The 45,245-nt window shown below is 70.4% G+C and carries 43 protein-coding genes and 1 pseudogene; 17 read left to right on the top strand and 27 right to left on the bottom strand.

The genetic code is table 11. The annotated features are described in order from the left end of the window. The 5 genes and pseudogenes from ACI3KY_RS14280 to ACI3KY_RS14260 all read right to left on the bottom strand — a co-directional run. Positions 1-334: pseudogene (locus tag ACI3KY_RS14280) on the bottom strand (ATP-dependent DNA ligase); the annotation flags it as partial. A 46-nt stretch (positions 335-380) separates the two neighbouring features. Beyond that, positions 381-1,373, bottom strand: coding sequence for an epimerase (locus ACI3KY_RS14275; RefSeq protein ID WP_404930822.1), 993 nt, complete (start codon positions 1,371-1,373; stop codon positions 381-383). Then, complete coding sequence (locus ACI3KY_RS14270) at positions 1,370-1,768, bottom strand: hypothetical protein (protein ID WP_404930823.1); 399 nt, start codon at positions 1,766-1,768, stop codon at positions 1,370-1,372. The genes ACI3KY_RS14275 and ACI3KY_RS14270 overlap by 4 nt, the downstream gene beginning before the upstream one ends. Further along, positions 1,768-2,532: an LLM class flavin-dependent oxidoreductase gene (locus ACI3KY_RS14265; protein WP_404930821.1), complete on the bottom strand. Its 765-nt coding sequence runs from the start codon at positions 2,530-2,532 to the stop codon at positions 1,768-1,770. Before ACI3KY_RS14265 ends, ACI3KY_RS14270 begins: the two co-directional genes overlap by 1 nt. Next, a complete protein-coding gene (locus tag ACI3KY_RS14260) occupies positions 2,529-3,404 on the bottom strand; it encodes an LLM class flavin-dependent oxidoreductase (protein ID WP_404930820.1) in 876 nt (291 codons plus the stop codon). Before ACI3KY_RS14260 ends, ACI3KY_RS14265 begins: the two co-directional genes overlap by 4 nt. Positions 3,405-3,549: 145 nt before the next feature. On the opposite strand from ACI3KY_RS14260, the gene ACI3KY_RS14255 reads away from it, so the two are divergent. Further along, positions 3,550-4,269 (top strand): DUF72 domain-containing protein, encoded by a 720-nt coding sequence (locus ACI3KY_RS14255; protein WP_404930819.1) that lies wholly within the window; start codon positions 3,550-3,552, stop codon positions 4,267-4,269. Between the two features lie 81 nt (positions 4,270-4,350). Here the strand turns inward: ACI3KY_RS14255 and ACI3KY_RS14250 are convergent, their stop codons facing one another. Beyond that, positions 4,351-6,912 carry an ATP-dependent Clp protease ATP-binding subunit gene (locus tag ACI3KY_RS14250; RefSeq protein ID WP_404930818.1) on the bottom strand — a complete coding sequence of 854 codons (2,562 nt, stop codon included), beginning with the start codon at positions 6,910-6,912 and terminating at the stop codon, positions 4,351-4,353. A gap of 184 nt (positions 6,913-7,096) precedes the next feature. Between ACI3KY_RS14250 and ACI3KY_RS14245 the strand changes: the two genes are divergently transcribed. After that, a complete protein-coding gene (locus ACI3KY_RS14245; protein ID WP_404930817.1) occupies positions 7,097-7,468 on the top strand; it encodes a GNAT family N-acetyltransferase in 372 nt (123 codons plus the stop codon). A 10-nt stretch (positions 7,469-7,478) separates the two neighbouring features. On the opposite strand, the gene ACI3KY_RS14240 is transcribed toward ACI3KY_RS14245, so the two are convergent. Both ACI3KY_RS14240 and ACI3KY_RS14235 read right to left on the bottom strand, forming a co-directional pair. Further along, positions 7,479-7,937 (bottom strand): DUF3817 domain-containing protein, encoded by a 459-nt coding sequence (locus tag ACI3KY_RS14240; protein ID WP_404930816.1) that lies wholly within the window; start codon positions 7,935-7,937, stop codon positions 7,479-7,481. 39 nt (positions 7,938-7,976) lie between these two features. After that, complete coding sequence (locus ACI3KY_RS14235; protein ID WP_404930815.1) at positions 7,977-8,408, bottom strand: MarR family winged helix-turn-helix transcriptional regulator; 432 nt, start codon at positions 8,406-8,408, stop codon at positions 7,977-7,979. Positions 8,409-8,492: 84 nt separating this feature from the next. On the opposite strand from ACI3KY_RS14235, the gene ACI3KY_RS14230 reads away from it, so the two are divergent. After that, positions 8,493-9,623: a class I SAM-dependent methyltransferase gene (locus ACI3KY_RS14230; protein ID WP_404930814.1), complete on the top strand. Its 1,131-nt coding sequence runs from the start codon at positions 8,493-8,495 to the stop codon at positions 9,621-9,623. 4 nt (positions 9,624-9,627) lie between these two features. Here ACI3KY_RS14230 and ACI3KY_RS14225 read toward each other — a convergent pair whose 3' ends face one another. From ACI3KY_RS14225 to ACI3KY_RS14205, 5 genes are all read right to left on the bottom strand, one after another. Then, positions 9,628-10,239: a hypothetical protein gene (locus tag ACI3KY_RS14225; protein WP_404930813.1), complete on the bottom strand. Its 612-nt coding sequence runs from the start codon at positions 10,237-10,239 to the stop codon at positions 9,628-9,630. A 378-nt stretch (positions 10,240-10,617) separates the two neighbouring features. Then, positions 10,618-11,835 carry a glycoside hydrolase family 1 protein gene (locus ACI3KY_RS14220; protein WP_404930812.1) on the bottom strand — a complete coding sequence of 406 codons (1,218 nt, stop codon included), beginning with the start codon at positions 11,833-11,835 and terminating at the stop codon, positions 10,618-10,620. Between the two features lie 53 nt (positions 11,836-11,888). Then, positions 11,889-12,782, bottom strand: a complete 894-nt coding sequence (locus tag ACI3KY_RS14215) for a carbohydrate ABC transporter permease (protein WP_404930811.1) — start codon at positions 12,780-12,782, stop codon at positions 11,889-11,891. A 1-nt stretch (position 12,783) separates the two neighbouring features. After that, entirely contained in the window at positions 12,784-13,707 is a 924-nt protein-coding gene (locus tag ACI3KY_RS14210; RefSeq protein ID WP_404930810.1) for a carbohydrate ABC transporter permease, read from the bottom strand. Then, positions 13,701-14,984 carry an extracellular solute-binding protein gene (locus ACI3KY_RS14205; RefSeq protein ID WP_404930809.1) on the bottom strand — a complete coding sequence of 428 codons (1,284 nt, stop codon included), beginning with the start codon at positions 14,982-14,984 and terminating at the stop codon, positions 13,701-13,703. Before ACI3KY_RS14205 ends, ACI3KY_RS14210 begins: the two co-directional genes overlap by 7 nt. 163 nt (positions 14,985-15,147) lie before the next feature. Between ACI3KY_RS14205 and ACI3KY_RS14200 the strand changes: the two genes are divergently transcribed. Next, positions 15,148-16,140, top strand: coding sequence for a LacI family DNA-binding transcriptional regulator (locus ACI3KY_RS14200; protein ID WP_404930808.1), 993 nt, complete (start codon positions 15,148-15,150; stop codon positions 16,138-16,140). A gap of 83 nt (positions 16,141-16,223) precedes the next feature. Here ACI3KY_RS14200 and nrdF read toward each other — a convergent pair whose 3' ends face one another. The 4 genes from nrdF to nrdH all read right to left on the bottom strand — a co-directional run bounded on the left by nrdF (position 16,224) and on the right by nrdH (position 20,105). Next, the gene (nrdF, locus tag ACI3KY_RS14195) at positions 16,224-17,198 is read right to left on the bottom strand and encodes a class 1b ribonucleoside-diphosphate reductase subunit beta (RefSeq protein ID WP_404930807.1); all 975 of its coding nucleotides are present in this window, start codon (positions 17,196-17,198) and stop codon (positions 16,224-16,226) included. A 34-nt stretch (positions 17,199-17,232) separates the two neighbouring features. After that, positions 17,233-19,386 carry a class 1b ribonucleoside-diphosphate reductase subunit alpha gene (gene nrdE / locus ACI3KY_RS14190; RefSeq protein WP_404930806.1) on the bottom strand — a complete coding sequence of 718 codons (2,154 nt, stop codon included), beginning with the start codon at positions 19,384-19,386 and terminating at the stop codon, positions 17,233-17,235. Then, positions 19,371-19,802, bottom strand: a complete 432-nt coding sequence (gene nrdI, locus ACI3KY_RS14185; RefSeq protein ID WP_308869670.1) for a class Ib ribonucleoside-diphosphate reductase assembly flavoprotein NrdI — start codon at positions 19,800-19,802, stop codon at positions 19,371-19,373. Before nrdI ends, nrdE begins: the two co-directional genes overlap by 16 nt. 69 nt (positions 19,803-19,871) lie before the next feature. Then, positions 19,872-20,105 (bottom strand): glutaredoxin-like protein NrdH, encoded by a 234-nt coding sequence (gene nrdH, locus ACI3KY_RS14180; RefSeq protein WP_194413491.1) that lies wholly within the window; start codon positions 20,103-20,105, stop codon positions 19,872-19,874. 399 nt (positions 20,106-20,504) lie between these two features. Here nrdH and ACI3KY_RS14175 point away from each other — a divergent pair, with 399 nt between their 5' ends. Next, complete coding sequence (locus ACI3KY_RS14175) at positions 20,505-21,713, top strand: MFS transporter (RefSeq protein ID WP_404930805.1); 1,209 nt, start codon at positions 20,505-20,507, stop codon at positions 21,711-21,713. Between the two features lie 22 nt (positions 21,714-21,735). On the opposite strand, the gene ACI3KY_RS14170 is transcribed toward ACI3KY_RS14175, so the two are convergent. Continuing rightward, positions 21,736-22,140, bottom strand: coding sequence for a pilus assembly protein CpaE (locus ACI3KY_RS14170; protein WP_404930804.1), 405 nt, complete (start codon positions 22,138-22,140; stop codon positions 21,736-21,738). Positions 22,141-22,205: 65 nt separating this feature from the next. Between ACI3KY_RS14170 and ACI3KY_RS14165 the strand changes: the two genes are divergently transcribed. Beyond that, positions 22,206-22,961 carry an alpha/beta fold hydrolase gene (locus ACI3KY_RS14165; RefSeq protein WP_404930803.1) on the top strand — a complete coding sequence of 252 codons (756 nt, stop codon included), beginning with the start codon at positions 22,206-22,208 and terminating at the stop codon, positions 22,959-22,961. A 43-nt stretch (positions 22,962-23,004) separates the two neighbouring features. Here the strand turns inward: ACI3KY_RS14165 and ACI3KY_RS14160 are convergent, their stop codons facing one another. Then, entirely contained in the window at positions 23,005-24,012 is a 1,008-nt protein-coding gene (locus tag ACI3KY_RS14160) for a TIGR00341 family protein (protein ID WP_404930802.1), read from the bottom strand. A gap of 28 nt (positions 24,013-24,040) precedes the next feature. Between ACI3KY_RS14160 and ACI3KY_RS14155 the strand changes: the two genes are divergently transcribed. The 5 genes from ACI3KY_RS14155 to ACI3KY_RS14135 all read left to right on the top strand — a co-directional run bounded on the left by ACI3KY_RS14155 (position 24,041) and on the right by ACI3KY_RS14135 (position 28,317). Then, positions 24,041-25,213, top strand: a complete 1,173-nt coding sequence (locus ACI3KY_RS14155) for an acyl-CoA dehydrogenase family protein (protein WP_404930801.1) — start codon at positions 24,041-24,043, stop codon at positions 25,211-25,213. Positions 25,214-25,217: 4 nt separating this feature from the next. Beyond that, the gene (locus ACI3KY_RS14150) at positions 25,218-26,489 is read left to right on the top strand and encodes a DUF445 domain-containing protein (RefSeq protein WP_404930800.1); all 1,272 of its coding nucleotides are present in this window, start codon (positions 25,218-25,220) and stop codon (positions 26,487-26,489) included. Between the two features lie 78 nt (positions 26,490-26,567). Continuing rightward, positions 26,568-26,933, top strand: a complete 366-nt coding sequence (locus ACI3KY_RS14145) for a gamma-glutamylcyclotransferase family protein (protein WP_404930799.1) — start codon at positions 26,568-26,570, stop codon at positions 26,931-26,933. A 20-nt stretch (positions 26,934-26,953) separates the two neighbouring features. Continuing rightward, positions 26,954-27,850 (top strand): agmatinase family protein, encoded by an 897-nt coding sequence (locus ACI3KY_RS14140; protein ID WP_404930798.1) that lies wholly within the window; start codon positions 26,954-26,956, stop codon positions 27,848-27,850. Continuing rightward, positions 27,847-28,317 carry a SixA phosphatase family protein gene (locus tag ACI3KY_RS14135; protein ID WP_404930797.1) on the top strand — a complete coding sequence of 157 codons (471 nt, stop codon included), beginning with the start codon at positions 27,847-27,849 and terminating at the stop codon, positions 28,315-28,317. The genes ACI3KY_RS14140 and ACI3KY_RS14135 overlap by 4 nt, the downstream gene beginning before the upstream one ends. A gap of 13 nt (positions 28,318-28,330) precedes the next feature. Here the strand turns inward: ACI3KY_RS14135 and hutI are convergent, their stop codons facing one another. From hutI to hutH, 3 genes are read right to left on the bottom strand one after another with little or no spacing between them, the layout of a single operon-like run. After that, complete coding sequence (gene hutI, locus ACI3KY_RS14130; RefSeq protein WP_404930796.1) at positions 28,331-29,596, bottom strand: imidazolonepropionase; 1,266 nt, start codon at positions 29,594-29,596, stop codon at positions 28,331-28,333. Between the two features lie 24 nt (positions 29,597-29,620). Further along, entirely contained in the window at positions 29,621-31,339 is a 1,719-nt protein-coding gene (hutU, locus tag ACI3KY_RS14125) for a urocanate hydratase (protein WP_404930795.1), read from the bottom strand. A gap of 1 nt (position 31,340) precedes the next feature. Beyond that, positions 31,341-32,972, bottom strand: coding sequence for a histidine ammonia-lyase (hutH, locus tag ACI3KY_RS14120; protein ID WP_404930794.1), 1,632 nt, complete (start codon positions 32,970-32,972; stop codon positions 31,341-31,343). A gap of 61 nt (positions 32,973-33,033) precedes the next feature. Here hutH and ACI3KY_RS14115 point away from each other — a divergent pair, with 61 nt between their 5' ends. Then, positions 33,034-33,858 (top strand): IclR family transcriptional regulator, encoded by an 825-nt coding sequence (locus ACI3KY_RS14115; RefSeq protein ID WP_404930793.1) that lies wholly within the window; start codon positions 33,034-33,036, stop codon positions 33,856-33,858. A 20-nt stretch (positions 33,859-33,878) separates the two neighbouring features. Here ACI3KY_RS14115 and ACI3KY_RS14110 read toward each other — a convergent pair whose 3' ends face one another. Both ACI3KY_RS14110 and ACI3KY_RS14105 read right to left on the bottom strand, forming a co-directional pair. After that, the gene (locus ACI3KY_RS14110) at positions 33,879-34,361 is read right to left on the bottom strand and encodes a YbaK/EbsC family protein (RefSeq protein WP_404930792.1); all 483 of its coding nucleotides are present in this window, start codon (positions 34,359-34,361) and stop codon (positions 33,879-33,881) included. After that, positions 34,358-35,167, bottom strand: a complete 810-nt coding sequence (locus ACI3KY_RS14105) for a methyltransferase domain-containing protein (RefSeq protein WP_404930791.1) — start codon at positions 35,165-35,167, stop codon at positions 34,358-34,360. The genes ACI3KY_RS14110 and ACI3KY_RS14105 overlap by 4 nt, the downstream gene beginning before the upstream one ends. A 193-nt stretch (positions 35,168-35,360) precedes the next feature. Between ACI3KY_RS14105 and ACI3KY_RS14100 the strand changes: the two genes are divergently transcribed. The 3 genes from ACI3KY_RS14100 to ACI3KY_RS14090 all read left to right on the top strand — a co-directional run bounded on the left by ACI3KY_RS14100 (position 35,361) and on the right by ACI3KY_RS14090 (position 39,218). Further along, positions 35,361-36,446 (top strand): Glu/Leu/Phe/Val dehydrogenase dimerization domain-containing protein, encoded by a 1,086-nt coding sequence (locus ACI3KY_RS14100; protein WP_404930790.1) that lies wholly within the window; start codon positions 35,361-35,363, stop codon positions 36,444-36,446. 172 nt (positions 36,447-36,618) lie between these two features. Further along, positions 36,619-38,214, top strand: coding sequence for an AMP-binding protein (locus ACI3KY_RS14095; protein ID WP_404930789.1), 1,596 nt, complete (start codon positions 36,619-36,621; stop codon positions 38,212-38,214). 206 nt (positions 38,215-38,420) lie between these two features. Next, entirely contained in the window at positions 38,421-39,218 is a 798-nt protein-coding gene (locus ACI3KY_RS14090) for a ZIP family metal transporter (RefSeq protein ID WP_404930788.1), read from the top strand. Between the two features lie 46 nt (positions 39,219-39,264). Here the strand turns inward: ACI3KY_RS14090 and ACI3KY_RS14085 are convergent, their stop codons facing one another. The 3 genes from ACI3KY_RS14085 to ACI3KY_RS14075 all read right to left on the bottom strand — a co-directional run bounded on the left by ACI3KY_RS14085 (position 39,265) and on the right by ACI3KY_RS14075 (position 43,093). Continuing rightward, a complete protein-coding gene (locus ACI3KY_RS14085) occupies positions 39,265-40,083 on the bottom strand; it encodes a MerR family transcriptional regulator (RefSeq protein WP_404930787.1) in 819 nt (272 codons plus the stop codon). Positions 40,084-40,168: 85 nt separating this feature from the next. Next, entirely contained in the window at positions 40,169-41,482 is a 1,314-nt protein-coding gene (locus tag ACI3KY_RS14080) for a DUF222 domain-containing protein (protein ID WP_404930786.1), read from the bottom strand. Positions 41,483-41,836: 354 nt separating this feature from the next. Then, positions 41,837-43,093 carry a glutamyl-tRNA reductase gene (locus ACI3KY_RS14075; RefSeq protein ID WP_404930785.1) on the bottom strand — a complete coding sequence of 419 codons (1,257 nt, stop codon included), beginning with the start codon at positions 43,091-43,093 and terminating at the stop codon, positions 41,837-41,839. A gap of 17 nt (positions 43,094-43,110) precedes the next feature. Between ACI3KY_RS14075 and hemE the strand changes: the two genes are divergently transcribed. Both hemE and ACI3KY_RS14065 read left to right on the top strand, forming a co-directional pair. After that, a complete protein-coding gene (gene hemE / locus ACI3KY_RS14070; RefSeq protein ID WP_404930784.1) occupies positions 43,111-44,169 on the top strand; it encodes a uroporphyrinogen decarboxylase in 1,059 nt (352 codons plus the stop codon). Beyond that, the coding region (locus tag ACI3KY_RS14065; protein ID WP_404930783.1) for a protoporphyrinogen/coproporphyrinogen oxidase at positions 44,162-45,245 on the top strand (1,084 nt) is incomplete at its 3' end. The genes hemE and ACI3KY_RS14065, both read left to right, overlap by 8 nt.

Below are 45,245 nucleotides of genomic sequence, written 5' to 3'. Positions count from 1 at the left end.
CCGCCGTCGCCGACCGGGCGAGCGTCTCGAGCGCCGCGCCGCGGGCGGCCACCGACCCCGTGCCCTCCGCCCCCGCGAGGCGATCGAGCGCCGCATCGACATCGCCGACGGTGAGCGTCGGTGCGTCGGCGTGCGTCACGGTGAGGTTCGAGAGGCTCCGCCACCCGACGCCGAGGCGACCCTGCCGAGGGCTGGCGGTCAGGAAACCGATCGCCGGACCGATCTCGTCGGGATCGAGCAGGCGCAGGGCGTCCGACAGGGCGGCGACCTTGGCCAGTCGCGATGTCGTCGAGGCCACGGCATCCGTCGCCGTCACGAGCTCGTGGAGCAGCATGCCCGCATTCTCCCATCCGGCCCCGACACGGTGGCGCTGCGCGGTCTCAGCTCGGCCGCCGGCCGAGCGCTGCGACGACGTCATCCAGAGCCGGCTCCAGCTGGGGGTACGCGAACACGTAGCCCGCCGCTGTCAGCGCCTCGGGAATGGCCCATCTGCTCTTGAGCACGAGCTCCGGCTCGGTGCGCAGCGCCCACATCGCGGGTTCGAGCATGAAGCGCCAGGCGGGCAGACCGATCGGGGCGCCGACGAGACGGCGGAGCGTCGCCATGAGCTCGCGGTTGTCGGAGGTGCCCGGCGCCGCGAGGTTCACCGGCCCGGACATTCCGGGGTCGTCTCGCACGAATCGCACCGCTCCGACGACGTCGTCGAGGTGGATCCAGCTGAATCGCTGCCGGCCGCCGGATCGGTGCCAGGGCGGGCGGCCGTCGCCCGTGGGATGCGGGCCGATTCCGCGATAGCGCCGATGCGGGAACCACCAGCCGTCGTACTGGGTTCCGCCGAGCCCGAGGCGCGCCAGCCGCACCAGCGTGCGCGTGGCGGGGCCGTCGCCCAGGACGATCGCCATGCGCAGCGCGACGCGCCGTGTGGACGGGAGGTCGCCCGCGAAGAATTCGTCCTCCCACGCGCGCGCGACGTCGACCGAGAAGCCGGCGCCGAGTTCGCCGTCGCGCTCGGTCTGAGGCCGGTCGAGCGCGTAGCGGTAGATCGTCGCCGTGCTGGCGTTGAGCCACAGCGGCGGAGGCGTCGCTGCCGCGGCGATGGCACGATGCAGCACCCGAGTCGTCTCGACGCGTGAGCTCAGGATCTCGTCGCGGTTCGCGTCGGTGTACCGGCAGTTCACCGATCTGCCCGCGAGGTTGACCACGACCGCGGCACCGTCGACGAGGGTGAGGATGTCGTCGGCGTCGGTCCACTGCGCATCGGCGTCCGCGCGGCCGATGGTGCGCACGTCGTAGCCGTCGTCGGTGAACGCGCGCACGAGCGCGCGGCCCACGAACCCCGACGCTCCCCCGATGACGGCGAGCGGTCGGCTCATCCGCGTCGTCCCGCCGGGGCGGCGGTGCTCCAGAGCGCCCACGCCACGAGCAGCGGCTGCAGCAGCAGCCGGACGAAGCGCGCCCGGTCGGTTGCGAGCATCGGAGCCGGACGACCGGTGCGCCACTGGTGGACGTTGCCGGGGAAGACCGCCACGAAGAACGCCGCCACGCCCCAGCCGATGCGGCGCTGTTCGGCGGGGAGCGCCACGAGCGCCCCGCCGAGCATCAGCTCGACGACGCCCGAGGCGAGCACGATCGCGTCTTTGTCCGTGTGGAGCAGCCGGGTCGCCCAATCCGGCACGACGATGCGGTAGCCGCGGCGGCCCCAGGTCAGATGCGAGGCGCCCGCCACGACGAGGAGTGCCGCGAGGGCCCAGCGACCGACGATCCGCATCATGCGGTAGCCCTCGCGACGGCGTCGATGAACCGCAGGTGGTCCTCCGCACTGCCCGTCGGCGTGATCGCCCGCAGGACGACCTCGTCGACGCCGGCGCGGTAGGCGGCGATCCGGCCCCCGAGATCGGCCGGACGGATCACGGTGTCGGCGACGTCCAGGCCGAGGCGGGCGAAGTTGGCGGCGTACGCCGGGTATCCCGCGTAGCGAGCCGCTTCCTCGTCGAGCGGGGCGACCCCAGCGGCGTCCGCGGCGGTGCGCACGTACAGCGCGACGTGAGCCGAAGGCGCGATCGCGTGCGCCTGGGCAGCTTGTTCCGCGGCGACGTCGGGCGTCAGCCAGCTCAGGAGGAGTCCGTCGGATGCCGTGGCCCCGGCGCGCCGCATCCGCGGGCCGAGCGCGCCGACCACGACGCGGGCGCCGGTGCGCCGACGCAGCGCGGTCGCGGCATCCGTCACCAGCTCCACCGCACCGGTGCGCACCTGTCCCGACCCGATGCCGAGCACCAGCCGGCCGGCGGGCAGACCGGACGCTTCGGCCGCGATCTCGTCGGGTGTGCGCCGGTCGACGGGGAGCACGCCGGTCGCGAGCACGAGGCGCTCGGTGACGGCTGCCGCGGCGGCGAGAACGGCGAGCGCGTCCTGACCCGGAGTGTCGTTCACCCAGAGGCCGTGGAAGCCGGCCGCCTCTGCAGCGGGCGCGACCCGCCGGGCGAGCTCGTGGCCGGCCGCCGCAGCGATCCCGAGTGACAGCTGCGCGGTCATGCGGCGTCCCGTCCGACCAGGCGGGCGACCTCGGCGGCCGCCCGGTAGAACTCGGCGATGTCGCCGCGCGAGGAGGGCAGCAGCACGAGGTCGTCCACACCGGCATCGAAGAACCGCCGCGCGCCGGCGGCGACCTGGGCGGGGTCGCCCCACAGCGCGCGCTGGTCCGGGTCGGGCTTGTCGCCGACATCCGCGATCGCGCGGGCCTCGGCATCCGCGCCGAACGCCGTCACGACGTAGGCGACCACGTCGTGATCGCCGCCGCGGCCGGCGAGTTCGCGCGCCTCGCGGATCGATGCCGTCGCGATCGCGTACTCCTCCGCCGTGTGGCCGCTGTCGAGCACCGTGCCGTCGGCCACCTCGCCGCTCAGCCGGAGTGTCTTGGGACCCTCGGCCGCCGCATAGACGAGCGGAGGCGTGGGTGGTGCGTAGTCGAGGCGCACGCCCTCGAGCGTGACGTACCGCCCCGCCGCCGTGACCTCGTCGCCGGCCAGCAGGCTCCGCAGCGCCGGCACGTACTCGCGCATCAGCGTCAGAGGCGACGCGACCCGAGCGCCGACCTCGCCCATCCAGTCCAGCACCCCGTGCCCGACGCCCGGCAGGAGCCTCCCCGGGAAGAGTCGCTCCACCGTGGCGAGCTCCATGGCGGTCGCCGCGACGTTGCGCAGCGGCATGGGCGCGATGCCGATCCCGATCCGGAGGGCCTCCGTCCAGGCGAGCGCCGCACCGACCGTCGCGAACGCGGACTGCCGGAAGCAGTCCTCCCAGATCCACAGTTCCGGCAGGCCGGACGACTCGGCAGCGAGCACCGCGTCGCGGAACTCGTCAGGAGCGTGGGTGTAGGGGTTGAAGATCGCACCGATGCGGGTCATGTCCCCCACTCTGTCAGCGGTCGCCGACTGGCGCACGTCGACACCGCGACCCCGCCGCCAGCGCCACGGCCACGGCCGGCTATCGCGGCGCGCCCGCCGATGCAACCCCGTCCCGCACGCCGCCCGTGCGCCGCAGGCTGGAGGAATGGCGCGCATCGGGACGTCGGGCTGGGTCTACCCGCATTGGCGGGGTGTGCTCTACCACCGGCCCCAGAGCCAGTGGCTCTCGGAGTACACCGCCGAGTTCGATGCGGTCGAGCTCAACGGCAGCTTCTACCGGTGGCCGGCCGACGCGAGATTCGCCGCGTGGCGTGATCGGCTCCCGGAGGGCTTCGAGATGGCGGTCAAGGCCCCTCGCGGACTGACCCACGCACGGCGGCTCCGCGAGCCGGAGGTCTGGATCTCGCGTGTCACCCGCGGGCTCCACGAGCTCCGCGGGCGGCGGGGGCCGCTCATCGTCCAGCTGCACCCGGGGATGGAGCGCGACGACGCGCGCCTGGAGCACTTCCTCGCGGCGCTGCCGGAATGGACGCGGCCGGCGATCGAGTTCCGGCATCCTTCGTGGGTGGATGACGCCGTGTTCGCGATGCTCGAGCGCCACGGCGCGGCCTACTGCGTCATGAGCGGGGCCCGGCTGCCCTGCGTGCTGCGCGCGACCGCTCCCCTCGTCTACGTGCGACTGCACGGTCCCGACCCCGAGCACCTCTACGGCGGCTCGTACTCCGACGACGACCTCGCCTGGTGGGCCGAGCGCATCCGCGAATGGGAGGGCGCCGGACACGAGGTGCACGCATACTTCAACAACGACGGCGAGGGCAACGCGGTGCGCAATGCCATCACGCTGAAACGGATGCTGCGAGCCTGACGCGGCACCGCAGCCGTCGCGCTCGACGACGAGAGGCGCCGGCCCGCAGGCACGGCGCCTCTCGTGGAGGGTGTGATCAGCTCACGCGGCGAGAGGGAACGACGCCCCGGCGGCCACCGACAGCTCGTCGCCCACGGCGTCCACCGTCACGGCACCGCCGTCGACCAGCGCACCGGTCACGAAAAGGTCCGCGATGCGGTCGTCCACCTCGCGCTGGATCAGGCGACGCAGCGGCCGGGCCCCGTACTCGGGCTCGTACCCGTGCTCGGCGAGCCAGGCGACGGCGCCGTCGGTGACGACGAAGTCCACCTCGCGCTTGGCCAGCCGGGCCTCGGACGCGCCGAGGAGCAGTCGCACGATGCGCTCGAGCTGCGGCTTGTCGAGCTTGCGGAAGAGCACGATCTCGTCGATGCGGTTGAGGAACTCGGGCCGCATCGCCTCGCGGAGCTTGCCGAACACGCGATCCCGCAGGTCCTTCTCCGAACCGAAACCGGTCGCCCCTCCCCCGTCGGGCAGGAAGCCGATGGCACCGCCGCGCGAGGCGAGGAACTCCGAGCCGAGGTTCGAGGTCATGACGATCACGGTGTTGCGGAAGTCGACAGTGCGACCCTGCCCGTCGGTCAGGCGGCCGTCGTCGAGCACCTGCAGCAGCAGGTTGAACACGTCGGGGTGCGCCTTCTCGATCTCGTCGAACAGCACGATCGAGTAGGGGTTGCGCCGCACGCGCTCGGTGAGCTGGCCCGCCTCGTCGTAGCCGACGTATCCCGGAGGGGCGCCGACCAGACGCGACACCGTGTGCCGCTCGCCGAACTCGCTCATGTCGAAGCGGATCACGGCGGTGTCGTCGTCGAACAGGCTCGCGGCGAGCGCCTTGGCCAGCTCGGTCTTTCCGACACCGGTCGGGCCGAGGAAGAGGAACGACCCCACCGGCCGGCGCGCATCGCCCATGCCCGTGCGGTTGCGGCGCACGGCCTTCGCGACCGCGACGACCGCGTCGTCCTGCCCGATCACACGGCCGTGCAGCTCGTCCTCGAGGGACGCCAGCCGCTCGCGCTCGGTCTCGGTGAGGCGGTTGACCGGGATGCCGGTGGCCCGGCTGATGACGGCCGCGATCTCGGGCTCGCCGACGATCGCGTCGATGGGCGCGGCAGCGGCGCCCGAGCTGGTGGCCTCGTCGAGCTTGGCCTGCACCTCGGAGATCTGGTCGCGGATCCGCGACGCCTCCTCGTAGTGCTCGGCCGACACCGCGGCGTTCTTGTCGGCCTCGAGCGTCGCCAGACGCTCGATGAGGCCGCTCACGTCGACGGCCGCGCCGAGGCGCAGGCGCAGGCGGGCACCGGCCTGGTCGATGAGGTCGATGGCCTTGTCGGGCAGTACGCGCTCGGTCAGGTAGCGATCGCTGAGCTCGACCGCGGCACGGAGCGCGTCATCGGTGTACACGATGCCGTGGTGCTCCTCGTACGCGGGCTTCAGGCCACGCAGGATGAGCACGGCGTCCTCGACGGAAGGCTCGCCCACGCGCACCGGCTGGAACCGGCGCTCGAGCGCGGGGTCCTTCTCGACGACGCGGTACTCCTTGAGCGTGGTCGCGCCGACGAGGTGCAGCTCGCCGCGTGCGAGGCGCGGCTTGAGGATGTTGCCGGCGTCCATGCCGCCGTCACCGGCGCCACCGGCGCCCACGACCGTGTGCACCTCGTCGATGAACACGATGAGCTCGCCCTTGTGGGCGGCGATCTCGTCCATCGTCTTGGTCAGGCGCTCCTCGAAGTCGCCGCGGTAGCGGGTCCCCGCCAGCATGGCGGGCAGGTCGAGGGCCACCACGCGCTTGCCGAGCAGCTGCTCGGGCACGCCGCCGTCGATGATCGCCTGCGCGAGCCCCTCGACGATCGCCGTCTTGCCGACGCCGGCCTCGCCGACGAGCACCGGGTTGTTCTTGGTGCGACGGCTCAGGATCTCGATGGTCTGCTCGATCTCGTCGGCCCGTCCGATCACAGGATCGAGTTCGCCGGCCACGGCGCGTGCGGTCAGGTCGGTGCCGTAGGCGTCGAGCATGGGGGTGTCGGATGCCGCGGCATCCGTCCTCGCCTCCCCCTCGGCAGCACCGTCCGGCGTCACGGTCTCGCGCGCGCCCTGCATGAGCGCCTCGGCGGTCACGCCGGCGCGCGCCAGCACCTGGCCGGCAGGCGTGTCCTGCGCCAGCACGAGCGCGAAGAACAGGTGCTCGGGGTCGACGTACGTCGAGCCCGACGAACGGGCGACCTGGAAGGCGTGGAACAGCGCGCGCTGGACCGATGCCGTCACGACGGCGCCGTCGACGTCGGCCGGGGCCGAGGCGGCGGGCAGCCGCTCCTCCGTGGCGCGCGAGATGGCGTCGGGGTCGGCGCCGACACGGCGCACGGCATCCCGGGCCGGAGCTTCGCCGACCAGGATCCGCAGCACGTGCAGGGCGTCGAGCTCACGCTGACCGCGCTCGAGCGCGTACTTGCCGGCGCGCTGCAGCAGCTCCTGCGTGCGCGCGCCGAGGTAGCGGCTCAGGTCGATCGATCGCTCGGCACGCGCGCGCTCTCCCGCGAGATAGCGTGCCAGGAACTCATCGAAGGAGCTCCCCTCGTCGCCGGCCTGGGGCGTGAAGTCTTCGGGCATTCCGTCTCTCCTGAAACTTGAGTGAACGAGCATCAAGTTTTGAACTTGATACATGCATTGTCAAGTTCAACAGGTCTCGCGGCGAGGTATTCCCGCGTTCCGGATCCGACAGCGAGGGCGCCGTCGTGTCGGCCGCCCGGCGTAACCTCGGGAACCGGGGACCCGCATCGCAGAGGAGAGAACCATGGACTGGAAGATCGAGCTCATCTTCGTGCCCGTCACGGACGTCGACCGGGCGAAGGAGTTCTACGAGCGGATCGGGTTCCACGCCGATCACGACCAGACACCGTTCGACGGTCTGCGGTTCGTGCAGATGACGCCCCCGGGATCAGCCTGCTCGATCGCGTTCGGCACCGGGTTCGGCACAGACCTCGAGCCCGGCCGCCAGAACACGATCCAGGTCGTCGTGCCCGACGCCGACGAGGCGCTCGCGCACCTCCGCGACCTCGGCGTCGACGCGCAGGGCGTCGACGAGCAGGCGTGGGGACGTTTCGTGACGTTCCCCGACCCGGATGGGAACACCTGGACGCTGCAGCAGCTGCCGCAGCGCGGTTGACGCGCCCGCCTCACCCGCCGGGCGGGCCGACGATCAGCAGGACGACGAAGAGCACGACCAGCGCGACGGCGATGAGCGTCGCGAGCACCCACGGCCGCCGCAGGAACCACCGCATGAGCCGGTCGTACCAGGTGCGGTCGCGCGGGTCGTCCGTCGGCTCGAGTCGCCACGCGGCCGCCAGCCGTCCGCTGCGCTGCAGCCACAGTTCGGCCGGGATGGTGGCGTACGGGATGACGGCGCTGACGAGCGCGACCACGGTCGGCCACGCGCGCCAGCGGTTGTTCAGTGCCACGAGGATCGCCGTGGCGCCGTACGACAGGAAGACGAATCCGTGGATGCCGCCGCCGATCGTGACGCCGAGCGCCCAGCCGGTGGTGGCGCGTAGTACCAGGCCCGCGATGAGCAGGGTCCAGGAGATCGCCTCGGCGATCGCCAGGGCGCGGAAAAGGGAGTGAGGGTTCCGGAACACACCTTCAGCCTAACTGAAAGACTTCAGTCAGGCTGAAGGTCAGCTGACCGCCGGCTCGCCGTCGGCGCGGGGTGGCTCCTCGTGGAGCCCTTCGAGCGCACGCGCGAGCGCGGGAGCGGCGTCCGTGAGGCCGGCGTCCAACGCCGCCAGCCGCTCCTGCGCGGCCTGAAGCACGTCGCTCCCTCGCGAGGTGACACGCAGGTCCGACGCCGATCCGGCGTGCTTCGTGGCGTCCTCGACGAGCCCGTCCGCCACCAGCGTCTGCACGGCGGTGTGCGCCGACTGCACCGTGATCTGCGAGCGGCGCGAGAGCTCGCTGAACGAGATGCCGGGCGTCGCCTCGATGTGTGCGAGGAGTGCGTACTTGCGGGTCGTCAGACCGAGGTCGCGCAGTTGCGCGCCGAGGTGCCCGTCCCAGACGCTCGCGACCGTGAGCAGGGAGATCACAGGACTGAAGGGGCGCTCCGGCATGTGCTGAATGCTAGCCCGCCGCCGGGCGACGCGGCGCATTCGCCGTGCCCTCGGGCGCGATCGCCTGCCCGCTACCGTGGGACGGTGACGTTCTCACTCGACGGACTGCGCCGATGGCCCGACGTGGAGGCTCCCGACCTGGTGGCGACGGATGCTGCGGACCGCCTGCTCCTCGATGAATCGGCGGCCGCGCGCGCCGAAGCCGGGGTCGGCGGGCTCGCGGTGATCGGCGACGGCTACGGCGCTCTCACGCTCGGAGCGGCGGCGGACGGCGGCACCGGCATCCGTGTCCACCAGGATCCGCTCACCGGCGAGCGCGCGCTGGCCGCGAACGCGGAGCGATTCGGTTTCGCAGACACCTTCTCGTCGCTGCCGCTCTCGCCCGAACTGGTGCGCGGCGCACGCGTCGTGCTGCTCCGCCTGCCGCGGTCACTGGAGGCGCTGCGCGATATCGCCGATCTCATCGCCGCCCACGCGGCACCCGAGGTCGTCGTCTTCGCCGGCGGGCGCATCAAGCACATGTCCCTCGCGATGAACGAGGTGCTCGGCGAGAGCTTCGGCCGGCTCGACGTCAGCCACGCGCGGCAGAAGTCCCGGGTTCTCGTGGCGCGCATGCCTCACGGCGGCGGCGACCCCGCACCCCGCCAGGCGACACTCGACGGCATCGTGGTGTGCGCGTTCGGCGGTGCCTTCGCGGGCGCGACGATCGACATCGGCACGAGGTTCCTGCTCGACCAGCTGGTCACCGGCACCGACCCTCTGCCTCGTCTCACCGCCGAGGGTGGCGCCGTGATCGACTTGGCGTGCGGCACCGGGGTGATCGCGACGGCACTCGCGCTGCGGCATCCCGATCTCCACGTGCTGGCGACCGATCAGTCGGCCGCAGCCGTCGCCTCGGCCGACGCGACGGCACGCGCGAACGGTGTAGAGGAACGGGTCGAGGTGGTGCGCGACGACATGCTCGGCACGCAGCCCGACGGCAGCGGTTCGTTCATCGCGCTCAATCCGCCGTTCCACTCCGGCGCAGCCGTGCACGAGGGCATCGCCCCGCGGATGTTCGCCGAGGCCGCTCGCGTGCTGCGGCCGGGAGGCGAGCTGTGGACGGTGTGGAACTCCGGGCTGCGATACCGTCCGGCGCTCGAGCGCACGGTCGGGCCGACACGGCAGATCGCGCGCAACGCGAAGTTCACCGTGACCGCGTCGACGCGGCGCTGACGCGCTACGACGTGGGCTCCGGACTCGGCTCCGGAGTCGGACCGAAGAGCGTCCATGCACCGTCGGTGCATTCGTAGAACTGCACCGCTGCGGTATCGACGAAGACGTCGCCGTCGGCGGTGCAGTCGGCGTCGTCCGGGGCGGCGGTGCCCAGCGTCACCTGGGTACCCGGCGCACCGGGCGCTCCGGTCGGCCCTTGCTCGCCCTGTTCGCCCTGTTCGCCCTGTTCGCCCTGCTCCCCCTGCGGTCCCGCCGGGCCCTGCGCGCCTTCCGGCCCCTGCTCGCCGGTGAGGTTCTCAGCCGCGGACTGGCGGATGTTCCCGACGAAGGTCCAGTCGTCCTGGAAGAGGTAGACGTCGGCGGTGAGGATGTCGATGTAGACGTCCCCCTCCTGGCCTTTGCCGGCTTCCGGCACGCCGGATCCCGCGCGCACGGCCGAACCCGCCGGAAGGATCTCGGCTAGGGCGTCCTCGTAATCGGGTGCCGGAGTTACCGACGCGGAGGGCGCCGGCTCGGACGTGTCGACTGATCGGGCGAGCCACGAACCCAGGAAGGCGGCGAAGAACGACAGCAGTACGAATCCCAGTCCGAACCACACCAGGGTGCTGCGCGTCACGCCGGCAGGCGCCGGTGCCGTCGCCGACGCCGTGGCCGGAGTTTCCACTGGACGCGCCTCGTTGTCCACGCAAGCCCCCCTTTCACCGCATGCACTGTCGGCGCCGGTTCCCACAGCCGGACGCCGCTGTCATAACCATAGGAACGCGAGCGCTCCGTGTCACCTCTTCCGGCGGAATTGGCGTTGCGGCTGCACGTCGAGAGCGGTGCGCCGAGCGCCTGCGTCGCGGATACGGGACAGCAGCGGGAGAGTTGACCGGGGGGCCGACGCGAGAATGCCGGCGCCCCCGGTAGCCGCGGGCTCGGGACCCACGGCCGGGGTGCCGGACCGGGGCTCCGGCGCATCCCCCACAGAAGAGACCGCCCCGCTGCCCGTCTATTACGCGACTTCGCCGCTCTCCCGAGGCGTCGTAGGGATCTCGTTGCGCTGCGCGAGCCCACCCAACCACGCGAGACTCGGCTTCGGGCTGCGGGCGAACGTCTCGCGGTCCACCGCGATCAGTCCGAAAGTCGGTCGGAAGGACCCCCACTCGTAGTTGTCGAGGAGCGACCAGTGGAGATACCCGCGCACGTCGCAGCCTTCCGCCATCGCCGCGGCCATCCCCGCCAGCGCACCCGTCGTGTAATCGATGCGCCGCGCGTCGTCGGTGGTCGCCATGCCGTTCTCGGTGACGATCATCGGAATGCCGCCGGTGACCTCGCGGGTGTGGCGAAGGGCCTCGCCGAGCGCCTCGGGGTAGTACTCCCACCCCGTGAGCGTGCGCTCGGTGCCCTCCGGCCACGGCTGCGGGCCGAACCCCAACTCGTCGTCGGTCGGTCCGATGATGGTGCGGAGGTACGACTGCACGCCGATGAAGTCGTCACCCCGCGCCTGCTCGAGGAAGAAGTCCTCGCGCCAGTACTGCCACTCGTCGCGCTGCGTCTCCCACCCGGGGACGGCCTGGAACACCTGGTTCGCCACGGTCCAGCCCGAGCGGATGCCGCCGACCCCGCGCAGCACCTCCGTCGAGGCGTGGTGCGCGTCGGCGATCGCTCGGGCGACGAACGGTGACGGGCCGGGGAAGTTCACCCCGTTCTCGGTGTCGATGCGCGCTTCGCTCTGGTTGACCATCATGTTCGGCTCGTTGATGGTGACGACGAGGTCCACATCGTGGAGGATCGTCGCGGCGACCTCGGTGAAGCGCCGGAACCTGTCCGTGCTCTGCTCGGCGTACCACCCGCCCGAGTGGTCCCACCACCGCGGGAAGGTGAAGTGGTGGAGCGTCACGATGGGCTCGACGCCGTGGTCGCGGCAGGTGTCGATCATCCGCCGGTAGTGGGCGAGCTGAGCACGCGAGACGACGCCTTCCTCGGGTTCGATGCGCGACCACTCCAGGGAGAACCGGTACGCGGTGAGGCCCGCATCCGCCAGCAGCGCGATGTCTTCGGGATACCGGTGGTACGAATCGCAGGCGTCGCCCGAAGGCTCCGGGATCTGCGTGCCCGGCGCATACTCGTTCTCCCAGTGCCCGGTGTTGACGTTGCCGCCCTCGATCTGGTGACCGGCGGTCGCCGCCCCCCAGATGAACCCCTCGGGCGCGGCGATGACGCTGCTCATGAATGCGGTTTCCCTTCCGTGTGGACGTCTGGTGTGAATGTCGGAGACGCGGGTCACTTGATCCCCGTCAGGGCGATGCCCTGGATGAAGTGCCGCTGCATCGCGATGAACAGGATGAGCACCGGGATGACGATGAGGAACGACCCCGCCATCTGCAGCCCGAAGTCCGACCCGTGACCGCCCGCCTCGGCCGAGAAGAGGGCCAGCGAGACCGGCAGGGTGTACATCGAGTCGTCCTGCGAGATGATCAGCGGCCACAGGAAGCTGTTCCACGACCCCATGAAGGTGAAGATGGCGAGGGTCGCCAGCGGCGCCTTGCACAGCGGGAGCACGATCTGGAAGAACGTGCGGAACTCCCCCGCCCCGTCGATCCGCGCCGCATCCAGGAGCGAATCCGGGATCTCGAGCATGAACTGGCGCATCAGGAAGACCCCGAACGCGCCCACCATGCCCGGCAGGATCAGCCCCCAGTACGTGTTGACCATCCCCAGGTTCGCGACGAGCACGAACTGCGGGATCAGGGTCACGATGCCGGGCACGAACAGAGTGGCCAGCACGATGACGATGATGACGTTCTTGCCGGGGAACTTCATCTTCGCGAGCGCCCAGCCGACCATCGACGAGAACAGCAGCGTCGTCGCGACGGTCACGACCGCGAGGAACACCGAATTGAAGAACGGCCGGAGGATGTCGAACTCGAAGAGCCACGCCCGGAAGTTGTCGAGCGTGGGATGCTGCGGCCACCAGGTGACCGGGCGCGCCATGATCTCGGCCTTGGTCTTGAATGCGCCGAGCACCATCCAGACGAACGGGAGGACCGTGGCGGCGAGGCCGACCGAGAGGATGACCAGTACGGCAAGATTCCCCCAGCGGATGGGCTTGCGCGGTGCCCGCGTCGGCGCGGATTCGGCCTCGGTGGCGGCGGGTCTTTCGAGAGTCGTCGTCATGTCAGGTCCTCTGGCGGAAGAAGCGGAACTGGATCAGCGCGAGGATGCCGACCAGCGCGAACAGCACGTAGGCGCCGGCGGCCCCGACCGAGTAGTTCCCGTACTTGAACTGGTTGTAGACCTGCAGCGCGATCGACGTGGTGGACTCCAGCGGACCGCCGTTGGTCATGACGAACGGCTCGTCGAAGAACTGCATGTAGCCGGTGGTCACCAGGATCGTGTTGAGCAGGATCGTCGGCATCATCATCGGGATGGTGATGCGGAAGAACTTCTGGACCGCGTTGGCGCCGTCGATCGAGGCGGCTTCGGTGACGTCCGCGGGGATGCCCTGCAGGCCCGCCAGGAAGATCACCATGGACGCGCCGATGTTGCGCCAGACCGCCATGATCGTGATCGCAAGCAGTGCGGTGTTCGGATCGCTGAGCCAGTTGGGCCCGGTGATGCCGACCCAGCCGAGGATCGTGTTGAACACGCCGGTGTTCTGGTACATGATGCGCCACACGACGGCCACCGCGACGATCGTCGTGATGACGGGCGTGTAGTAGCCCACGCGGAAGAACGTGGCGACCCGGCGACTCACCGAGTTGAGCAGCACCGCGAGCACGAGCGCGATGAACAGGGTGGCGGGGACGCCCACCACCACGAACATCAGCGTGTTGAACAGTGCGCGCTGGAACGACGGGTCGGTGAGCACCGCGACGAAGTTCTCGAATCCGACGAAGTTCACGTTGAACGGGCTGCGGATGTCCCGCGCCCGCAGGTCGGTGAACGCCATGGCGAGCGAGCTGACGAGCGGGATGAGTCCGAAGACCCCGAACGTCAGGACGAACGGCGCGACGAAGACCCACGCGATGAGGGCCGAGCGGCGCCGCTGCGCGGCCAGGGAAGAGACCTTCCCCGGCCGCGCGTGAACGGATGTCACCATCCGAAGCCGATCGTGTCTGCCTGCGTCTGGATCTCTTTCGCGGCGTCCGCGCCCGAGATCTCACCACGGGCGACCTGCTCCGAGTACTTGCTGATGAGGTCCGAGATCTGCGACCACGCGGGATAGTTCGGCGTGGCGACGGTGTTCTGCAGCTGCTCGGTGAGGGTCTTCGTCACCGGGTTGTCCTGGATCGGCGCGTAGTCGCCGGCGGCGACGTTGGCGGGCAGCTCGCCCTGCAGGTCGTACCACGCCTCCTGCTGCTCCTGCTCCCCCATCCACGAGAGCAGCGACCATGCTGCCGCCTTGTTGTCGGATGCCGAGAACACGCCCAGGTTGCCACCGCCGATGTACTGGTCGTTGTTGCCGCCAGGACCGGTGGGCGAAACGGTGTAGCCGACGGAGTCCATGGTGAAGCCCTCGGGTGCGGCGCCCGTGTCGATCTCCTCCTGATAGACGTCGAGCATCCAGGGACCCGAGATGAACATCGGGGTCCCGCCGTTCTCGAAGGTCGCGTCGGCGTCGCCCATCGGCGCTTCGCCGCGCTGGAAGTAGCCGCCGTAGTAGTCCAGGGCCGCGACGAACTCGGGCGTGTCGATCGTCCACTTGTCGCCGTCGGTCATCTCGCCGCCGGCCTGCGCGTCGAAGGGGACGATGACCTGCGCGGGCTGCTCGGTGGGCTTGGGAAGGCTGATCCCGTAGGTGCCGCCGGGCCGGGAGGCGAACGCCGTGGCCATGGCCTGCGTCTCTTCCCACGTCGTCGGCGCCGACAGGCCCAGTTCGGCCGCGATGTCCTTCCGATAGAACAGGAAGCGCGTCTCGACGTACCACGGCATCGCGTACAGCCCGTCCTCGCCCGTCACCGAGTCCACGGCGGCCGGGTAGAAGTCGTCGCTGTCGTACACGCCGTCGGGGACGCTGTCGAACGCGCCCATCCCGATCACTGTCGCGGTCTGGTCCGAGCCGGTCATGATGATGTCCGGCCCCTTGCCGGCTGCCGTGGCCGTCTGGGCCTTCGTGATCACCTGGTCCCAGGGCACGTCCGTGACCTTGATGCTCGCGTCCGGGTTCTGCTCGAGCCAGTCTGCGGCGAGCTTCTTCAGGTTGTCGGCATGCCCTCCGGCCGTCCAGATCTCGACCGCACCGGATGCCTTTCCCTCTTCGGCCGGCCCGGCCGAAGAAGCCTCCGCCGCGCCGTCCGCGCTGCGACCGCATCCCGACAGGACCAGGACGGCGCCGAGCGCCATCGCCGTGATCGCCGTTACTCGCATCCTCTGCATGCTCACTCCTTTGTGTGATTTCGATATCCTTAATCGAAATTTCGTGCCTCAAGGGGAGACTATAGAGCGATATGACCGCGCGCGTCCAGCGCGTCGCGCGAAATCAGCGGCCGATCCTCACCGGATGGCGCTAACATTTTCGGAAAGTTGATCCGGAGGAACCATGGCAGTCCAGCTCGCCCAGATCGCGACCGAGGCAGGAGTATCCGTCCCGACAGTGTCGAAGGTGCTCAATTCCCGGCCGGACGTGTCGCGCGCCACACGGGACCGCGTGGCAGCGGTGCTGGAACGCCACGGCTACGAGATCCGCATGCGTCCGCGGCTGGCGACCGGGTTCCTCGACATGCGCGTGGTGAACCTCGACCAGGCCTGGTCCGAAGCCGTGGTCCGGGGGGCTGCCGAGGGAGCGAAGGGACACGGCAAAGATCTCGTGCTGGCCGTCGAACCCGATCCGGAGGACTGCGACGACTGGGTGATGCACGCCCTGGAGCGAGGATCCGACGGCCTGCTGAGCGTGGTCGCCGTTCCGAGTCCGGAGGCGCGGCGACTGCTCGCCGAGGCGGGGATCCCCCTCGTGGTCGTGGACCCCCTGCACAGGGAACCGGACGGCACGTACGCGATCGCCGCGACGAACTTCCAGGGAGCGTTCGACGCCGCACAGCATCTCCTCCAGCTGGGGCACCGCCGCATCGCGACGATCACCGGCCCTCTCGATCAAGACAACGGCATCGCGCGTCTCGCGGGGTTTCAGGCCGCGATGCAGCAGGCGGGCGTTCCGGTCGACGATGGCCTGGTCATCCGCACCCAGTACGGCGTCGACCAGGGCTACGACGCGACCCGTCTGCTGCTCTCACGCGAGGTTCGTCCGACCGCCATCTTCGCCGCGAGCGACGACAGCGCCCTCGGCGCCATCCGCGCCCTCCGCGAGAGCGATCTCCGGATCCCCGACGACATGTCGGTGGTCGGATTCGACGACCTTCCGCACTCGTCGTGGATCGACCCGCCGCTGACGACCATCCGGCAGCCGCTCGCACAGATGGGCAGTGCCGCCATCGACGTGATCGTCCGTGTGCGCGCCGGCCAGCACCCTGCTGCCCGCGCCGAGCTGTCGACGACCCTCATCGTCCGGTCGTCGGCCGCCCCGCCCCGCGGCTGAAGCGTCCCGCGTCACGAACGCAGAGAGGACGGATGCCGCGGGCCGCGGCATCCGTCCTCTCAGGGTCTTTCAGATCCCGGGTCTCAGAAGTCCCAGTCCTCGTCCTCGGTGGCCTCGGCCTTGCCGATGACGTACGACGAGCCCGACCCCGAGAAGAAGTCGTGGTTCTCGTCGGCGTTCGGCGACAGGGCCGACAGGATCGCCGGGCTCACGTCGGTGACGGTCGAGGGGAACATCGCCTCGTAGCCCAGGTTCATGAGGGCCTTGTTGGCGTTGTAGTGCAGGAACTTCTTGACGTCCTCGGTGAGGCCGACGCCGTCGTACAAGTCCTGCGTGTACTGGATCTCGTTGTCGTAGAGCTCGTACAGCAGCGAGAACGTGTAGTCCTTGATCTCGTCGCGCTTCGCCTGGTCGACCTTCTCGAGCCCCTTCTGGAACTTGTAGCCGATGTAGTACCCGTGCACGGCCTCGTCACGGATGATGAGGCGGATGAGGTCGGCGGTGTTGGTGAGCTTGGCGCGGCTCGACCAGTGCATCGGCAGGTAGAAGCCCGAGTAGAACAGGAAGCTCTCGAGCAGGGTCGAGGCGACCTTGCGCTTGAGCGGCTCGTCGCCGCGGTAGTACTCCATGACGATCTGAGCCTTCTTCTGAAGGTTCGGGTTCTCGACCGACCAGCGGAAGGCCTCGTCGATCTCCTTCGTCGAGCACAGCGTCGAGAAGATCGAGGAGTACGACTTGGCGTGCACCGACTCCATGAACGCGATGTTCGTGTAGACGGCCTCCTCGTGCGGCGTGATCGCGTCGGGGATGAGCGAGACGGCCCCGACGGTGCCCTGGATCGTGTCGAGGAGCGTGAGCCCCGTGAACACGCGCATCGTCAGGGTCTGCTCGTCGGGCGTCAGCGTGTTCCACGACTGGATGTCGTTCGACAGCGGCACCTTCTCGGGCAGCCAGAAGTTGTTCACGAGGCGGTTCCACACCTCGAGGTCCTTGTCGTCCTGGATGCGGTTCCAGTTGATGGCCTGGACGTGGTCCAGGAGCTGGAGCTTCTCGCTCATCGTCCTTCTTCTCTCGAAATCCCTGAACGGACCATCACAGCGTGCAGCTGACGCACTCGGTCATGTCCGTCCCCTCGAGCGCCATCTGACGCAGGCGGATGTAGTAGATCGTCTTGATGCCCTTGCGCCACGCGTAGATCTGCGCCTTGTTGATGTCGCGCGTGGTCGCGGTGTCCTTGAAGAACAGCGTGAGCGACAGGCCCTGGTCGACGTGCTGCGTGGCGGCGGCGTACGTGTCGATGACCTTCTCGTAGCCGATCTCGTACGCGTCCTGGTAGTACTCCAGGTTGTCGTTCGTCATGAACGCCGCCGGGTAGTAGACGCGCCCGAGCTTGCCTTCCTTGCGGATCTCGACCTTCGCCGCGATCGGGTGGATCGACGACGTCGAGTTGTTGATGTACGAGATCGATCCGGTCGGCGGCACGGCCTGCAGGTTCTGGTTGTAGATGCCGTGCTGCTGGATCGAGGCCTTCAGCTCGCGCCAGTCGTCCTGCGTGGGGATGTGGTGGCCGGCGAACATCTCCGCGACCTTCTCGGTGGCCGGTGCCCACTCCTGGTCGATGTACTTGTCGAAGAACGAGCCGTCGGCGTACTTCGAGTCCCAGAACCCGTCGAACACCTCACCGCGCTCGATCGCGATCTTGTTGGACGCGCGCAGCGCGTGGAACAGCACCGAGTAGAAGTAGATGTTCGTGAAGTCGACACCCTCCTCCGAGCCGTAGTAGACGTGCTCGCGCGCCAGGTAGCCGTGCAGGTTCATCTGCCCGAGGCCGATCGCGTGGGAGCGGTCGTTGCCGTCCTCGATCGAGCGGACCGAGCGGATGTGGCTCTGGTCGCTGACCGCGGTGAGGGCACGGATGCTGGTGTCCACCGTCTGCGCGAGGTCGCCGCCGTCCATCGCGAGCGCGATGTTGAGCGAGCCCAGGTTGCACGAGATGTCCTTGCCGATCTGGTTATACGACAGGTCCTCGTTGAAGGTGGTCGGCGTGTTGACCTGCAGGATCTCGGAGCACAGGTTCGACATGTTGATCCGGCCCTTGATCGGGTTGGCCTTGTTCACCGTGTCCTCGAACATGATGTACGGGTAGCCCGACTCGAACTGGATCTCGGCGAGGGTCTGGAAGAACTCGCGCGCGTTGATCTTCGTCTTCTTGATGCGGGGGTCGTCGACCATCTCGCGGTACTTCTCGGTGACCGAGATGTCGCCGAAGGGCACGCCGTAGACGCGCTCCACGTCGTACGGCGAGAAGAGGTACATGTCCTCGCCGTTCTTCGCGAGCTCGAACGTGATGTCGGGGACGACCACGCCGAGGGAGAGCGTCTTGATGCGGATCTTCTCGTCGGCGTTCTCACGCTTGGTGTCGAGGAAGCGCAGGATGTCAGGGTGGTGGGCGTTCAGATACACCGCACCGGCGCCCTGGCGCGCGCCGAGCTGGTTGGCGTAGGAGAAGGAGTCCTCGAGCAGCTTCATCACGGGGATGATGCCGCTGGACTGGTTCTCGATCTGCTTGATCGGGGCACCCGACTCGCGGATGTTCGACAGCAGCAGGGCGACGCCGCCGCCGCGCTTGGACAGCTGCAGCGCGGAGTTGATGCCGCGGGCGATCGACTCCATGTTGTCTTCGATGCGCAGCAGGAAGCACGACACCAGCTCTCCACGCTGGGCCTTGCCCGCATTGAGGAAGGTCGGCGTCGCCGGCTGGAACCGGCCGGAGATGATCTCCTCCACCAGCGCGGTGGCCAGCTTCTCGTCACCGTCCGCCAGCGCGAGCGCCGTCATCACGACCCGGTCCTCGAAGCGCTCGAGGTACCGCTTGCCGTCGAAGGTCTTCAGCGTGTAGCTCGTGTAGTACTTGAACGCGCCGAGGAAGGTCTCGAAGCGGAACTTCTTCGCGTAGGCGAGGTCGTTGAGCTTCTGGATGTACTCGAACGAGTACTTGTCGAGGACGGCGCCCTCGTAGTACTCCTTCTCGACCAGGTAGTCCAAGCGCTCCTTGAGCGAGTGGAAGAACACCGTGTTCTGGTTCACGTGCTGCAGGAAGTACTCCCGCGCAGCCCGCTTGTCGGCGTCGAACTGGATCTTGCCCTCGGCGTCATAGAGATTCAGCATCGCGTTGAGGGCGTGGTAATCCATGCCCTCGAAGCGTGCCTCCGTCTTGAAGTCGGCCTGCGTCAGAGTTCCCACCATCGTTCCAATCCCGCGTTCACGCGTTCCACATCTTCAGGCGTGCCGAATACTTCGAGCCGATACAAGTGCGGCACGTTGCACTTGCGGCTGATGATGTCGCCGGCGAGGCAGAAGTGCTCGCCGAAGTTGGTGTTCCCCGCGGAGATGACCCCGCGGATGTGACGCCGATTCCGTTCGTCATTGAGGAATCGGATCACCTGCTTGGGAACGGCGCCCTTCTCGACGCCCCGCCCCTGGCCTCCGCCATAGGTGGGTGTCACGAGGACGTACGGCTCGTCTACCACGAGCTCCGGATCCGTCGCGTGGAGCGGGATCCGGAGCGCTCGTGCTCCGAGCTTCTCGATGAAGCGCGCGGTGTTGCCCGACACGCTCGAGAAGTAGACCAGCAGCGGTGTCTCAGTTGCTACGACGCCCATGACGCCCCTTGCTCGGACACACCCGACGGCGGTCGTTGAGCTCCGTCGAAACGGGTGGGCTGCGTCGAACTACGCGAGCCGCGCTGCGAGTTCGTCGATCTTGTCGGGACGAAAGCCCGACCAGTGGTCTTCATCGGTGATGACGACCGGCGCCTGGAGATACCCCAGCGCCTTGACCTGCTCGAGGGCCGACGGGTCCTGCGAAAGGTCGTGGATTTCGTACTCGATCCCCTTGGAATCGAGTGCTCGATACGTCGCCGTGCACTGCACGCACGCGGGCTTCGTGTAAACCGTGATCGCCATGTCGATTCCGTCTCCTCAGTGCTTCCCCCGGTGGCATCCGGTGCTCTTCCCGGTAGTCCCCCCACCGGGACTCCAATACTACATATGGGTACCGACATCCGATAGCACCACAAGGGCTAGTAGTTACATCGGTGTGATTTTCCACCGTTCTCCCCATGTACAACACAGGTTCTCCACGGATTCATCCACAGCCCGAGGGGTCTGGAAAAGTCCAGGATCACGGGGGTTTCGGACGCCACGGCCGCATCCGTCCACAGGCCCGAGGCTAGATGCGGGGTCCGACATCGGATCCGCCTGTGGAGAGATGCACCGGCGTGTCGTGGGCGTGTCGCAGCGGTGTCGTGCTCCGGTCGTGCGCGACGACCCTGGGCGCGACCGCGGGTGACGTAACGTTGACGGGTGGCCGGCTACCGGGATCTTCTGCGCACGCCCGGGGTCGCCCGCATCATCGCGGCGCAGCTGACCGCGCGCTTCCCGAACGGGATGATCAGCCTCGTCATCCTGCTGCACATCGAGGGGATCACCGGCTCGTACGGCGCCGCCGGCATCGTCCTGGCCGCGGTCTCGATCGGTCAGGCGCTCGCCGGCCCGGTCACCAGCCGCTGGATGGGTCGCTGGGGCATGCGTCGCGTGCTGACCCTCACGACCGCCGTCTCGGCGGCGTCCCTGCTGATGATCGCCTTCTTCGTCGTGCCCGTGCCGGTCTTCATCGTCCTCGGCTTCATCGCGGGCGCCTCGACGCCGCCGATCGTCGCGGCGGTGCGCACGATCTACGCCAAGATGGTCAACTCCACGCAGCTCACCGCGCTGTACTCGCTCGACGCCTCCCTGCAGGAGGTCATATGGATCCTCGCCCCGGTGCTCATCACCTTCGTCGCGACGCAGGCCGGCACCGTCGCGGGGCTCGTGCTGGTCGTGGTGTTCCTGGTGGGCGGCGGCGCGTGGTTCATCCTCTCCCCCGAGGTCGGGCGCGTGCGCATCCCGCGCAGCAAGCGCTCCTTCGGCACGGTGCTGACCCGCCCGCCGATCCTGCTCGCGACGGTGGTCGGCTTCCTCATCATCGGCTCGTTCGCCGCCGTCGAGGCGAGCGTGGTGGCGACGTTCGACCACGGCGGGCTCGAAGCCGGCCTCGTGCTGGCCGTCTTCTCGATCGGCAGCCTCGCGGGCGGGTTCGCCTTCGGCCACCTGCCGATGGGGCGCTGGGCGCTGGCGCGGCGGCTGACCGTGGTGGCGATCGGGCTGGCCATGACCGCGCTCTGGATCAACGTGTGGTGGATCGGCGGCACGCTGTTCGTGGCCGGCATCGGCATCGCCCCGGCTCTCGCGGTGCTCTCGGCGGTGACCACCGCGAGCGTCAAGTTCAGCGACACGGCGGAAGCCTTCGGCTGGGTCGGCACCGGCCAGCTCATCGGTGCCGCCGCGGGCTCCGCCGTGGCAGGCCTCCTCATCGACGGTCCGGGCGGCGTGACGGCGTCCTATGCGGCCGCCGCGACGTTCTGCGCGCTGGGCCTGCTCGTCGCGATCGTGTTCGCGCGGGGCCTCCCCGACCTCCGCGTGCGCGGCGCGAGCCCGATCCCCGACACCGAGCCGGTGCCGACCATCCGCTGAGAGCGCCGAGGCCGCGGCCGCGTCACTCCAACCGGCGCAGCAGCTCCAGCACGGCGAGGGCATAGGCATCGGCCGGTTCGGGATGCTCGAACACGCGGCGCTCGCCCCCGACGACGATCTCGACCTCATGGGTGTCGGGCAGTCGCCGCAGGCCGCGGAAGGCGCCCCGCAGCAGCTCGCGCAGCTGGTGCTCGTGCGGCAGCCACAGCGCGTCTTCGAGCGCGACGGAGTCCAGCGCCCATTCCGTCGTGCCGTTGAACGCCAGGATGCGTCCGGTGGGGTACTCGCGCGGCTCGATCGTCATCTCGCTCACGGTGAAGACGTCGGCCTCGAACTCGGGCTCATCGAGCTGGAACCGGTCGCCGGACTGCGGATGCCACACCAGCCCCGCCTCGCGCAGCGCCACTGCCAGTTCCGTCGAGATCATGCCAACCCCCGTTCCCATCCTGCCGTGCGCCGAGACGGCCGGGGCCGCGCTTCTAGGCTAGGCGTATGCCGACCCCCGTCCTGCTCCCCCGCCTGTCGTGGGGCTCGCCCTCGGCCGAGCGCCGCGCACTGCTCATCCACGGCGTCGGCTCGATCGGCGCGCTGATGTGGCGCTACGGCGTCGCCCTCGCGGACGCCGGATGGAGAGCGGATGCCGTGGACCTGCGTGGACACGGCAGCGCCCCGCGTGCCCTCGACTACACGCTGGCCGCCTACGGCGCCGACGTGCTGGCGACCCGCGCGGACGACGTTCCGTGGGACCTCGTGATCGGGCACTCCCTCGGCGGCGCGGCATCCGTCCTCGCCGCGGCGGAGGATCCCACGTGGACGCGTCGGCTCGTCCTGATCGACCCGGCGATCGCGCTCACCGACCGCGATCGCGACATCGTCCGCGACAGCCAGGCTCGCTCGTTCGAGGACCCGACCGAGCAGGCCGTGCGCACCGAGCACCCGCACTGGCACCCGCAGGACGTCGAGCTGAAGGCGCTGTCGGTGCGGCAGGCGAGCCGGTGGGCGGTCGAGCAGACCAGCGCGCAGAACCAGCACTGGGACGTGACGGATGCCGCCCTCCGCGTGAGCGTGCCCACGCACGTCATCGCGTCCGATCCGCACGTGTACTCGATCTTCCGGGGCAAGCCGGCGGAGTCCGTCGTCGCCGCGAATCCGCTGTTCTCGGTGTCGGTGGTGGCGGATGCCGGCCACTCGCCGCATCGCGACCGTCCGGAGGCGACCATGGAGGCGCTGCGCGCCGCGCTCGGCTGACGCCCGGGGCCTGGGCGCCTCAGCCGCCGCGACGCCGACCCGACTACTGGACGGGGATCTCGACTCCCTGGCCCACGTCGACGACGACGCCGACGAACGACGGGAGCATCGCGGCGATCGACTTCTGCAGCTCCTCGATCGGCGGCGTCTGCCCGTCCTCGGTCGTGACCTCCACCGTCGCGGTCCGGCCCGACCACTGCACGCCGTAGACGCGGGCGTCCTTCTCGTCGGCCAGCCACGTCGTCGTGGCGTCCTGGATGCCGACCGACCAGCGGGCGAGCGCCACCGAGACGACCGAGTTCACGACGAGGGGGATCGTGATGATGACGGCCAGCACCGTGACGATCGTGTAGGCGCGTCGCCGGTTGGCGACCAGCGACGACCCGGGATCGCGGGCGTACCCGGCGAGGGTGAAGACGATGCTGCCCGCGATCACGAGGGCGACGACGTTGGAGAGGAACAGCCATAGGGCGCCGATCGCGTCGACCCAGAGGCCCTGTCCCGCGCAGACGCCGACCACGCCGAGCGGAGGAACGAGCGAGATGGCGATCGCGACCCCGGGAAGGATCGCGCTGAGGTCCTTGCGGCACATCGCGAAGCCGCCGGCGAAGCCGGTGGCCAGCGCCGCCACCAGGTCCATGAAGCTCGGCGATGTGCGGCCCACGACCTGCGAGTTGGTCTCCAGGCTCTCGGGCGTCGCCACGAAGACCGAGAACGCCAGACCCAGCACGATGACGATGGCGACGCCGAGCAGCACCCAGGCGATCGACCGCACCACGAGGCTGAGGTGGCCTCGCACGATGCCGAGTCCGATCCCCAGGATGGGCGTGCCGAGCGGCGCGATGATCATGGCGCCGATGACGGTCGCCGTCGAGTCCGTGAGCACGCCGGCGATCGCGATGATGCCCGCGAGCGTCAGCATGATGAGGAATCCGCTGCGCTTTCCCACGCGGTCGCCCGAGCCGAGGTCGAGCGCCTCGGTGACGTCCGCCGCTGTCTGTCGCTGCGTTGCCGGGATGAGCGTCTGCATCATCTCTGAGAGCGTCGCCATGGGCACATCATGGCGTAAGAATGGCGGAGTGACTCCTTTCGACCCCGCCGACATCCTTCCGGACGAACTGCTGGAGCGCTTCCGTGCACGGGCGGCGGTGCACGACCGCGAGAACACGTTCCCCGACGAGGACCTTTCGGAGCTGAAGGATGCCGGTTACCTGGCCATCCTCGTGCCCCGTGAGCGGGGCGGCTCGGGGCTCGGCCTGGCCGAGGCATCCGTCCTCCAGCAGCGCCTCGCGGGCGCGGCCCCGGCGACGGCGCTCGCGGTCAACATGCACCTGGTGTGGACCGGCGTCGCGAAGGTGCTGGCGGACCGTGGCATCGACGCGCTGCGATTCGTGCAGGAGGGCGCGGTGGCAGGCGAGGTGTTCGCCTTCGGCATCAGCGAGGCGGGGAACGACCTCGTGCTGTTCGGAAGCGGGACGGATGCCGCGCCCCTGCCCGACGGCGGGTACTCGTTCACCGGCACCAAGATCTTCACCTCCCTCTCACCCGCGTGGACGCAGCTGGGCCTGCACGGCCTCGACACCTCGTCGGAGGACGCGCCGCGCATGGTCTACGCGTTCGTGCCGCGCTCCGAGGTCCAGGTCGGCCGCGTGGTCGTGCGCGACGACTGGGACACCCTCGGCATGCGCGGCACGCAGTCCCGCACCACCGAGCTGCGCGACGCCGTGGCGCCGGCCGACCGGGTCGTGCGCCGGCTCGCCCCCGGCCCGAACCCGGATCCCCTGGTGTTCGGCATCTTCAGCGTCTTCGAACTGCTGCTGGCCTCCGTCTACACCGGGATCGCGCGGCGCGCACTCGACCTCGCTGTGGCGACCGCCGCCAAGCGCACCTCGAAGCGCACCGGGAAGGCGTACAGCCAGGACCCCGACATCCGCTGGCGCGTCGCCGGCATGGCGCTCGCGTACGACGCCCTGCCGCCGCAGATCGAGGCGCTCGCACGCGACGTCGACGAGCTCGCCGACCACGGCGCGCGCTGGTTCTCGCTGCTTGCGGGGGTCAAGCATCGTGCGGTCACGGCGGCGAAGTCGATCGTCGACGACGCGATGCTCGTCGCCGGCGGCTCGTCGTACTTCTCCGGAAACGAGCTGAACCGGCTCTACCGTGACGTCCTCGCGGGCCTCTTCCACCCGTCCGACCCGGAGTCCGCGCACGCGACCGTCGCGACGGCATGGCTCGGACCCGTCGAGGACTGAAGCGATGTCGCCCACACCCACCCACCTCCTGAGTCCTGCCGACCAGGAGCGCCGCCGCGCACTGCGCGCGATGAAGGGCGTCGCGCTCGGCGCGCTCGTGTTCATGGCGGTGCTGTTCGCCTTCTCGTTCGCCTTCGAGCAGGACGTCCCCGCGCTCGCGTACGTCCGCGCCGCGGCGGAGGGCGGCATGGTCGGCGCGCTGGCGGACTGGTTCGCGGTGACGGCGCTGTTCCGGCATCCGCTGGGCATCCCGATCCCGCACACCGCGATCATCCCGAGCCGCAAGGACGAGATCGGCCGCACGCTCGGCGAGTTCGTCGAGACCGAGTTCCTCCGCGCCGACGTCGTGCGCACCAAGCTCGATCAGACGAAGATCGCCGCCCGGCTCGGCGAGTGGCTCAGCGCGCCCGCACATGCCGAGCGGGTCGCGGCCGAGGCATCCGTCATGGCCGGGAGCGTCCTGCGGGCGCTGAGCGATGACGACGTGCGCGACGTCATCGAGGAGCTCGCGCGCGAGCACCTGATCACGCCGGAGTGGGGGCCGCCGCTCGGCGAATGGCTCGGCCGCATCGTCGAGGCGGGCGCCCACCACGGCGCCGTCGACCTGGCCGCCGACAGCATCCAGGCGTGGCTGGCCGCGAATCAGACCGCGTTCACGGGCGTCATCTCGCGTCGCCTCCCCGGATGGGTGCCGTCGATCGCCCACCGGTTCGTCGACGACACCGTCTACAACGAGGCGGTCAAGTTCGTGGCCGCGGTGCGCGCTGATCCGGGGCATCCGGCGCGGGTCGCGATCGATGCGTACCTCGACCGCCTCGCCGCGAACCTGCAGCACGATCCCGCGACGATCGGGCGCTTCGAGGACGCGAAACTCGCAGTCTTCGACAGTCCTCGCGTGCGGGAGCTGGCCGGCGAGGTGTGGACCACGGCGAAGGCGGGGCTGCTGCGCTCCCTCGCCGATCCCGACAGCGGGCTGCGGCGACGCGCGGTGGAGGCGCTGGCCGAGATCGGCGGGCGGCTGACGACGGATGCCTCGCTCCAGCGCCGTGTGGACTCCTGGGTCACCGATGCCGCCGTCTTCCTCGTCGACCGCTATCGGCATGACATCGCGTCGATCATCACCGACACGGTCGAACGGTGGGATCCTGCCGAGACGACAGAGAAGATCGAGCTCATGGTCGGGCGCGACCTGCAGTACATCCGCCTCAACGGCACCATCGTGGGGGCATTGGCGGGTCTCGCGATCTTCTCGATCGCGCACGCGCTGCTGGGGTGATCGCTGAGCGGCGATCGCGAGTGTTAAGTCTGCGTGACGAGCCGGGAGCGCGGCGGAGCGCCGCGTTAGCCTGATGCCGTGTCGCCTGATGCCGTGTCACCTGATCAGCCGTTCGCGTACCTGTTCAGTTACGGGACGCTGCAGCACCCCGACGTCCAGCTCGACACCTTCGGGCGCCGCCTGGACAGCGACGACGACGCGCTGCCCGGCTACACCGTCGACTACGCCGAGATCCATGACACACGCGTGGTCGACCTGTCGGGACTGTCGGTGCACCCCATCGTCCGCGAGACGGGCAACCCGCTCGACAAGGTCGTCGGCAAGGCGCTCCTGGTGACGGAGGACGAGCTGGACGCCGCGGACGAGTACGAGGTCGCGCTGTACCGCCGTATCGCGGTGGTGCTGGCGAGCGGCCGCTCCGCGTGGGTCTACGTCGCGGCGTGACGGGCCGGTAGCGTCGAGACGTGACGCTTGCCCATGATCCCCTCTGGCCCCGCGCAGGTGCGTGGCCGGCCATCGACGACGACGGATGGGATGCCGCGATCCTCGGTGTTCCTGCGTTCCGCACCTCGCTCTCCCCGACGGGCGCCCATGCCACGCCCGGCGCGATCCGCGAATCCTTGCGCCGGTACAGCCCCACGCTGCTCGGACCGCCGCCGGTGGACCTGAACGAGGCCCTCCGCATCGCGGATGCGGGCGACGTCGACGAGCCCGACGGACCGGCGGGCGAGGCATCCGTCCGCACCGCTGTGGCAGCGCTGCGCGAGCGCGCCGACCTCGTCGTCGCGCTCGGCGGCGACAACTCGATCACCTACGCGGTCGCCCAGGGGGCGTCGGCCGCGGGCCTCATCACGATCGACGCCCACTTCGACCTGCGGGACGGGATCTCGAACGGATCGCCGGTGCGCCGGCTCATCGAGGACGGCCTCGACCCGCGGCGCATCGTGCAGCTCGGCATCGCCGACTTCGCCAACTCGGTGGCGTACGCACAGCGTGCGGACGACCTCGGCATCACGGTGGTGACGATGGACGACGTGCGCCGGCGCGGCGCGGCCGACGTGGTCGCCGAGGCGCTGGAGATCGCCGGTGCCGACGGCGGCGCCGTGCATCTGGACATCGACGTCGACGTCTGCGACCGTTCCGTCGCGCCCGGGTGCCCGGCATCCGTTCCCGGTGGTCTCGCGGCATGGGAGCTGCGCGCGCTGGTGCGGGCGGTGGCCGTCGACGCGCGGGTGCACAGCGCCGACATCGCGGAGGTCGACGCGACCGCCGATGCGCCGGACGGGCGCACCGTGCGGCTGGCCGCCCTCTGCGTTCTCGAGCTCCTCGCCGGACAGGCCTCGCGAAAGGTGACCACATGATCCGTCTCGTGCTGGTGCGGCATGCGAAGTCCGATTGGGGCGATCCCGGCCTCGACGATCACGACCGTCCGCTGAACGACCGCGGCATGCGCGACGCGCCCCGGATGGCCGCACGCCTCGCGGCGAGCGGATTCCGCCCCGACATCATCCTGTCGAGCACGGCGCTGCGGGCCCGGACGACGGCCGAGGCCTTCGCCGCCGAGCTGGACGTCGCGGTGTCGCTCGACCGTGAGCTGTACGGCGCTCCGGCGTCGAGCATCCTCGCGGCGGCAGCGGCGACCCATGCGCCGGCGGTCATGGTCGTCGCACACGACCCGGGAATGAGCGCCCTCGCCGCCCGCCTCTCCGGCGAGGGCATCGACCACATGCCGACGTGCGCTGTGGCGACCTTCACCTGGATGCAGGACGACTGGGATGTCGCGACCGCCGTCGACCCCGACAGCTGGACCTTCGACGCGCCGCGCTGACCCGGATCCCCGGCTAGACCGGCACGCCACCCCTCCACACGGTGCGCACGAGCGGCACACCGGGACGGTAGGCGAGGTGCACGCGCGTCGGCGCGTCCAGCAGGACGAGGTCGGCGCGCATGCCGGGGGCGAGTGCTCCGACGTCGTCGCGGCGCAGCGCTCGGGCGCCGCCGGCGGTCGCGGCCCACACCGCCTCGGACGGGGTCATGCCCATCTCGCGCACCGCGAGGGCGATCATGAGAGGCATCGAGCTCGTGAAGCTCGAGCCGGGGTTGCAGTCGCTCGCGAGCGCGACCGTCACCCCGGCGTCGATCAGCCGGCGCGCGTCGGGGTAGGGCTGTCGCGTCGAGAACTCGACACCCGGCAGCAGGGTCGCGACCGTGTCCGAGCCCGCCAGTGCGGTCACATCCTCGTCATCCAGGTAGGTGCAGTGGTCGACGGATGCCGCACCCATCGCCACCGCGAGGCGCACGCCCTCGCCCGGGCCGAGCTGGTTGCCGTGCACGCGCGGCTCGAGGCCGTGCGCGACGCCGGCGGCGAGGATCCGGCGCGCCTCCTCCGCCGTGAAGGCGCCGCGCTCGCAGAACACGTCGATCCACCGGCTGTGCGGTGCGCATGCGCGGAGCATCTCGTCGCACACGAGGTCGACGTAGGCGTCACGCCGGTCGGCATACTCGGCCGGCACCACGTGGGCGCCGAGGAAGGTGACCTCCGGGGTGACCTCGGCGGCAAGGCGCGCCAGGCGCTCCTCGTCGGCGACGGTCAGGCCGTAGCCCGTCTTGATCTCGAAGGTCGTGGTGCCCTGACGGTGCAGCTCGGTCACGAAACCGGCGAGACGGGCGCGCAGCTCGTCATCCGTCGCCGCCCGCGTCGCGGCCACCGTGCGCCGTATGCCGCCGGCCGCATACGGCGTGCCCGTCATGCGCGCCTCGAACTCGTCGGCACGGTCGCCGCCGAACACGAGGTGCGTGTGGCTGTCGACGAAGCCCGGGATGACGGCTCTTGCGCCCGCGTCGACCACCTCCATCTCCCGCGAGAGTGCAGCTGGCGGACGAGAGGTAGGGCGGTTGCCTAACCCTCGTCCACCAGATGCACTCTCGCGGTCGTGGCTCGCGTTCGCGGCGGCGGCGGCAGCGGCGGCGGCGGCAGCGGGACCCACCCACGCGATCCGGTCCCCCTCGATCAGCACGGCGGCGTCATGCAGCGTGCCGCAGGGATCGCCGTCGCGCTCGATGTTCGTCGTCAGCTCGCCGATGTGGGTGAGCAGCGTCGTCGTCACGGCATCCGTCCGTTCGTGTCGGGGTCACGCATCGAGCATCGGCACCTGAAGCCCGCGCTCGCGCGCGACCTCCTTGGCCCGCTCGTAGCCGGCGTCCACGTGGCGCATGACGCCGGTGCCCGGGTCGTTCGTGAGCACGCGGGCGAGCTTCTCGGCGGCGAGGGGGGTGCCGTCGGCGACGGTGACCTGACCGGCATGGATGCTGCGTCCGATGCCGACACCGCCGCCGTGGTGGATCGACACCCAGGCCGCGCCCGACGCGGTGTTGAGCAGCGCGTTGAGCAGCGGCCAGTCGGCGATCGCGTCGGAGCCGTCGGCCATCGCCTCCGTCTCCCGGTAGGGACTCGCCACCGAGCCGGCGTCGAGGTGGTCGCGGCCGATGACGATCGGGGCCGACAGCTCGCCCGACGCCACCATCTCGTTGAACTTGAGACCCGCGAGGTGCCGCTCCTGGTAGCCGAGCCAGCAGATGCGCGCCGGCAGCCCTTCGAAGTGCACGGCATCGCTCGCCTTGTCGAGCCACCGCACGAGACCGGCGTTGTCGGGGAAGAGCGCCTTGACCGCCTCATCGGTCTTGCGGATGTCCTCGGGGTCTCCCGAGAGGGCGACCCAGCGGAACGGTCCGCGCCCCTCGGCGAACTGCGGGCGGATGTACGCCGGCACGAAGCCCGGGAAGTCGAAGGCGCGCTCGAAGCCGCCGAGCTGCGCCTCGGCGCGGATCGAGTTGCCGTAGTCGAAGACTTCGGCGCCGGCATCCTGGAATCCGACCATCGCGGCGACGTGCTTCGCCATGCTGCCGCGGGAGCGGGCGGTGAAGGCCTCGGGATCGCGGGCGGCCTCCGCCTTCCAGTCCTCGAACGCGATCCCCACCGGCAGGTAGGCGAGCGGGTCGTGCGCGCTCGTCTGATCCGTGACGATGTCGACGGCGACCTCGCCCGCGCGATGCCGGAGCAGGATGTCGCCGAAGACCTCCGCGGCGTTTCCGACGACGCCGACCGAGAGCGCCTCGCCCGCCGCCTTCGCCGCGACGACCCGCGCGAGCGCGGCGTCGAGGTCGGTCGTGTACTCGTCGAGGTAGCCGTGTTGGACCCGGCGGGCGAGGCGCGACTCATCGACATCGACGACGAGCACCGCTCCCCCGTTGAGCGTCACGGCCAGGGGCTGCGCGCCGCCCATCCCGCCCGCGCCGCCGGTGAGCGTCAGGGTGCCCGCGAGGCTCGCGGTCGCGGCATCCGTCCCCTTCTTCTCGGCGAGGGACCGTGCGACGGCCGCGAACGTCTCGTACGTGCCTTGCAGGATGCCCTGCGTGCCGATGTAGATCCACGAGCCGGCCGTCATCTGGCCGTACATCGTGAGACCGAGCTCCTCGAGCCGGCGGAACTCGGGCCAGGTGGCCCAGTCGCCGACGAGGTTGGAGTTGGCGATCAGCACGCGGGGCGCCCACTCGTGCGTGCGGAACACGCCGACGGGCTTGCCGGACTGCACCAGCAGGGTCTCGTCGGGCTCGAGCTCGTCGAGCGTGCGGACGATCGCGTCGAACGCCGCCCAGCTGCGCGCGGCCTTGCCCGTGCCGCCGTAGACGACGAGATCCTCGGGGTGCTCGGCGACCTCGGGGTCGAGGTTGTTCATGAGCATGCGCTTGGCGGCCTCGGCGCCCCAGCTCTTCGCGGTGCGCTCCGGGCCGCGTGGCGCGCGGACAGTGGGGGCCTTCACCTCGGCCGTCGAACCTGTGGAAACGGACATCTCACTCCTTCTTGCTGGTCGAGAGGGCGGCGCTCTGAAAGGCGCGGGTGGGGAAGGCGGCCTGGGCGACGGCGCCGGACGCGACCAACGTGGTCGCGGCCTCCATCTCGGGTGACAGGAACCGGTCGGGTCCGGGTCCGCCCGCGACGGTGCGCACCAGGTCGCGCACGGCGCCGGTCGCAGCGCCGGGCTGCAGCGGCGCACGCAGGTCGAGGGCGCGTGCGGCCGTCAGCACCTCGATGGCGAGCACGCGCGAGAGCCCGTCGACCGCGCGGCGCAGCTTGCGTGCCGCGGCCCACCCCATCGACACGTGGTCCTCCTGCATGGCCGATGACGGGATGGAGTCGACGGATGCCGGCACCGCGAGCCGCTTCAGCTCCGAGACGATCCCCGCCGCGGCGTACTGGGCGATCATGAAGCCCGAGTCGACGCCCACCTCGTGCGCGAGGAACGGCGGGAGGCCGTTGCTGCGGGCGGGGTCGAGCGCGCGGTCGGTGCGGCGCTCCGAGATCGAGGCGACGTCGGCGACGGCGATCGCGAGGAAGTCGAGCACGTACGCCACCGGAGCACCGTGGAAGTTGCCGTTGGACTCGACGCGGCCATCGTCGGTGATGACGGGGTTGTCGACGGCGGCGGCGAGCTCTCGCGTCGCGATCGTGAGCGCATGGTCGGCGGTGTCGCGCGCGGCGCCGTGCACCTGGGGCGAGCAGCGCAGCGAGTACGCATCCTGCACGCGCGTGCAGACGGCGGGGTCCCGGTGCGACGCGACGATGGGCGAGCCGGCCAGCACGGCACGCAGGTTCGCGGCCGACACCGACTGGCCCACCTGGGGGCGCAGGGCCTGCAGGTCGGCGGCGAACACGGCGTCGGTGCCCAACTGCGATTCGACCGACATCGCGGCGGCGACGTCGGCGGTGTCCAGAAGCAGCGAGATGTCGTGGAGCGCGAGCAGCAGCATCCCGAGCATGCCGTCGGTGCCGTTGATGAGCGCGAGTCCCTCCTTCTCGCGCAGCACAAGAGGGGTGAGGGATGCCGCGGCCAGCGCGTCGGCGGCCTCGACCTCTTCGCCGTCGGCGTTGCGGACGCGGCCCTCGCCCATCGCGGCGAGCGCGACGTGCGACAGCGGGGCGAGGTCGCCCGAGCAGCCGAGCGAGCCGTACTCGCGGACGATCGGTGTGATGCCGGCGTTGAGCATGCCCGCGTAGGTCTCGACGATGACAGGGCGCACGCCGGTGTGGCCGGTGGCGAGGGTCTGCAGCCGCAGCAGCATGAGGGCGCGCACGACCTCGCGCTCCACCTCGGGCCCGGTGCCGGCCGCGTGCGAGCGGATGAGGCTCGCCTGCAGCTGCCTGCGCCGCTCGGGGGCGATGAACGTGGTGGCGAGCGCGCCGAAGCCGGTCGAGATGCCGTAGTGGGGTTCGGGGTCGTCGGCGAGCCCTTCGACGAGGGCGCGGGACGCCGCCACGCGGGCCAGCGCCTCGGGGGCGACGATGACGTGTGCGCCGTGGCGGGCGACGGCGACGACGTCCGCCGGGGCCAGGGGCGCCGCACCGAGTGTGACGGCGCGGCGGCTCACGGCCGGGGCGTCGCTCGCGGATGTGGGCGTGACGGTGCTGTCGAGACTCGCGCTCATGCTCCGATTCCACACCGCCGGGCTGCCGCGCGACACCGGCTCGTGGCATCCTGTGTCTGTCATGCCAGACAGCCGAGATCTCTCGTCCGACCCGCCCGTCGCGGATCCCGCACGCCCGCAGGTGCCGGCCGCCGACCAGACGCTGCGGATCCTGTCGTTCCTCGCGCGCCAGCGCGGTCCCGCCCCGGCGCGGGCGATCGCGACCGCGCTCGGCATTCCGCGCTCCACGGTGTACCACCTGCTCACCACGCTGCAGGAGCACCAGTTCGTCGTGCACCTGCCCGAAGAGCGTCGGTGGGGCCTCGGCATCGCCGCCTTCGAACTGGCCGGTGGATATTCGCGTCAGGAGCCACTGGCCCGTCTGGGGCGGCCCGTGCTCGCCGACCTCGTCGACCGGGCAGGCGAGAGCGCGCATCTCGCCGTGATGCACGGACGCGACGTGCTCTACATCGTCGAGGAGCGTGCGCCGCGCCGGCCCGCACTCGTGACCGACGTCGGCGTGCGCCTTCCTGCGCACCTGACGGCGACGGGCCGGGCGATGCTCGCGGCCCTGCCGCGCGAGCAGGTGCGGGCGCTGTTCCCGGATGCCGCGGCCTTCGCCGACCGGACCGGCCGAGGACCTCGCCGGCCCGGCGAGCTGCGGGAGGTGCTGCGCGAGGTGCGCGACCGTGGCTACGCGATCGAAGACGGCGAGGTCACGCTCGGCATGCGCTCGATCGGCGCCGTCGTGCGCGACCACACCGGCTGGCCCGCGGCCGCCGTCGCGCTCACGTGGTCGGCGAGCGCCGGCAGCCCCGAGACGGAGACCTCGGCAGTCCTCTCCGCCGCGGCACGCGCGGCCGCCGACGAGCTCGAGCGGCGCATCGGGCGCAGCCGACGCGCCTGACGAAGCGGAGCCGTCCGTCGTCAGTCGACCTTGGCGACCGTCCCGCCGGTGAGGCGCACGAGCTCGTCGAATGTCATCGGGAAGACGGTGTGCGGAGTGCCTCCGGCGGCCCAGATCTCGGGGTAGCGGGCGAGGTCTTCGTCGACGACGGTGCGGAGCGCCGACGGATGCCCCGTGGGAGCGACCCCGCCGATCGCCTGCCCGGTGGCCTCGCGCACCTGCTCGGGTGTCGCACGCTGGATCTTGCCGAGACCCAGGCGCTCGGCGAGCGCTGCGGTGTCGACGCGGTGGGCCCCGCTCGTCATGACGAGGAGCGGTGCGCCGTCGCAGAAGAAGACGAGGCTGTTGGCGATCGCTCCCACCTCGACACCGAGAGCCGCCGCCGCCAGTGCCGCGGTGGAGGCGGCATCCGGAAGCACGACGATGTCGCCGGGAATGCCGGCGGCCCGGATGGCATCGTGGACGAGACGGCTGCGCGCGGGCAGCGAGGCGGACGTGGTCACCGGGCGGCCTCCCGACGGGTTCCGTGCGCGAGGATCTCGCCGTGCGGCATCAGCAGCCAGCCGTCTTCGGCCGCGGCCCACTCCCGCCAGCCGTCCGAGATGCGCTGCAGCTGCGCGTCGTCGGCGCCCGTCGCGCGCGCCGAGTCGGCGAAGGCGGACTGCAGCACGCGGTCGGCCCACATCCCGCCCCACCAGGCCCGGTCGCCCTCGTCTTCGAACAGCCACAGCGACGCGGTGGCCCGGATGTCGGTGAGTCCGGCTTCTCGCGCCCATGCCTTCAATCGGCGACCGGCGGCGGGCTCGCCTGCGACGCTCCGGTGGGTGGTGAGGTAGAGCGCGAGCCATTCGTCGAGCGCGGGGATCAGCGGGTACCAGATCACGCCCTCGTAGTCGACGTCGCGTGCGGCCACGAGCCCATCCGGCCCCGCGACCCGGCCGAGCTCGCGCAGCATGCCGACCGGCCGGTCCACGTGCTGCAGCACCTGGTGGGCGTGCACGACGTCGAACTCGCCCTCGTCGTAGGGCAGGGCGTACGCATCGCCGACCTCGAACGAGAGGCCGGGCGCCGTGTGGTCGGCGGCGGCCTGAGCGATCACGTCGGCCGAGGCATCCGTCCCCACCACACGACCAGGTGCCACCAGCGCGGCGAGATCAGCCGTGATCGAACCCGGTCCGCTGCCCACGTCGAGTACGGAGAGCCCGGGACGCAGGTGCGGCAGGAGATAGGCGGCGGAGTTCTCGGCAGTGCGCCAGCGGTGCGACCGCAGGACGCTCTCATGATGACCGTGGGTGTAGGCATCCGGCATCCATCGATGCTATCGATTGCGCGCACTCTGGTGACGCATGCGCAGGCTTCTCCCCCTACAGGTCGCAATCTGCGCACTCGCCGACGCCACACTTGAACAATCCGGCGAACCGGTGTGCAATGGGAGGTGGATGCCGCAACGCCGCGCCATCCGCAGCGCACCGCCCACGAGGCCCGCCGAAGGAAGTATCGCGATGATGCACACTGTGCCCACTCTGCCCCTGCCCGATTTCGCACACGAGCGGGTGGAGGTGATCACCGGACGGCGCAGCGGCCTCTTCCTCACCGTCGCGCTGCACTCGTCCGCACTCGGCTCGGCTCTCGGCGGCGCGCGGCTCTGGACGTATCCGCACTGGAGCGACGCCCTCGGCGACGCGCTGCGGCTGTCGGCTGCCATGACGCTCAAGAACGCCGCGGCCGGCCTCGACGCGGGTGGCGGCAAGTCCGTGATCGCCCTGCCGCCGGGCACGACGCTCGACGCCGATCGTCGGCGCGCCGCCTTCCTCGACCTCGGCGACGCCGTCGAGTCTCTGCACGGCCTGTACCGGACCGCCGAAGACGTCGGCTCGACGACCGACGACATGCTCGTCGTCAGCGAGCGCACCGAGCACGTGGTCGGGCTGCCCGATGCGGTCGGCGGCTCGGGCGAGCCCGCGGGCCCCACGAGTCTCGGCGTCTATGAGGCCCTGCGCGCGACGCTCGAGCGCGTCGCCGGCACCGCCGATGTGGCGGGCCGTCGCATCACGATCTCGGGTCTCGGCCAGGTGGGCAGCCGTCTCGCGGTCCGCCTCTCCGCGGAGGGTGCGCGCCTGACCGTGACCGACGTGAACCCGGCCAAGCGCGACCTCGCGGCAGAGCTGGGCGCCGACTGGGTCAGCCCCGGCGAGGAGCACCTGGCGCCGGCCGATGTGTTCGTGCCCGCCGGCATCGGCGGCCTCCTCACCGACGAGGTCATCGACGCGCTCGACGCGAAGGCCGTGTGCGGACCCGCCAACAACCCACTGGCCGATCACAGCGGCGCCCAGCGACTCGCCGGTCGCGGCATCCTGTACGCCCCTGACTTCGTCGTCAACGCGGGCGGTGTGATCTACCTCGATCTCGAGGCGAAGCAGCTCGGCACCCGTGCCGAGATCATGGACCGGGTCGCGCAGATCGGCGACACCGTGCGCCGGATCTTCGACGCCGCCGAGTCGCGGGGAGTGACCCCGCTCGAGGCCGCCGAGGGTCTCGCCGCCGAGCGGCTCGCCGCCGGCGGTCGTCAGCCCGCGCTCGCCCACTGACGGCGGTGACGCCCGGCCGGGACTGACACTGCGTTCCACCGTTGACGGAATCGCGTGCCAGGATCCGCGATCGGGGTGGCATGATGGTCGCACGGCGTCGCGAGGGTGCGGCGACCGGCCGTCCGCGCCACCCCGATCAGAGATCCGCGCCACCCCGATCAAAGGAGATCCGGTGTTCACCAGCCCTCGTCCCGATGTCGAGATCCCCGAACTGAGCATCTACGACTACCTCTTCGCGAGCCTGACCGACGAGGATCTCGGGCGGGTCGCGCTCATCGACCCCGCCACCGGCGCCGAGACGACCTACGGCGCTCTCCGCGGGCAGATCGACCTGTTCGCGGGAGCTCTCGCTGCACGCGGCGTGGGCCTCGATACCGTGCTCGGGCTGCTGTGCCCGAATGTGCCGGCGTTCGCGACGGTGTTCCACGGCATTCTCCGGGCGGGTGCGACGGTCACGACCGTGAATTCGCTCTACACCGCCGGCGAGATCGAGAAGCAACTGCGGGATGCCGGGGCGACCTGGCTCATCACGGTCAGTCCGCTGCTCCCCCAGGCGTCGACCGCTGCCGAGGCCGTCGGCATCCCCCACGACCGCGTCATCGTGCTCGACGGAGCGTCCGGGCATCCGAATCTCCGCGAGCTGCTCTCCGAGGGCGCCACGGCGCCGGAGGTCTCGTTCGACCCCGCGACCCACGTCGCGGTGCTGCCCTATTCGTCGGGCACGACCGGCGTGCCGAAGGGCGTGATGCTCTCGCATCGCAACCTCGTCGCGAACGTGGCGCAGTGCGTGCCCAATATGAACCTCGAGCCGACCGATCGTGTGCTCGCGGTGCTGCCGTTCTTCCATATCTACGGCATGACGGTGCTGCTGAACCTCGCCCTGCGCAAGCGCGCGAGCCTTGTCACGATGCCGAAGTTCGACCTCGTGGAGTTCTTGACGAACATCCAGAAGTACCAGTGCACGTACCTGTACATCGCTCCCCCGATCGCGGTGGCTCTCGCCAAGCACCCGATCGTCGACCAGTTCGACATCTCGAGCGTGCACACGGTGTTCTCGGGCGCGGCACCGCTCGACGGCGAGACCGCCGACATCGCCGGCCGGCGGATCCACGCACGCATGCTGCAGGGCTACGGCATGAGCGAGCTGAGCCCCGTCTCGCACGCGATGTACTACGGCCGCGACGACGAGCCGGTCAGCTCCGTCGGTGGAATGCTGCCCAACACGCTCAACAAGCTCGTCGACACCGAGACCGGCGAAGAGATCACCGAGGTCGGCCCCGATGGCGTCACAAAGCCGGGCGAGCTGTGGGTCAAGGGGCCGAACGTCATGCTCGGCTACCTGAACCAGCCCGAGGCGACAGCCGAGACGCTCGATGCCGACGGCTTCCTCCACACCGGCGACATCGCCGTGTACCACGAGGGCGGGTACTTCTCGATCGTCGACCGGGTCAAGGAGCTCATCAAGTACAAGGGCTATCAGATCGCACCGGCCGAGCTCGAGGCGTTGCTGCTGAGTCATCCGAAGGTGATGGATGCCGCGGTCATCGGCGTGCTCGACGACGACAAGCAGGAGATCCCGAAGGCCTTCATCGTGCCCGCGCCGGAATCCGGGCTCACCGAGGACGAGGTCATGACCTTCGTCGCGGAGCAGGTCGCCCCGCACAAGAAGGTGCGTCGCGTCGAGTTCATCGAGGCGATCCCCAAGTCGACCGCCGGCAAGATCCTTCGCAAGGATCTCCGCGCCCGCGAGGCCGCCGCCACGGTCTGAGCGCCCGCGGGATCACGGGCCCGCGGATGGACGCGTTCCGCCTGGGCCCGTGATCGCGCGTGGTTCGCCCTCTCCGCTTCCGCTCCCGGCCGTTGAGCGAGCGAGCGCCCGCCAGCCAGACGAAACGCCTCGCTCGCTCGGCCACCCCGGCGTGCCTCTCGTCGCACCTCCCCCCGCCAGACGACCCCGGCCACTAGGTTGGCGCCATGGATGGCGTCTGGCTCGCCGCGCTGAGCGGCCTCATCGGCGGCGGAGCGCTGCTCCTCGGCGCGGCCGTCGCCTGGTTCGTCGCGATCCCGCAGCGGGTCGTCGCGGGCATCATGGCGCTCGGCGCCGGTGTGCTGATCTCGACGCTGGCCTTCGAACTGGTCGAACAGGCCGCCGAGGACGGCGGGCTGGTGCCGACGACGGTCGGCTTCCTGGGCGGCGCGATCCTCTACATCGTCGCGGATCAGCTGATCTCTCGCCCGCGCTCGGCGCGGGTCCCCTCGGCGCGCGCGGCCGGACAGGATGCCGCCCCCGCCGATCCGCCGGCGAACATCGTGGCGCGGCGTGCGGCGGGGGCCGCGGGCAGTGCGGGCGTCGTGATCGCGGTCGGTGCGCTGATCGACGGCATCCCGGAGTCGATCGTGATGGGTCTGTCGGTGCTGGAGGGTGGGATCAGCATCCCCATCGTGGCCGCCATCGCGATCAGCAACATCCCCGAGGGGCTCGGATCGACGGCCGCCCTCAAGCGCGGGGGCAGGAGCGGACGCTATGTCGCGGTGCTGTGGATCGGCATCGCCATGGTCACGGTCGTGGCGGCGGTCGTCGGCTACGTCGCGTTCCAATCGGCTCCGCCGAGCCTCATCGCGCTGATCACGACGATCGCCGCCGGCGGGCTGCTCGCCATGGTGTGCAACACGATGATCCCAGAGGCGTTCGACGAGCAGCACGCCCTCACCGGGCTGTGGGCGACGATCGGCTTTCTCGGCGCGTTCCTGCTGCACGAGCTGGCCGGCTGACCCCTCCCTGCGACCAGCGACGGGTCAGCCTCGTCGGCCGGGAGCTTCAGTCCTTCTCGACGGGGACGATGAGGTCGGTGACCCACTCCGACTGATCGAGCCCGGGGCCGGCCTCGACGTACACCTCGCGTGTGGGGCCGACGATGCGGTAGCCGTCCTCGACGACCTGGCTCATCAGCGTCATCCACGACCTGCCGATGCTCGGCATGTCTCCGTGGTGCGTGAGGACGCCGGCTGTCGGGATGTGAGGCAGTTCGACCACGTCGTATCCCTCGCCCGGGACCGGCTCGGGGTCGGCCGTGAAGCTCACGTGCACCGAGAGCTCCTCGGAGTCCGGCACGGTCTCGTACCAGAACACGCCGGGCTCACGCGGAGCACGGCCCGCGGCACCGAGTGCCCGATCGAGGCGTTCCAGCAGGGGGTCGATCACGGGCGAGACGTTCTCGGGTCCCATCCCCGGTGCGCGCCCACCGACGGCGTAGACGGTGACGGGTGCGACCGGACGGTATTCGACAGCGGACATGGCGTTTCCTTCCAGGGTGCGAAGACGTTCGTCGATGTGGGCGAGCCGGTCCTGATCCGCGGCGATCGAAGCCTCGAGCTGCGCACGGCGCTGCTGCAGCGCCTCGCGCATGGCGGCGGATCGATCGGGGGCGGACAGGACATCGCCGATCACATCGAGACCGCAGCCGAGCTCGCGCAGTTCGACGAGTCGCAGCAGGTCGGCCAGCTGCGCGTCGGCGTAGTGGCGGTAGCCGGTGCGATCGTCGACGTGCGCGGGAGGCAGGATGCCGATCGCGTCGTAGTGACGCAGCATGCGTACGCTCACCCGCCCGATCGCGGCGAAGTCTCCGATGGTGTACATGGTGGAGTCCACGTTCGGCCCTGACACAGTGTGAGAGTCAACCAGAAGACCGAGAAATGCGACAGACTGCGGGGTCCCGGTCTCCTCAGAACGGCGCGCTGCTCGCGTCGCCTGCGCGGTCGCTGCGGAACACCGGAACCTTGCGTTCGGGCTGCACCACGTAGCGCCGCCCGGTGGGTGAGATCCACTCGAGAGCGCCGCCGGATCCTGGAACCTGCGTGACGACCCAATCGGTGTTGTCCTTGACGAGGTGGTGGCCTTTGCACAACGGGGCGTGGTTCTCGAGCGCCGTCTCGCCCTGGTCTGCCCACCTGATCTGATGGTCGACCTCGCACCGGGATGCCGGCACCCCGCAGCCAGGACCCATGCATCGATCCGCTCGCCATTTCACGAGCTTCTGTAGCGCGGCCGGCGGAGTGTACCGGTCCCGGCCGACGGACAGGACGACGGCTGTCTCCGGATGCGTGAGCACTCGCATCCACTTCGCCTCGCCGCCGCAGAGTTCCCTGGCACGCGACAGCGGAACCGGCCCGACCCCTTCGACCACCGGCGGGTCACCGGCCGCCGCAGCCTCGTCGTCGAGCAGCGACAGCACCGGCACGGTCACGACAACCGCGGCCCTGATGCCCGATGCCGTGGCCGGATGGTGCGCGGTCGTGCCGTCGATGAGAAGGTCGGCGACGACGTCGGCGCGGATCTGATCGAGTGTCCGCGTCTCGCCCGGCGACTTCTTGATCGCCTTCGCCATCGCCGTCGCGCGACCGAAGATGGCGTGCAGCTCGACCTGCGGACCATGCAGCATCAGGAGACCCATGCCGTCGGCGCCGGATTCGACGACCACCCGACGACCACCGAGCGCCGCGGCGTGACGCTCTTCGAGAGTCCTGCTCTCGAGCCGCGCGATGAGGTCGCGGAGGCCGCGCCGGAATGTTCCGACCGGCTCCGCCTCGGCGAGCGCGACAGCGCGCTCGACGACGTCGGCTCGCAGCTCGGGCGTGACCTGATCCACGAGGTCTATGAAGATCTCGGCGTGCTTCTCGGTGATGCGCGCGCCCGACAGTGCATCCAGGGCACTCGGATAGCGGTTGACCAGAGCATCGGCCTGCATGAGCAGGCGCCCTGCCGCGTACTCGGTGATGCGCATTCCCGCCGAGAGCTCGAGCCGGATGGATCGCTCCGCCATCTCGACCGCGCCCGCCCCTCTCCCGACGATCGGCGAGAGTGCCTCATGCCGCATCGCCTCGATTCTGCGGAGCCGTTCAGCGGCGAACACCGCGAGCATCGTGGCGGACTCGAGCACCAAGTCGACGGCATCCGGCACAGGCGGCAGGAACTCATCATCGCCGCCGTCGGCGCATCCCGACCCCTGGGGACCGGGATGCGGCGCGGAATGTCTCATACCTCAAGCGTAGAACATATCTTCGATATGTCACAAGCAGTTTCCGTCGAATGTGCCCCCTGCCGGCTCCGCCAATCTGTCCTCTTCTTGCGTCACCGCGAGTTTCGCGCGAAGAAGTTGCCGCCGCTTGCGCAACCCGCACTCACGTCGCCGTCCCTCGTCCCTTTGGGTTGACTTGCCTCGTTGTACGCGACACGCCCGGCGTGTCGTACATATGCGGCAAGTCAACGAATACGCGGGGCGGGGCACAGCGGGGAACGCAGCGCGGATGCGCCATGCGGCGAGGAACGCAGCGCCGACCGCGCGGAACGCAACGCGCGGTCGTGACAGAACGCCCGCGGGCGTCGGGATCCCCTACGCGGTTTCCCAGAGGTCGTCGTCGGCGGCGGTGTCGACGGCGCCGGGAGCGTCGATCGACAGACCGTGCAGCAGCTCGAGCGCCGCGCGGACCTCATCGATGCGCCCCTCGACCGTGAGCTCCCGAATGCGCACGGACGGCTGGTGCAGCAGGACGCCGGCGAGGTGCCGCAGCGCCGCCTCGACCTCGTCGCCGGCACCGCGCGAGCGCGCCCGCACGATCTCATCGTCGAGCGTCTTCAGCACCTCGGTGCGCAATGCCGTGATGGCCGGCCCGGCGAGCCGGTCGGCGTGGAACTCGGTCGCCGCGTCTCCGACGATCGCGCGGGCGTCGGCGTGCGCGCTGAACTCCTGGAGCGGTGCGTGCAGCCGGATGGTCTCGAGGTCGAGCAGCTCGACACCGGCGACCAACCCGACGGCGGGGTCGACGTTGCGGGGCAGTCCGAGGTCGATCACGAGCACCCGGCGCCCCGGAACGAACGCGTCGGCGTGCACCACCGCGTCGGCGGTGCAGGTGATGACCACATCCGCCTGGGCGGCCGCAGCGGCGAAGTCCGAGACCGGGATGAGCCCGTGCTGCGTCGCGAACGCGTGCGCGCGACCTGACGGAGAGAAGACGTGGATGTCGCCGGCGCCGCGAGCGCGCAGCGCATCGACGGTGCGCTGCGCATAGCGACCGGTGCCGACCAGCACGACGCGCGCGGCGGCCCAGTCGGCGACGCGGCTCGAAGCGAGTTCGAGGGCGAGGCGCACAAGCGAACGGTGCGCACCGCGCAGCTGCGTGCGGTTGCGCACGCCGCGGCTGGTGTGGGTCGCTTTCTGGAACAGGCGCTCGAGCTCGCTGCTGGTCATGCCGTCGGCGCGAGCGGCGTCGAGAGCGCGGCGCACCTGGCCCGAGATCTCGTCTTCGCCGACGACCATCGACTCCAGTCCGCTGGTGACGGCGAATAGGTGGGCTGCAGCATCCGCTCCCTGATGCACCGCGACCGACGCACGCAGCAGATCGACCGGAACATCGGATGCCGCGGCCATCGCTTCGACGACCGACTCCACTGCGACGGCCTCGCCGCCGGTGAGCGGCTCGTCGATGTCGAGATACGCCTCGAACCGGTTGCACGTCGCGAGCACGACCGCGCCGGAAACGAAGAGCTCGTCATCCACGAGAGCGCGCGTCGCCGTGGGCGCTCCCACAGAGAGACGCTCCAAGATGTCGAGGCTCGCGTTCCGATGGTTCGCGGTCAGACAGAGGAGCACAGACCTAATCTTAACGTGTGTCGTTGCATGACTCTCACCCTTCCGTCCTTCAGAGAAACCATCCCCCCGCGCTGATACGCGCGTATCGGGGTGATCGTCCGACCCGGACGCCGGTGTGGTTCATGCGCCAGGCGGGGCGCTCCCTCCCCGAGTACCGCGAGCTGCGCGTGGGCACCGACATGCTCGACGCGTGTCTGAACCCCGAACTGGCCAGCGAGATCACGCTGCAGCCCGTGCGCCGCCACGGCGTGGACGCCGGCATCTTCTTCAGCGACATCGTGATCCCGGTGCGGTTGTCGGGCGTCGACGTCCACATCGTCGCCGGCCGCGGGCCGGTGCTCGAGAACCCGGTGAGAACGGCGGCGGATGTCGCGGCCCTGCCACCGCTCGACCCCGAGGCCTTGGCCCCCATTCGTGAAGCCGTCGCCCTCACGGTCGCCCAGCTGGGCGAGACGCCGCTCATCGGCTTCGCGGGCGCCCCGTACACGCTGGCGTCGTACCTGGTCGAGGGCGGGCCATCCAAGGAGCAGCTCCGCACCCGCGCCTTGATGCACTCCGACCCCGAGACCTGGGCGGCGCTGCTGACGTGGTGCGCCGAGATCACCGGAGCCTTCCTCGCCGCGCAGATCGAGGCGGGTGCCTCGGCCGGGCAGCTCTTCGACTCGTGGGCGGGCTCGCTGAGTCTCGCCGACTACACCCGGCATGTCGCGCCCTTCTCGGCGCGCGCGCTCGAGCCGGTGCGCGAGCTCGGCGTCCCGCTCGTCCACTTCGGCGTCGGCACCGGAGAGCTGCTCGCCGCGATGCGCGACGTCGGCGTCGACACGGTCGGCGTCGACTGGCGCCTGCCGCTCGACGAGGCCGTGCGGCGCATCGGGCCGGACGTCTCGGTGCAGGGCAACATCGACCCGGCCTTGCTGCGCGCCCCGTGGCCGGTGCTCGAAGCCCACATCGTCGACGTGCTGGAACGCGGGCGTGCAGCCCGCGCCCACGTGCTGAACCTCGGCCACGGCGTTCCGCCCGACACCGACCCGACCGTGCTGACGCGCATCGTGGAGTTCGTCCACGCGCATGGCTGAATCCTCGGCGGCCGGGCGCTTCTCCGTCGTCGGCGGCGGCGTCGCAGGCCTGGTCGTCGCCCGCCGGCTCGCAGCGTCGGGCGCGGCGGTGACCCTGTTCGAGGCATCCGATCGCCTCGGCGGAACCGTCGCGCGACACGACGTCGCCGGCATCGCGCTGGATGCCGGCGCCGAGAGCTTCGCCGTCCGCGGCGGGGTCGTCGCGGCGCTGCTGGTGGAGCGCGGCCTCGCCGACGACATCGTCGCCCCCGCGCCCGGGCCGGCGTGGCTCCAGCCCGTGGTGGGCGACGCGGTGCCGTTGCCGGCGACCGCACTGCTCGGCATCCCGTCCGATCCGCTCGCCGACGACGTGGTGCGCGTGATCGGCCGCCGGGCGGCGGAGCGGGCGGTCGAGCTCGACGCGCGCCCGCTGGGAACAGTGCCGTCGACCCTCGGCGCCCTCGTCCGCGAGCGATACGGCGACGACGTGCTCGACCTCCTGGTGGCCCCCGTGGTGCACGGCGTGCACTCGCAGCACCCGGACGAGCTGCCCGTCACCCGCGCGCATCCCGGGCTGCCGGATGCTCTTGCGAGCGCCGGGTCTCTCGGCGGGGCCGTCGCGCAGCTGCGCGCCGCCGCTCCCCCGGGCGCCGCGGTCGCGGGCATCCGCGGGGGCGTCAACCGCATCGTGCCCGCGCTGGCGGACGACCTGACGCGCCTGGGCGCCGACATCCGCCTCGGCACCCGCATCGACGACCTCGCGACGCTCGACGGCACGGTCGTCGTCGCCGCGCCCAGCCTCGCCGCACCTGCCGCTCCGGGGCGTCGCATCGACCTCGTGACACTCGTGGTGGAGCAGGACGAATTGGATGCCGCGCCTCGCGGCACCGGACTGCTCGTCGCCGCCGGGGCACCGGTCGGCGCCCGGGCTCTCACCCACGCCACCGCCAAATGGGCGTGGCTGCGGGACGCCGCCGCCGGCCGGCACGTGCTGCGCCTGTCGTACGACGCGACGCCCACCGATCCCGTGGCCGCTGCGCGCGCCGACGCCGAGACGCTCCTCGGCGTGCCGCTGCCGGTGGTGGTCGATGCCGCAC

Source organism: Microbacterium sp. ZW T2_14, assembly GCF_044987405.1.
Classification (GTDB): Bacteria; Actinomycetota; Actinomycetes; order Actinomycetales; family Microbacteriaceae; genus Microbacterium.
Note: the sequence above shows the minus strand (reverse complement) of the source record. Positions and strands in the feature narration are given on the sequence as shown.

What these genes read in the sequence shown, in the direction of transcription:
- ACI3KY_RS14270 (WP_404930823.1), bottom strand. Translation starts at nt 1,768, where the DNA reads ATGCGGATCGTCGGTCGCTGGGCCCTCGCGGCACTCCTCGTCGTGGCG.
- ACI3KY_RS14105 (WP_404930791.1), bottom strand. Translation starts at nt 35,167, where the DNA reads ATGCCGGATGCCTACACCCACGGTCATCATGAGAGCGTCCTGCGGTCG.
- ACI3KY_RS14215 (WP_404930811.1), bottom strand. Translation starts at nt 12,782, where the DNA reads ATGACGACGACTCTCGAAAGACCCGCCGCCACCGAGGCCGAATCCGCG.
- ACI3KY_RS14265 (WP_404930821.1), bottom strand. Translation starts at nt 2,532, where the DNA reads ATGACCGCGCAGCTGTCACTCGGGATCGCTGCGGCGGCCGGCCACGAG.
- nrdH (WP_194413491.1), bottom strand. Translation starts at nt 20,105, where the DNA reads ATGGCGATCACGGTTTACACGAAGCCCGCGTGCGTGCAGTGCACGGCG.
- ACI3KY_RS14085 (WP_404930787.1), bottom strand. Translation starts at nt 40,083, where the DNA reads ATGTACACCATCGGAGACTTCGCCGCGATCGGGCGGGTGAGCGTACGC.
- ACI3KY_RS14250 (WP_404930818.1), bottom strand. Translation starts at nt 6,912, where the DNA reads ATGCCCGAAGACTTCACGCCCCAGGCCGGCGACGAGGGGAGCTCCTTC.
- ACI3KY_RS14115 (WP_404930793.1), top strand. Translation starts at nt 33,034, where the DNA reads ATGCCAGACAGCCGAGATCTCTCGTCCGACCCGCCCGTCGCGGATCCC.
- ACI3KY_RS14090 (WP_404930788.1), top strand. Translation starts at nt 38,421, where the DNA reads ATGGATGGCGTCTGGCTCGCCGCGCTGAGCGGCCTCATCGGCGGCGGA.
- ACI3KY_RS14220 (WP_404930812.1), bottom strand. Translation starts at nt 11,835, where the DNA reads ATGAGCAGCGTCATCGCCGCGCCCGAGGGGTTCATCTGGGGGGCGGCG.
- hutU (WP_404930795.1), bottom strand. Translation starts at nt 31,339, where the DNA reads ATGTCCGTTTCCACAGGTTCGACGGCCGAGGTGAAGGCCCCCACTGTC.
- hutH (WP_404930794.1), bottom strand. Translation starts at nt 32,972, where the DNA reads ATGAGCGCGAGTCTCGACAGCACCGTCACGCCCACATCCGCGAGCGAC.
- ACI3KY_RS14080 (WP_404930786.1), bottom strand. Translation starts at nt 41,482, where the DNA reads ATGAGACATTCCGCGCCGCATCCCGGTCCCCAGGGGTCGGGATGCGCC.
- ACI3KY_RS14210 (WP_404930810.1), bottom strand. Translation starts at nt 13,707, where the DNA reads ATGGTGACATCCGTTCACGCGCGGCCGGGGAAGGTCTCTTCCCTGGCC.
- ACI3KY_RS14100 (WP_404930790.1), top strand. Translation starts at nt 35,361, where the DNA reads ATGATGCACACTGTGCCCACTCTGCCCCTGCCCGATTTCGCACACGAG.
- ACI3KY_RS14135 (WP_404930797.1), top strand. Translation starts at nt 27,847, where the DNA reads ATGATCCGTCTCGTGCTGGTGCGGCATGCGAAGTCCGATTGGGGCGAT.
- ACI3KY_RS14160 (WP_404930802.1), bottom strand. Translation starts at nt 24,012, where the DNA reads ATGGCGACGCTCTCAGAGATGATGCAGACGCTCATCCCGGCAACGCAG.
- ACI3KY_RS14235 (WP_404930815.1), bottom strand. Translation starts at nt 8,408, where the DNA reads ATGCCGGAGCGCCCCTTCAGTCCTGTGATCTCCCTGCTCACGGTCGCG.
- ACI3KY_RS14170 (WP_404930804.1), bottom strand. Translation starts at nt 22,140, where the DNA reads ATGATCTCGACGGAACTGGCAGTGGCGCTGCGCGAGGCGGGGCTGGTG.
- ACI3KY_RS14205 (WP_404930809.1), bottom strand. Translation starts at nt 14,984, where the DNA reads ATGCAGAGGATGCGAGTAACGGCGATCACGGCGATGGCGCTCGGCGCC.
- ACI3KY_RS14275 (WP_404930822.1), bottom strand. Translation starts at nt 1,373, where the DNA reads ATGAGCCGACCGCTCGCCGTCATCGGGGGAGCGTCGGGGTTCGTGGGC.
- nrdE (WP_404930806.1), bottom strand. Translation starts at nt 19,386, where the DNA reads ATGGTGGGAACTCTGACGCAGGCCGACTTCAAGACGGAGGCACGCTTC.
- ACI3KY_RS14150 (WP_404930800.1), top strand. Translation starts at nt 25,218, where the DNA reads ATGTCGCCCACACCCACCCACCTCCTGAGTCCTGCCGACCAGGAGCGC.
- nrdI (WP_308869670.1), bottom strand. Translation starts at nt 19,802, where the DNA reads ATGGGCGTCGTAGCAACTGAGACACCGCTGCTGGTCTACTTCTCGAGC.
- ACI3KY_RS14260 (WP_404930820.1), bottom strand. Translation starts at nt 3,404, where the DNA reads ATGACCCGCATCGGTGCGATCTTCAACCCCTACACCCACGCTCCTGAC.
- ACI3KY_RS14245 (WP_404930817.1), top strand. Translation starts at nt 7,097, where the DNA reads ATGGACTGGAAGATCGAGCTCATCTTCGTGCCCGTCACGGACGTCGAC.
- ACI3KY_RS14200 (WP_404930808.1), top strand. Translation starts at nt 15,148, where the DNA reads ATGGCAGTCCAGCTCGCCCAGATCGCGACCGAGGCAGGAGTATCCGTC.
- ACI3KY_RS14165 (WP_404930803.1), top strand. Translation starts at nt 22,206, where the DNA reads ATGCCGACCCCCGTCCTGCTCCCCCGCCTGTCGTGGGGCTCGCCCTCG.
- nrdF (WP_404930807.1), bottom strand. Translation starts at nt 17,198, where the DNA reads ATGAGCGAGAAGCTCCAGCTCCTGGACCACGTCCAGGCCATCAACTGG.
- ACI3KY_RS14255 (WP_404930819.1), top strand. Translation starts at nt 3,550, where the DNA reads ATGGCGCGCATCGGGACGTCGGGCTGGGTCTACCCGCATTGGCGGGGT.